The organism is Alteromonas sp. H02 (assembly GCF_059682525.1).
The window spans coordinates 2,247,669-2,301,630 of sequence record NZ_CM185021.1; the positions used below are offsets into that span (position 1 = coordinate 2,247,669).

At 49.3% G+C, this 53,962-nt stretch carries 69 protein-coding genes (2 of these 69 only partly in view); 48 read left to right on the forward strand and 21 right to left on the reverse strand.

Annotated elements, in window-relative coordinates; all coding sequences use genetic code 11:
* Positions 1-239 carry the 5' end (the start) of an IS110 family RNA-guided transposase gene (locus AC566Q_RS10300; protein WP_499616401.1) on the reverse strand. It extends 679 nt beyond the left edge of the window, so only the first 239 of its 918 coding nucleotides appear in the window; its start codon is at positions 237-239; the stop codon falls past the left edge of the window.
* A 162-nt stretch (positions 240-401) separates the two neighbouring features.
* Here AC566Q_RS10300 and AC566Q_RS10305 point away from each other — a divergent pair, with 162 nt between their 5' ends.
* Positions 402-692: a low molecular weight protein tyrosine phosphatase family protein gene (locus AC566Q_RS10305; protein ID WP_499616404.1), complete on the forward strand. Its 291-nt coding sequence runs from the start codon at positions 402-404 to the stop codon at positions 690-692.
* 435 nt (positions 693-1,127) lie between these two features.
* On the opposite strand, the gene AC566Q_RS10310 is transcribed toward AC566Q_RS10305, so the two are convergent.
* On the reverse strand, positions 1,128-2,282 hold the full coding sequence (locus tag AC566Q_RS10310) for an IS110 family RNA-guided transposase (RefSeq protein WP_499616407.1): 1,155 nt from the start codon (positions 2,280-2,282) through the stop codon (positions 1,128-1,130).
* A 152-nt stretch (positions 2,283-2,434) separates the two neighbouring features.
* Between AC566Q_RS10310 and AC566Q_RS10315 the strand changes: the two genes are divergently transcribed.
* From AC566Q_RS10315 to istB, 5 genes are all read left to right on the forward strand, one after another.
* Positions 2,435-2,713: a type II toxin-antitoxin system RelE/ParE family toxin gene (locus AC566Q_RS10315; RefSeq protein WP_499617452.1), complete on the forward strand. Its 279-nt coding sequence runs from the start codon at positions 2,435-2,437 to the stop codon at positions 2,711-2,713.
* A complete protein-coding gene (locus AC566Q_RS10320) occupies positions 2,713-3,006 on the forward strand; it encodes a HigA family addiction module antitoxin (protein WP_499616410.1) in 294 nt (97 codons plus the stop codon). The genes AC566Q_RS10315 and AC566Q_RS10320 overlap by 1 nt, the downstream gene beginning before the upstream one ends.
* A 97-nt stretch (positions 3,007-3,103) precedes the next feature.
* A complete protein-coding gene (locus AC566Q_RS10325; RefSeq protein WP_499616412.1) occupies positions 3,104-3,370 on the forward strand; it encodes a hypothetical protein in 267 nt (88 codons plus the stop codon).
* Between the two features lie 251 nt (positions 3,371-3,621).
* Entirely contained in the window at positions 3,622-5,145 is a 1,524-nt protein-coding gene (gene istA / locus AC566Q_RS10330) for an IS21 family transposase (RefSeq protein ID WP_071979583.1), read from the forward strand.
* A gap of 9 nt (positions 5,146-5,154) precedes the next feature.
* Positions 5,155-5,889: an IS21-like element helper ATPase IstB gene (gene istB / locus AC566Q_RS10335; RefSeq protein WP_071979584.1), complete on the forward strand. Its 735-nt coding sequence runs from the start codon at positions 5,155-5,157 to the stop codon at positions 5,887-5,889.
* Between the two features lie 646 nt (positions 5,890-6,535).
* Here istB and AC566Q_RS10340 read toward each other — a convergent pair.
* Positions 6,536-7,657: an ISAs1 family transposase gene (locus AC566Q_RS10340; RefSeq protein WP_499610468.1), complete on the reverse strand. Its 1,122-nt coding sequence runs from the start codon at positions 7,655-7,657 to the stop codon at positions 6,536-6,538.
* 87 nt (positions 7,658-7,744) lie between these two features.
* Between AC566Q_RS10340 and AC566Q_RS10345 the strand changes: the two genes are divergently transcribed.
* The gene (locus AC566Q_RS10345; RefSeq protein ID WP_499616415.1) at positions 7,745-8,122 is read left to right on the forward strand and encodes a pyridoxamine 5'-phosphate oxidase family protein; all 378 of its coding nucleotides are present in this window, start codon (positions 7,745-7,747) and stop codon (positions 8,120-8,122) included.
* Positions 8,123-8,153: 31 nt separating this feature from the next.
* On the forward strand, positions 8,154-8,342 hold the full coding sequence (locus AC566Q_RS10350) for a pyridoxine 5'-phosphate oxidase C-terminal domain-containing protein (protein WP_105935917.1): 189 nt from the start codon (positions 8,154-8,156) through the stop codon (positions 8,340-8,342).
* Between the two features lie 119 nt (positions 8,343-8,461).
* Here AC566Q_RS10350 and AC566Q_RS10355 read toward each other — a convergent pair whose 3' ends face one another.
* Together AC566Q_RS10355 and AC566Q_RS10360 are read right to left on the reverse strand one after the other, a co-directional pair.
* A complete protein-coding gene (locus tag AC566Q_RS10355) occupies positions 8,462-8,752 on the reverse strand; it encodes a type II toxin-antitoxin system RelE/ParE family toxin (RefSeq protein WP_105935916.1) in 291 nt (96 codons plus the stop codon).
* Complete coding sequence (locus AC566Q_RS10360; protein WP_012518669.1) at positions 8,745-8,966, reverse strand: TA system antitoxin ParD family protein; 222 nt, start codon at positions 8,964-8,966, stop codon at positions 8,745-8,747. Before AC566Q_RS10360 ends, AC566Q_RS10355 begins: the two co-directional genes overlap by 8 nt.
* 185 nt (positions 8,967-9,151) lie before the next feature.
* Here AC566Q_RS10360 and AC566Q_RS10365 point away from each other — a divergent pair, with 185 nt between their 5' ends.
* The 24 genes from AC566Q_RS10365 (at position 9,152) to AC566Q_RS10480 (ending at position 20,140) form a co-directional block, all read left to right on the forward strand.
* Positions 9,152-9,430 carry a hypothetical protein gene (locus AC566Q_RS10365; protein WP_105935915.1) on the forward strand — a complete coding sequence of 93 codons (279 nt, stop codon included), beginning with the start codon at positions 9,152-9,154 and terminating at the stop codon, positions 9,428-9,430.
* Positions 9,431-9,724: 294 nt separating this feature from the next.
* Positions 9,725-9,898, forward strand: a complete 174-nt coding sequence (locus tag AC566Q_RS10370) for a hypothetical protein (RefSeq protein ID WP_499616419.1) — start codon at positions 9,725-9,727, stop codon at positions 9,896-9,898.
* Positions 9,899-9,952: 54 nt separating this feature from the next.
* A complete protein-coding gene (locus AC566Q_RS10375) occupies positions 9,953-10,165 on the forward strand; it encodes a hypothetical protein (protein WP_499616422.1) in 213 nt (70 codons plus the stop codon).
* 36 nt (positions 10,166-10,201) lie between these two features.
* A complete protein-coding gene (locus tag AC566Q_RS10380) occupies positions 10,202-10,387 on the forward strand; it encodes a hypothetical protein (protein WP_105935913.1) in 186 nt (61 codons plus the stop codon).
* Positions 10,388-10,506: 119 nt separating this feature from the next.
* Positions 10,507-10,887, forward strand: coding sequence for an energy transducer TonB (locus AC566Q_RS10385; protein ID WP_499616425.1), 381 nt, complete (start codon positions 10,507-10,509; stop codon positions 10,885-10,887).
* Between the two features lie 206 nt (positions 10,888-11,093).
* Positions 11,094-11,534 carry a GNAT family N-acetyltransferase gene (locus AC566Q_RS10390; RefSeq protein ID WP_105935911.1) on the forward strand — a complete coding sequence of 147 codons (441 nt, stop codon included), beginning with the start codon at positions 11,094-11,096 and terminating at the stop codon, positions 11,532-11,534.
* Positions 11,535-11,640: 106 nt separating this feature from the next.
* Positions 11,641-12,291, forward strand: a complete 651-nt coding sequence (locus tag AC566Q_RS10395) for a hypothetical protein (RefSeq protein WP_105935910.1) — start codon at positions 11,641-11,643, stop codon at positions 12,289-12,291.
* 18 nt (positions 12,292-12,309) lie between these two features.
* Complete coding sequence (locus AC566Q_RS10400) at positions 12,310-12,576, forward strand: hypothetical protein (RefSeq protein ID WP_146129609.1); 267 nt, start codon at positions 12,310-12,312, stop codon at positions 12,574-12,576.
* A 38-nt stretch (positions 12,577-12,614) separates the two neighbouring features.
* On the forward strand, positions 12,615-12,809 hold the full coding sequence (locus tag AC566Q_RS10405) for a hypothetical protein (protein ID WP_105935908.1): 195 nt from the start codon (positions 12,615-12,617) through the stop codon (positions 12,807-12,809).
* A gap of 105 nt (positions 12,810-12,914) precedes the next feature.
* The gene (locus AC566Q_RS10410) at positions 12,915-13,199 is read left to right on the forward strand and encodes a hypothetical protein (protein ID WP_105935907.1); all 285 of its coding nucleotides are present in this window, start codon (positions 12,915-12,917) and stop codon (positions 13,197-13,199) included.
* Between the two features lie 56 nt (positions 13,200-13,255).
* A complete protein-coding gene (locus AC566Q_RS10415; RefSeq protein WP_105935906.1) occupies positions 13,256-13,519 on the forward strand; it encodes a PspC domain-containing protein in 264 nt (87 codons plus the stop codon).
* Positions 13,520-13,534: 15 nt separating this feature from the next.
* Entirely contained in the window at positions 13,535-13,732 is a 198-nt protein-coding gene (locus AC566Q_RS10420; RefSeq protein ID WP_105935905.1) for a hypothetical protein, read from the forward strand.
* A 10-nt stretch (positions 13,733-13,742) separates the two neighbouring features.
* Positions 13,743-13,913, forward strand: a complete 171-nt coding sequence (locus AC566Q_RS10425; RefSeq protein WP_170308534.1) for a hypothetical protein — start codon at positions 13,743-13,745, stop codon at positions 13,911-13,913.
* 50 nt (positions 13,914-13,963) lie between these two features.
* A complete protein-coding gene (locus tag AC566Q_RS10430) occupies positions 13,964-14,344 on the forward strand; it encodes a hypothetical protein (RefSeq protein WP_146129608.1) in 381 nt (126 codons plus the stop codon).
* A 45-nt stretch (positions 14,345-14,389) separates the two neighbouring features.
* On the forward strand, positions 14,390-14,848 hold the full coding sequence (locus tag AC566Q_RS10435) for a hypothetical protein (protein WP_105935903.1): 459 nt from the start codon (positions 14,390-14,392) through the stop codon (positions 14,846-14,848).
* Between the two features lie 17 nt (positions 14,849-14,865).
* Positions 14,866-15,228 carry a hypothetical protein gene (locus AC566Q_RS10440; RefSeq protein ID WP_105935902.1) on the forward strand — a complete coding sequence of 121 codons (363 nt, stop codon included), beginning with the start codon at positions 14,866-14,868 and terminating at the stop codon, positions 15,226-15,228.
* Positions 15,229-15,475: 247 nt separating this feature from the next.
* On the forward strand, positions 15,476-15,853 hold the full coding sequence (locus AC566Q_RS10445) for a hypothetical protein (protein ID WP_146129607.1): 378 nt from the start codon (positions 15,476-15,478) through the stop codon (positions 15,851-15,853).
* 98 nt (positions 15,854-15,951) lie between these two features.
* Complete coding sequence (locus AC566Q_RS10450) at positions 15,952-16,446, forward strand: GNAT family N-acetyltransferase (protein ID WP_105935900.1); 495 nt, start codon at positions 15,952-15,954, stop codon at positions 16,444-16,446.
* A gap of 93 nt (positions 16,447-16,539) precedes the next feature.
* Complete coding sequence (locus tag AC566Q_RS10455; protein WP_105935899.1) at positions 16,540-17,364, forward strand: peptidoglycan-binding protein; 825 nt, start codon at positions 16,540-16,542, stop codon at positions 17,362-17,364.
* A 103-nt stretch (positions 17,365-17,467) separates the two neighbouring features.
* Entirely contained in the window at positions 17,468-17,779 is a 312-nt protein-coding gene (locus tag AC566Q_RS10460) for a hypothetical protein (protein ID WP_105935898.1), read from the forward strand.
* A 128-nt stretch (positions 17,780-17,907) separates the two neighbouring features.
* On the forward strand, positions 17,908-18,435 hold the full coding sequence (locus tag AC566Q_RS10465) for a phosphoribosyltransferase (RefSeq protein WP_105935897.1): 528 nt from the start codon (positions 17,908-17,910) through the stop codon (positions 18,433-18,435).
* 129 nt (positions 18,436-18,564) lie between these two features.
* Positions 18,565-18,702: a hypothetical protein gene (locus AC566Q_RS10470; protein ID WP_170308533.1), complete on the forward strand. Its 138-nt coding sequence runs from the start codon at positions 18,565-18,567 to the stop codon at positions 18,700-18,702.
* 88 nt (positions 18,703-18,790) lie between these two features.
* Complete coding sequence (locus AC566Q_RS10475; RefSeq protein ID WP_499616434.1) at positions 18,791-19,183, forward strand: Dabb family protein; 393 nt, start codon at positions 18,791-18,793, stop codon at positions 19,181-19,183.
* Positions 19,184-19,267: 84 nt separating this feature from the next.
* Positions 19,268-20,140 carry a flagellar assembly protein T N-terminal domain-containing protein gene (locus AC566Q_RS10480; protein ID WP_499616436.1) on the forward strand — a complete coding sequence of 291 codons (873 nt, stop codon included), beginning with the start codon at positions 19,268-19,270 and terminating at the stop codon, positions 20,138-20,140.
* A 70-nt stretch (positions 20,141-20,210) separates the two neighbouring features.
* On the opposite strand, the gene AC566Q_RS10485 is transcribed toward AC566Q_RS10480, so the two are convergent.
* The 3 genes from AC566Q_RS10485 to AC566Q_RS10495 are packed head-to-tail and all read right to left on the reverse strand — an operon-like array spanning position 20,211 to position 21,802.
* Positions 20,211-20,555, reverse strand: coding sequence for an AzlD domain-containing protein (locus tag AC566Q_RS10485; RefSeq protein ID WP_499616439.1), 345 nt, complete (start codon positions 20,553-20,555; stop codon positions 20,211-20,213).
* A complete protein-coding gene (locus AC566Q_RS10490) occupies positions 20,545-21,279 on the reverse strand; it encodes an AzlC family ABC transporter permease (protein WP_499616441.1) in 735 nt (244 codons plus the stop codon). Before AC566Q_RS10490 ends, AC566Q_RS10485 begins: the two co-directional genes overlap by 11 nt.
* A complete protein-coding gene (locus AC566Q_RS10495; protein WP_499616444.1) occupies positions 21,272-21,802 on the reverse strand; it encodes a helix-turn-helix domain-containing protein in 531 nt (176 codons plus the stop codon). The genes AC566Q_RS10490 and AC566Q_RS10495 overlap by 8 nt, the downstream gene beginning before the upstream one ends.
* A 212-nt stretch (positions 21,803-22,014) precedes the next feature.
* Between AC566Q_RS10495 and AC566Q_RS10500 the strand changes: the two genes are divergently transcribed.
* The 3 genes from AC566Q_RS10500 to AC566Q_RS10510 are packed head-to-tail and all read left to right on the forward strand — an operon-like array spanning position 22,015 to position 23,265.
* Positions 22,015-22,473: a YaiI/YqxD family protein gene (locus tag AC566Q_RS10500; protein ID WP_499616447.1), complete on the forward strand. Its 459-nt coding sequence runs from the start codon at positions 22,015-22,017 to the stop codon at positions 22,471-22,473.
* 26 nt (positions 22,474-22,499) lie between these two features.
* Positions 22,500-22,748: a hypothetical protein gene (locus AC566Q_RS10505; protein ID WP_499616450.1), complete on the forward strand. Its 249-nt coding sequence runs from the start codon at positions 22,500-22,502 to the stop codon at positions 22,746-22,748.
* Positions 22,729-23,265 (forward strand): GNAT family N-acetyltransferase, encoded by a 537-nt coding sequence (locus AC566Q_RS10510; protein ID WP_499616453.1) that lies wholly within the window; start codon positions 22,729-22,731, stop codon positions 23,263-23,265. Before AC566Q_RS10505 ends, AC566Q_RS10510 begins: the two co-directional genes overlap by 20 nt.
* A 45-nt stretch (positions 23,266-23,310) precedes the next feature.
* Here the strand turns inward: AC566Q_RS10510 and AC566Q_RS10515 are convergent, their stop codons facing one another.
* Positions 23,311-23,703 (reverse strand): hypothetical protein, encoded by a 393-nt coding sequence (locus tag AC566Q_RS10515; RefSeq protein ID WP_499616455.1) that lies wholly within the window; start codon positions 23,701-23,703, stop codon positions 23,311-23,313.
* Positions 23,704-23,856: 153 nt separating this feature from the next.
* Between AC566Q_RS10515 and AC566Q_RS10520 the strand changes: the two genes are divergently transcribed.
* Together AC566Q_RS10520 and AC566Q_RS10525 are read left to right on the forward strand one after the other, a co-directional pair.
* Entirely contained in the window at positions 23,857-24,561 is a 705-nt protein-coding gene (locus tag AC566Q_RS10520; RefSeq protein WP_499616456.1) for a response regulator, read from the forward strand.
* Positions 24,558-25,985, forward strand: coding sequence for an ATP-binding protein (locus tag AC566Q_RS10525; protein WP_499616459.1), 1,428 nt, complete (start codon positions 24,558-24,560; stop codon positions 25,983-25,985). Before AC566Q_RS10520 ends, AC566Q_RS10525 begins: the two co-directional genes overlap by 4 nt.
* 6 nt (positions 25,986-25,991) lie before the next feature.
* Here AC566Q_RS10525 and AC566Q_RS10530 read toward each other — a convergent pair whose 3' ends face one another.
* Both AC566Q_RS10530 and xthA read right to left on the reverse strand, forming a co-directional pair.
* On the reverse strand, positions 25,992-26,642 hold the full coding sequence (locus AC566Q_RS10530; protein ID WP_499616462.1) for an energy-coupling factor ABC transporter permease: 651 nt from the start codon (positions 26,640-26,642) through the stop codon (positions 25,992-25,994).
* 3 nt (positions 26,643-26,645) lie between these two features.
* A complete protein-coding gene (gene xthA, locus AC566Q_RS10535; protein WP_499616465.1) occupies positions 26,646-27,455 on the reverse strand; it encodes an exodeoxyribonuclease III in 810 nt (269 codons plus the stop codon).
* A 138-nt stretch (positions 27,456-27,593) separates the two neighbouring features.
* Here xthA and AC566Q_RS10540 point away from each other — a divergent pair, with 138 nt between their 5' ends.
* Complete coding sequence (locus tag AC566Q_RS10540) at positions 27,594-27,965, forward strand: DUF2750 domain-containing protein (protein WP_123325466.1); 372 nt, start codon at positions 27,594-27,596, stop codon at positions 27,963-27,965.
* Positions 27,952-28,362 (forward strand): SufE family protein, encoded by a 411-nt coding sequence (locus AC566Q_RS10545; protein ID WP_499616468.1) that lies wholly within the window; start codon positions 27,952-27,954, stop codon positions 28,360-28,362. The genes AC566Q_RS10540 and AC566Q_RS10545 overlap by 14 nt, the downstream gene beginning before the upstream one ends.
* Here AC566Q_RS10545 and AC566Q_RS10550 read toward each other — a convergent pair whose 3' ends face one another.
* Together AC566Q_RS10550 and AC566Q_RS10555 are read right to left on the reverse strand one after the other, a co-directional pair.
* Positions 28,363-28,809, reverse strand: coding sequence for a hypothetical protein (locus tag AC566Q_RS10550; protein WP_499616471.1), 447 nt, complete (start codon positions 28,807-28,809; stop codon positions 28,363-28,365).
* A gap of 56 nt (positions 28,810-28,865) precedes the next feature.
* A complete protein-coding gene (locus AC566Q_RS10555; RefSeq protein WP_499616474.1) occupies positions 28,866-30,173 on the reverse strand; it encodes a glycosyltransferase in 1,308 nt (435 codons plus the stop codon).
* A 25-nt stretch (positions 30,174-30,198) separates the two neighbouring features.
* Here AC566Q_RS10555 and AC566Q_RS10560 point away from each other — a divergent pair, with 25 nt between their 5' ends.
* From AC566Q_RS10560 to AC566Q_RS10580, 5 genes are all read left to right on the forward strand, one after another.
* Positions 30,199-31,233 (forward strand): 2-dehydropantoate 2-reductase, encoded by a 1,035-nt coding sequence (locus AC566Q_RS10560; protein ID WP_499616476.1) that lies wholly within the window; start codon positions 30,199-30,201, stop codon positions 31,231-31,233.
* Between the two features lie 114 nt (positions 31,234-31,347).
* The gene (locus tag AC566Q_RS10565; RefSeq protein ID WP_499616479.1) at positions 31,348-32,196 is read left to right on the forward strand and encodes an HDOD domain-containing protein; all 849 of its coding nucleotides are present in this window, start codon (positions 31,348-31,350) and stop codon (positions 32,194-32,196) included.
* Positions 32,197-32,730: 534 nt separating this feature from the next.
* Complete coding sequence (locus AC566Q_RS10570; protein WP_499616483.1) at positions 32,731-35,379, forward strand: family 16 glycosylhydrolase; 2,649 nt, start codon at positions 32,731-32,733, stop codon at positions 35,377-35,379.
* Positions 35,380-35,455: 76 nt separating this feature from the next.
* Positions 35,456-38,407 (forward strand): TonB-dependent receptor, encoded by a 2,952-nt coding sequence (locus AC566Q_RS10575; protein ID WP_105935877.1) that lies wholly within the window; start codon positions 35,456-35,458, stop codon positions 38,405-38,407.
* A gap of 243 nt (positions 38,408-38,650) precedes the next feature.
* Positions 38,651-39,979 carry an IS4 family transposase gene (locus AC566Q_RS10580; protein WP_499612139.1) on the forward strand — a complete coding sequence of 443 codons (1,329 nt, stop codon included), beginning with the start codon at positions 38,651-38,653 and terminating at the stop codon, positions 39,977-39,979.
* 50 nt (positions 39,980-40,029) lie between these two features.
* On the opposite strand, the gene AC566Q_RS10585 is transcribed toward AC566Q_RS10580, so the two are convergent.
* Positions 40,030-40,848: an acyl-CoA thioesterase gene (locus tag AC566Q_RS10585; protein WP_499616486.1), complete on the reverse strand. Its 819-nt coding sequence runs from the start codon at positions 40,846-40,848 to the stop codon at positions 40,030-40,032.
* Between the two features lie 123 nt (positions 40,849-40,971).
* Here AC566Q_RS10585 and AC566Q_RS10590 point away from each other — a divergent pair, with 123 nt between their 5' ends.
* On the forward strand, positions 40,972-42,264 hold the full coding sequence (locus tag AC566Q_RS10590) for a spinster family MFS transporter (RefSeq protein ID WP_499616489.1): 1,293 nt from the start codon (positions 40,972-40,974) through the stop codon (positions 42,262-42,264).
* A gap of 5 nt (positions 42,265-42,269) precedes the next feature.
* Here AC566Q_RS10590 and glgC read toward each other — a convergent pair whose 3' ends face one another.
* Positions 42,270-43,544: a glucose-1-phosphate adenylyltransferase gene (gene glgC / locus AC566Q_RS10595; protein WP_499616492.1), complete on the reverse strand. Its 1,275-nt coding sequence runs from the start codon at positions 43,542-43,544 to the stop codon at positions 42,270-42,272.
* Positions 43,545-44,111: 567 nt separating this feature from the next.
* Here glgC and AC566Q_RS10600 point away from each other — a divergent pair.
* Complete coding sequence (locus AC566Q_RS10600; protein WP_499616495.1) at positions 44,112-44,645, forward strand: SRPBCC family protein; 534 nt, start codon at positions 44,112-44,114, stop codon at positions 44,643-44,645.
* A 130-nt stretch (positions 44,646-44,775) separates the two neighbouring features.
* Positions 44,776-45,951, forward strand: a complete 1,176-nt coding sequence (locus AC566Q_RS10605; RefSeq protein WP_499616497.1) for an MFS transporter — start codon at positions 44,776-44,778, stop codon at positions 45,949-45,951.
* A 24-nt stretch (positions 45,952-45,975) separates the two neighbouring features.
* Here AC566Q_RS10605 and AC566Q_RS10610 read toward each other — a convergent pair whose 3' ends face one another.
* From AC566Q_RS10610 to AC566Q_RS10635, 6 genes are read right to left on the reverse strand one after another with little or no spacing between them, the layout of a single operon-like run.
* Complete coding sequence (locus AC566Q_RS10610) at positions 45,976-46,893, reverse strand: hydroxymethylglutaryl-CoA lyase (RefSeq protein WP_499616500.1); 918 nt, start codon at positions 46,891-46,893, stop codon at positions 45,976-45,978.
* Positions 46,886-48,862, reverse strand: a complete 1,977-nt coding sequence (locus AC566Q_RS10615) for an acetyl/propionyl/methylcrotonyl-CoA carboxylase subunit alpha (RefSeq protein ID WP_499616502.1) — start codon at positions 48,860-48,862, stop codon at positions 46,886-46,888. Before AC566Q_RS10615 ends, AC566Q_RS10610 begins: the two co-directional genes overlap by 8 nt.
* A gap of 3 nt (positions 48,863-48,865) precedes the next feature.
* Positions 48,866-49,666, reverse strand: a complete 801-nt coding sequence (locus tag AC566Q_RS10620; protein WP_105935870.1) for an enoyl-CoA hydratase/isomerase family protein — start codon at positions 49,664-49,666, stop codon at positions 48,866-48,868.
* Between the two features lie 9 nt (positions 49,667-49,675).
* Positions 49,676-51,283: a carboxyl transferase domain-containing protein gene (locus AC566Q_RS10625; protein ID WP_499616505.1), complete on the reverse strand. Its 1,608-nt coding sequence runs from the start codon at positions 51,281-51,283 to the stop codon at positions 49,676-49,678.
* A 41-nt stretch (positions 51,284-51,324) separates the two neighbouring features.
* On the reverse strand, positions 51,325-52,494 hold the full coding sequence (locus AC566Q_RS10630; protein ID WP_499616508.1) for an isovaleryl-CoA dehydrogenase: 1,170 nt from the start codon (positions 52,492-52,494) through the stop codon (positions 51,325-51,327).
* A 3-nt stretch (positions 52,495-52,497) separates the two neighbouring features.
* The gene (locus tag AC566Q_RS10635; RefSeq protein ID WP_499616510.1) at positions 52,498-52,902 is read right to left on the reverse strand and encodes a MerR family transcriptional regulator; all 405 of its coding nucleotides are present in this window, start codon (positions 52,900-52,902) and stop codon (positions 52,498-52,500) included.
* A 254-nt stretch (positions 52,903-53,156) separates the two neighbouring features.
* Between AC566Q_RS10635 and AC566Q_RS10640 the strand changes: the two genes are divergently transcribed.
* Positions 53,157-53,962 carry the 5' portion of a thiolase family protein gene (locus AC566Q_RS10640; RefSeq protein WP_499616512.1) on the forward strand. Its footprint extends 370 nt past the window's final position, so only the first 806 of its 1,176 coding nucleotides appear in the window; its start codon is at positions 53,157-53,159; the stop codon falls past the right edge of the window.

The window sequence follows — 53,962 nt, forward strand, 5'->3', positions numbered from 1 at the left end:
TTTGCTGAAATTAATCGAGCATCATGCCCGTATTCCAATGCTTTTTGCTTCCAATAGTTTGAGGTACTACATGCTTCAAAAACAATTATCATTGGTTTTGACGACGCTAGCCAAGAACCAAATTCTGTCGGTGTCATTGCCAGATTAGACTGCACCTTGTTGCGTTTGCAAACGCAAACCTGAATTTCTTCTTTCGCTAAATCAACACCTGTGATTATATTGTGCATGTTGGACTCCATAATATTTTTTGTGTGAGAACTAAAATATTAACCCAGCTCAATGAGTTGGGGGAGTCCAATTATCTCAGATTTTAGTCCACGTGTTACTGCCCTTATGTGGGTTATGTACTTAAGGAAATATGAACCTTTTATTCGTTTGTTCAGAAAATAGATTGCTATAGATTGCGTAGTCCTACAGCCGAAGAAGTATTCTCTGAATATGACGGTGTTAACGCTATCGGCTGCGGCACCAACTTGGATGCTGAAACACCTTTGTCTGGCGATCTCATTGAGTGGTCTGATGTTATTTTTGTCATGGAAAAGTCCCACAAAAATAAAGTATCGAAAAAATACAAAGAACTATTGCACGGTAAAAAATTAGCCTGCTTGGATATACCAGACAATTATGATCGTATGCAGCCAGAGTTCGTTCGGCTGCTTAAAAATAAAGTGCCAAGGTATATTAGGTTGTAATCGGCACGTACATAACAAACGCATTAACACTCGCTGCGCTCGCTAGGGACAAAAACACGTAGGCTCCCTGCGCTTCGATTGGTATTCTAGCCTACGTATTTTTGCCCCTAAGTGGGGTGTTGGTATGACTCCCTTTGTCAACCCTGAACGAGCGCTTCCTTGACACTCTTTCAGCCCATAATTAGTTGTTTTTTCACTCAAATAAATGAGCTAACGCACCGGATGAGGCAGTAATGTCGTCGGTTGTTATGCTGGTATTCGTAGGTTACTTATTCAATGAATAAGCAGAGCTGACCTTACTCAATCCGCCGTGCCACCTTCTCATCAGTCTAGGCTCGTGGGTCAATCACGGTTAAGTGATTGCCATCATAACGCCCTCGTAGGTTGTGCCACATTCCGCGGCCCGATCCGAATGCGTTAGCTCAAACTCGTTTATCATGCGGGTACTCGGCTTAATCTCAGTTTTGGATTCACCGGCGTAAGTACCACTTCTTTTGCGATGGCCCAGATGTAGGCTGCCATCTCTCGAGCAATCGCGGTTATGATTAAATTGTAGTGTTTCCCTTTCTTACTCATCCGCTGGTAGCGTTTACACAGGCGAAGCTGTGCTTTCCAGGCAATATCAACGATGTCTTTGGGTAAACCTTCCTGGCGTAATTGCAGTTCAGTTGAGACCTTTGCCGGATAGCGGTAGCTATGTGCCCCTTCAATGAGTAAGCGCCTGGCCCGGCTGTTTCCGCACTTAGTGATAGCCCCCAAATGACGTTTTCCACCAGTAGAATGTTCGCTGGGTACTAAACCCAGGTACGCCATGAGTTTTCTGGGATGGTCGAAACGGTGTAAATCGCCTAACTCTGCAACAACACCCACAGCTACCAATAATCTGATACCTCGCATGGCCTGAACAGCTTTTATAACGGGATAATACCGCCATTGGTGAACATGATGAGTTAATTCGTTATCTAGTCTCTCCAGTCGCCGGATGCGTTCCTCAATGGTTTGCAATTGTTCCTGCAAAACAATTTGCTGGGCTGGATGAGGTAATATCAGTTCAGTGAGCCAGCGCAGATGTTTTTTAGACCAGTTGGCGGTGCCTTCGTAACGAATGTTGTTGCGTAGCAATAAAGCTTTAAGCTGGTACTTAGCTTCTTTTAAATCCTTCATGGCCGCTTCACGAGCGCGGGATAAATCCCGAACCGCTTCATCTTCCGGCTCAGGGACATAAATGGGCGTGAGGTCTTCTGACTTCAATGACCTCACCAATTTAAGCGCATCCCGGCGGTCGGTTTTAATTCGCTCCCCAGGCTTTTTAGGAATAAGAGAAGGGGCGACCACATAACAGCAATGACCCAAACTTGTTATCAGTCGATAAATCCAGTGGCCACACGGGCCCGCTTCATAAACAACGTGAAGTGTCGCGCCAGGATATTTAGATTCAAACTGGCGGAGCAGCTTTTTAACGCTGACTTTGGAAGAGGGGATACGCCCATAATGAACAGGTACAGCGCCACGCTGTTCTTCACAATACGCCACTTCATGGAATTCTTTGTGCGTATCCAATCCGATAAAAATCATGCTATGTTTGTTCATGCTAGCCTCCAAATTGATTTAGTATTGAACAAACTAATTATGGCAATGGCTTTCAGCTAACCCACGAAAATGCGGAGGCTAGCATTTCACAGGGAGTCATTGTGTCTAGGCGTCAAGTTGCACCGCGTTGCGCAATACGCTACACTCTTTCCATGATTAAGTCATTTAAACATAAGGATCTGAAGCTGTTTTTCGAAACAGGGAAAAATTCAGGCATACAGACTAAGCACGCGAAAAAACTTCGCATGCAGTTAGCTGCTATCCACACTGCACAAGATATCGATGACATTAATTTACCTGGCTTCTCTCTTCACCAACTCAAAGGAGAGAGGTCTAATATTTGGTCGATATCAGTCAACGGTAATTGGAGAGTAACTTTCGAGTTTACGGATGGTAATGCTTACATCTTAAATTATGAGGATTATCACTAATGAATATGCACAACCCACCACATCCTGGTGAATTTATTGAGTCCATTTACATGGAACCACACGGCATAAGTTGCAGGACTCTTGCTACCCATCTTTGTGTTGCCGCTTCAACATTAAATCGTGTAGTGAAGGGCAAAAGTGCAGTAACGCCAGAAATGGCATTGAGGCTATCTAAAGTATTAGGCCGAAGCCCTGAAAGCTGGCTTAGCATGCAAGACAATTACGAGCTTTGGCAGGCCAAGCAGAACATTAACTTGGATAACGTGCAGCCAATAGATCTGCATGCCGCCTAACAAACAAATGTTGGGGACACAAACACGCGGGCTCTGTTTCGCAGTATAGCCCACGAGTTTGTGCCGCCAAATTAGGGCGTTATGTGCTTGGAGTAACATGCAAAAGGAAAACGGAGATACTGAGATTGCTTTTTTGGCAGCTCTTTTTTATTGGTTGGTAACTATTGCAACTGGCTGGATATCAAAATCTATTTTCGATGCATGGCAAAACGAAACGGGTTTCGAGTTAGTGGGCAGAAAGGCAAGAATTCTTAACCACTTTCCAACGTGGTTTGTTTTCACTATCTCCTTAGTTACTCTTGGTCTGATGATTTACTATGCAGTAAAGCAAACAATAAAGTTTGTAACGTATCTGCGTAATTAATGTGCTGTTGTTTTCAAACGCACATAACAAACAAATGTTGAGGCCACAAACACGCAGGCTCTGCTTCGCAATATAGCCCACGCGTTTGTGCCACCAATTAGGGCGTTATTGCGTATTCTGATGTTCTCGATCGCTGATTCTGGCTAGCCCGATCAACTCTATTCCGGTCATTCGATCACAGACTTTTTCTTCACCACCCGATCAGTCTTTTATGCTTGTTAACTTCTTTTAATTTTAAAGAGGAAACAAGTATGTCAAAACCTACTGACATAGAACGCGTTAAAGCGGTTCTCTATCTTAAGCTTGATGAAAACCTCAGTAACCGGGACATCGCCAGGAGACTGAATGTGGGGGCTGCCACTATATCTGATATTCTCGGTAAATTCAGAACCCTGGATTGTGGCTGGCCGTTACCTGAGCATGCCTCCGATCAATGGCTACATCAGTCACTTTATCCTGACAGGAAAGCGGGCCGTATTAAACCTGATTATGGCCTGATGGATATTGAACTGCGGCGTAAAGGTGTAACTAAACTGCTGCTCTGGGAGGAATATCAGGCTAATTACCCTGATGCTTGCTATAGCTACAGCCAGTTTTGCGACAATTATCGTGAATGGAAATCCCAGCAAAAGCGCTCGATGCGATTTACGCATAAAGCAGGCGAGAAGCTATTTATCGACTTCTGTGGGCCGACATTACCGATTGTAAATCCCGGCACCGGAGAAGTGCGTAATGCCCAGGTCTTTGTTGCGGTACTGGGCGCGTCAAACTACACCTTTGCGATTGCCACAGAAAACCAGAAGCTCGAAAGCTGGCTGGAGGCGCATGTGGCTATGTTTGCCTTCTTCGGCGGCGTGCCGCAATTGCTGGTACCGGACAATCTCAAGTCAGCGGTCACCAGAGCCTGTCGATTTGAACCTCAGTTGAATACAGCTTACCAGTCATTAGCGAATCATTATGGCTGCGCCGTGATGCCTGCAAGACCTCTGAAGCCAAAAGATAAAGCGAAAGCAGAAAATGCCGTACTCATTGTGGAACGATGGATAATGGCAAAATTGCGGCATCAGGTCTTCCATACCTTATCAGGCCTTAATGTTGCTATTCGGGCGTTACTGCATGAACTGAATCAGAAACCATTCCAGCGATTACCGGGAAACCGACAAACCTTGTTTGAATCGCTGGATAAACCAGAGCTGGCCCCGTTACCCACAACACCATGGGAATACACTGAAATCCATATTGCCAGAGTCGGTATTGATTACCATGTCTTGTACAAAGACCATTTCTACTCAGTTCCTCACCTCTTTGTCGGCAAGTCAGTTGAAATACAGGCTTCTAAGCGGCTTATTCGGATTTACTACCAACGCGAGTGCATTGCACAACACATGCGTAGTGACCGAAAAGGTGGCTTTACCTGTGTTGATGAGCATATGCCTGCCAATCATCAGCATCAGAAATGGTCACCCGGAAGACTCAAGAACTGGGCAAAGCAGATCGGCCCTTCCACACTTGAAGTCACCGACGCCATTCTGCAAAGCAAACCACATCCAGAGCAAGGTTATCGGGCCTGCCTTGGGCTACTTAACCTTGCAAAGAAATACGGCGAAAGTCGCCTGGAACAAGCCTGTCGCCGGGCTATTGATATAGGTAATCCCTGTCGAGCCAGCGTGAAATCGCTGTTGCACACCCACCTTGATAATGCCCCGAAAGTGGATGACGTTGAAACGCCCAATCTCACTCATCACAACATCCGCGGCCCTAAATATTACAAATAAGGAACTCAAATGAACGATCTACTCATCCAACAATTACAGCAACTGCGCATGACAGGGATTGCGGATATGTTAAAACAGCAACGCGCTCAACCCAACACCTACTGTGAATTAGCCTTCGAGGAACGGTTGTCCCTGCTGGTTGACCATGAAATGAACCAAAGACGGACAAACCGCATCAACCGACTTCGTAAACAGGCACGACTCAGGTTAAATGCAACACCGGAAGAACTGTCATACGACAATGGCCGCGGATTACAAAAGCCAAGAATGGCCGATTTATTAAATGGCGGATATCTTAGTCATCATCAGAATATCATTGTTACCGGAGCCACAGGTGGCGGTAAAACCTATGTAGCTTGTGCGCTTGGTGAACAAGCGTGTCGCCAGGGAATACGTGTTGGTTACTGGCGATTACCACGATTAAACGAGCACTTACACATCGGCCACGCTGATGGCAGTTACACCAAGCAGCTAGCAACGATAGCGAAACAACAGCTACTGATCCTGGATGACTGGGGACTGGAAAAACTCACCGTCAAACAGGCAACAGACTTACTGGAGGTGGTAGAAGACAGGCACGGCGTAAGTAGCACCATCATCTGTAGTCAGCTACCTGTAGAGCAATGGCATTCAATGATAAGTAACGGCACGGTTGCCGATGCGCTACTAGATCGCCTCATCCACAATGCTCACCGGATAACCCTCACTGGGGAGTCAATGAGAAAGCAACAAACCATGAGGTAAATACCTGTGGCAGACTGCGGTCTGCCACAACTACTGATCGGGCAAGCCATAATACCAGTGATCGGGTGTATCAGAATTGGGGTGATCGAGAGGCCGGAATTAGTGATCGGGAAATGCCTAATACGCAGTTATACGCAAATATGAATCAACATTATCGAATTAGACTGAAAAATAAGACAAAAATCAGAATTTTCTTTCTTTTCGCAACATTTATTTCTTTCATGGCATTTGCGTTATGGGCTTTAGTGACATCAAGCGGCTTTAAGCAAAAAGATAGTATTATTCATACTAACTTTATGTTGGTTTACCCAGAAGAATGTAAATTAACTGGATCACCTCGATCGAGTTATACGAAGATATGCAAATTCAAACTAGCTGAAGGTGTATATTTTGAAGCGCCTGAAGTTCACCGGTTCAATAAGGAAGGTTATTGCATAGCTCAACTTTTCAAAAATGGAGTGTTTATTCACTTTGTTTTACAGCCACATAAACTATGCGTATAAAAAAAATTATGTCGCCCGCAGGCGCACTGGAACAAAACGTGGGGCCGCTTCGCTATAATGGCCCCACGTTTGTGCCGCCAAATTAGGGCGTCATGCCTTCGGAAAATTCAAATGGATGAACAGCAGGGCGAGAGCATGAGTGCTCAAATTTCGTTCAACGCTACCAAACCCGCCGCTAACACCTTTTCCAAGTAATCAGTGCTGCCATGCGCACGCTTCTGTTTCCGTGGCACACTCGTTTTTCTGGTTGTCTCCGCACGAAGCATGTTCAAGGCAAGCTTCCTCGCTCCTGACAGTATTTCGGCGGCATTGCCACGATATATCTGGCATTCATCTTCTTTCATTGAGACATCAAGGACCCAATGAAGACTGTTTTCTACTGCCCAATGACTACGCACTGCGTTGGCAAAGCGTGCTTTAGTTAAAGCTGCTGAACTGATGTAGTACCGGTATTCCAAAGATGCTTTACCTTTTTTTGGCTGCCGATAGCTTAACGTAACGCCTATCGTTTTCAGCCCTTTCCATTCAGGAAACCTATTCACTAACGATGCCGCATCCATAACATGGTACGCTCTTGCTTCGCCTCGTCCATGATGTTTCTCCAGACAAATGACTTCTTGGTTTACAGCACCCGCAAGCTCATTGCGCACGGCATCATGAAGTTCCTTTTGATTACCTTTTAGAGCAAGAAGATAATCACCACCACTCTCTACAATCTTCTCCGCAATAGCAGTTTGGCAGCCCATCGCATCTATTGATATCAAGCAACCTTTGATATCCAGCAGGTTCAGTAAGGCTGGAATGGCTGTGATTTCATTCGACTTACTCTGGGTCTTAATTTGCCCCAATACCACATTATTTTCGGCTGCAAACGCATTCACCATATGGATGGCTGATTGCCTGTCTTCACGATTGTAAGAACCGCAAAGCCGCTTACCATCAATCGCAATTAACTGCCCGTCGGATAACTCGGCGACTGACTGCATCCAACCGATAAAGCAACGCTGGAATTGTTCGCTATCGACTCTTGATATCACACGAGCAATCGTGTCATGAACGGGCAGTCCATTTTTGAAAAGCCCTTTCTCGCGAAACCAGTCAAAGTGTAAATCACCAAAATCTTCAATGTCTTCCCAGCCTTTGGCACCAGCGATGGAAGCACACACGACAAGGAATAAAATATCAGTGAATAAATGTGCCACCTTAGCTGATTGACGAGGATCTTCTAACTCACTAAAAAGCTGTTCAAATGCACCTGTACCCATGACTCTCTCCGCAAAAGAGAGTATAAGATCACAGTCACTAAATTTCGTCCAGTTGTAATATCTCTTGTTAACTCAGTTGGTCAATAAATGTTCGTGATCTTGCCCTGGGATGAACAGCTAGTAAGTAAACTCAATCAAATATGGGATGAGGCAAAAGTCAATTCGCCCCTAAATCAAAAAAGTGCGGTCTGCGTTTCAACTATAGATTCTGCTGGCTTTCCTCAATCGCGCTTCGTGGACCTCAAGGAAATCGGTCCGTCTGGTTTTACTTTTTGCACGTCGTACAACTCAGAAAAAGGAAACCATCTCTCAAATAATCCAAAAATTTCCTTGCTCGCTGGGTGGGATCACATTGGTTATCAGATTCGTGTTATTGGAAGTGCCGTTCGTATCTCCAGCGAACTAGCAGACAATTTTTTGGCTTACTCGCTCCAAAGAAGCGCAAGTTGCAACCACTTGTTTTAAACAAAGCGAAATCTGGGATTCAGAAATCTCAATGGAAAATCACTTCTCGTCTGCGCTAACTGCTACAGAAGAATCCATTTCGCGCCCTAGCTATTGGGGCGGGTATTCGGTTGCGCCTCATGCAATAGAAGTACTTAAATTTAAAACCAACCGTGTGCATACCAGAGAGCAATATTTGTGGGAGGAGAAATCGTGGAAAATGCGGTTGTTACAGCCTTAGTCAAATGGCATAACAAGGCGCTTAACACGTTCCCTTCGGTCTCTGGGACAGTAACGCAGCGGCGCCTCGCGATTATCGCCCACGTATTTGTGCCCCAAAGCTAAGCGATACGCAATTGGTCAGAATAAATTTTTAACATCGCGATAAAAGTTTTCATGAGAGCCAAGTGCTATCAATTCAAGTATTACAGTGCCATCCTCGTAGCTGTAACCAAGTAAAGTTAACTGCTTGACCATCTTGAATTTGTACACGCGAAGAAAGGCTAGGTCGCCTTTTTTCTGGACACCTAGAAGAGGATCGGCCATTAGTTCCTTAACGGCTTTGTCCAAGTCTTTTTTCTGATTCTGATGTAACTTCTTTACTGCTCTCTTAAAATTAGCTGTCTGTAAAACACTGGTAATTTTAGCCAAAATCGTAAGGCTCCAATTTCCCAGCCTCTTTTTCAGCTTTGGAAATAATTGCCTGCTTGACGAATTCGTAAGGCAAATCAGGGTTATCTTCCATCATTTCACCTATCTTTGCCCAATGCTCAATCTGTTTTGGCATAGTTCGGTTTAGTGCTTTGCCCATAATTGTAGCTTTCTCAACTAGATCTTGGTCTAGTCTTACGCTCGCGGTTGCCATAATATGTCTCCTAATGGTTCGTCATGACATTGTAGCAATGCGCTACAGGTGTAGCAAATTGCGTATAATAAACGCATTAACACTCGCTGTGCTCGCTAGGGGCACAAACACGCAGGCGGCTTCGCCATTGTAGCCTGCCTGCAGGTGCCCAATGCCAAAAAGTGAAGAGCTAAGGAAGCTTACAAATGGATGTTATTTACGGCAAAATTACCCATGTCGGTAATTTCATTGAAGATGGTGAAGTTGTTGATATCGTATCCATTTTACCGTTGGACGAAGATTTTAACGGCGACGGTGCTTATTCGGTTGGCCAACCCGAGTTTAGCGTACTGCGTGAAGATTTCTGGTTAAATGATGTCGTTAAACCTGAGGCTCTGGTTCAGATAAAATCAGTCACAGTGCGTCCAACAGGAGAGCTGGATGAACATTCTGTGTATATAGAAACTCAGGTAGGCGTAAGCTAATGTGCCAAACATTGAACTGTTTGGGCCTCAGGGTTTCAACCTGCAGAACCACTTTGCCGTTATCGGGTACGCCGTTATGGTAAAGTTTTTATTAAGGTGAACTAGCGTAATGAAAGGGAAGTTCTTAGCCGTCGTTTTTCTATTGTTTGGTTGCCAGTGGTCCGCGCTTGCATCCGCGAAAACCACGCAGCTATCCTTATCTTAACTGGAACAAACCGTTAACCGGCTCTATTATGGAGTACGAGGCTTGGAAAATAGTGGTTACTTCGGTGCTACTGACTAAAGGATTTATGCATGATGCGATATTTACTGGTAATTGTGCCCATTATCATGGGGTGTGTGGAACTCTCATCTCGCGAATCGACGGGCATGGGGTGGCTCCTGATAGGTATTGGGGTATTCTTTTTGCTGGCCCGGTTCACAGGCCTGTTTACCCAGGCCCAGGCGGATAACGCCAACTTTGATTGATTTAGCGGTTTCGTTTTTTTGTTTTTCGCTGTTATGGCTTTTAAAGAATACTCTATGGGCTATCAGCAAAACGATTTGCTGCGCGGCATTGGGTTCACGTTGTTTGGTTTAAGCACCGTGGATGTGATGGTGGCGAGAGTACTGGCAAAAGCAAACTTAACCTCACTCCAGGCCGTAAAGAGAGTCATTAGTAGCAGATTTCAAACTGCGTTGAGATTTACCGGTCTGGGCTTTTGTGGGGCGTCCTTAGTCGTTGCCTTAAGCTGATGTTAGGAAATCAGTACGAATACCAGGAGAAGTTATATGACTAAGCAGCATAAAGCCATGAACACCCAATCCGAGGACCTCCATGAACTCGTTAAAATGCAAACTGAGTTCGCTTTAATTGAGTCAATGCTGCGGTCCAAAACGCTGAGTGCCATGGTGCTGGTGGGCGTCGTGTTATTTGAGGCGTTCGGCTATTTTCTTTACCGCATGGCAGGCGCTTAGGCTCATTTAGTGGTTGAGTCACTTTACCTTTCAACAATCTTGATAGACACTTCCACGCAATGTTATCTTTATAATAGTGAATGGCTTCACAAGAAATGGCTTAATTAATAAGGATATTTATGAAAACACTTTCACTTCTTTTATTCTCTCTTGTCTTGTTAGGATGTTCATCCACATCAGATATGTACCTGAACCAAACGCCGGTAGAAGTCACCAACGAAACCATCAGTGATTATTGGGTGCAAACGAATAATAAATTCAGGTTTAAATTACCGATCCAACGCGCCATAGGCAAAAACGAAGATGGCCATGTAACATTGCGGTTTTTAATTGACTCAAATGGTAATACGTTTAATCCGGAAATCATTGAATCTGCCCCCGAAGGCATGTGGGATTATGCCGGGGTTAAAGCGTTGTCAAAGCAAAACTTTGTGCCAGCTGAAACTAATAGCTCAAATGCGCCGGTTTATTTTACGCAGACTATCTACTTTAAGGGTTAAACCCGCGAGGCGTTTCTCGGCTGACTGCAATCGTGCTGGCGAGTTGCTCTTCTTGCCAGTACCAGCCGCTTTCGATTATTAATTTGATGGAGTTGCGCGAAGCGGCCACCTAGCAATCAGGTTGTCGTGAATGTTCAGCGCATTGAAGCGATGGATTGCGTGCCTTTCTTACTGGAGCGATTAGCTTTGTTACCTGAGGAAATCATATGAACGTTGTGAAAGTCAGTCAGCAGGATTATCCGGCCTTAATTACTTTATGGGAAGCGTCCGTACGGGCGACTCACCATTTTTTACCCGAACCGCATATTGCACAACTCAAACCATTGATCCTCGAACATTATTTTGATGCTGTGGTGCTCGGTGCGGTAAAACAAGGCAATGAGGTGGCCGGCTTTATTGGCGTGGCAGAAGGAAATATCGAAATGCTCTTTGTCCATCCCGACTTTTTCGGCAAGGGAATAGGACGTGCATTAACACTGTATGCCATACAACACCTGGGTGCCATCAAAGTGGATGTAAACGAACAAAATCCGCAGGCCATTGGCTTTTACGAAAAGATGGGATTTAAGCCAACAGGTCGCTCGGCTTTGGATGGGCAGGGTAACCCGTTTCCGCTTATTCATATGGCTATTGAGGCGGCTCAATAGTTAAGCGTTTTAATTATGGCTCGTGTATTCTGGATCATTCCTATCATTTTGATTGTCAGATCAAATCGCCATTATTTAATTTGCCGTTTTGGCTCAGGAAAATGTCGTGGTTGTGCCGATACACAATAAGCTTATTAATACCGCTGCCCGGGAAGTATTAAAACCCATAAATATGGTGCGCAAAGGGCAGTCAAGACTATGGCTGGATGACAACGGCTGGTGGGTGGCTATTGCTGAATTTCAGCCTTCACAGTGGTCTAAAGGCACCTACCTGAACGTGACCGTGAGCTGGCAGTGGTACCCCAGGGCGGATTATGCTTATGATCTTGCAAACCGGGAAAGTGCCTTTGTAGAGTTTGAGAGTGAAGAGACTTTTTTGCTGCAGGCCAGATCGCTGGCGGAGCAGGCAAAGCAACGCGTGCTTTACTATCGCGACGTGCTTTCAAGCCCTCAACGGGCCCAACAGTTTGTGTTAGCCAATACCGCGGGCGGTAGCCAACACATCTGGGCAGCACTGAACAAAGGCATGATTTGCCTGTACGCAAGAGACTTCATTCAGGCCCGGCATTTTTTTGCTGAAGCGCTGGCTTGTGATGACGAGAGAGCGTGGGCAGTACAAGCCAAAACGTTTATACAGCAACTGGTGAGTCTGCCACCGGCAGAGCAACTGTTGTTTGTGAAACGGGCGGTTGCCCAGTCGCGGCAACTGAAAAAGCGGCCAGCCATAGATATAGCCTTTGGTGAAGCGCCGAAGTAGAGGCTAAAAATGAATAAGATGACAAGTAGATCAGGCCTGGCCATATTAATAACGGTATTGTGCAGTGTGTCAGGGCAGTTAAATGCCTGTTCGCTAGTGCCGCTGCTAGAAGCCTTTGAAGCGAGCCATACTGAGGCTTTAGCCCCGGTAACGCCCAATTTTAAGGTGGCTGGGATTGAGCGAGGCAGTGACGATGGTAATTATGGCTCCTGTTCTGATTTTGGGTTTATTACTTTTAAACTGTCGGGCAGTTATCCGCGCAAGGGTATATTTTTGAGCGGGTAAGGGGAGAGTTTGAAGACCGACTGTTTGAGCCGGTAGCGGTGATACCGTCGAAGTTTATTGATGATAAAGCCTTATTTACCTTCGTGTGGCTGGATGGCAGTAGCAGTGAGCAAGAGCCCATTAGTTTCACGGTCAGCATTGTTGCGGTAAATGGGGCTGGTGAACGCAGCGAACCTCAGTACCTTGATGTCAGGCATCCCGGTATTGCAGCGCCCTGGTGGAAGTTTTGGTAGCAAGCCAGCATAAATATATTATATGTTTAATGAAATCAGGTACAAAAAGGGAGTTTTGATGCGATTTAACATAGCAAAAGCAGTGGCGCTATTTGCAACGCGGCGATGAGTGGCTGTGTAGTGCTGCCTGAAGATTCAGCTGATACAAGCCAGTGTTATCTCTCCAGTAACCAAAAATACCTTAAGGTAGTCGATTTAACTGATGGCGACACCAGTTTTTACGACTGGCAGGGAAAGATAATTGGCGTCATCACCATGCCAACAAGTGCGGTTATCTCGGCCAGCTATGTGGCGGTTAACAATGTGTTTAACTTCGGCGAAAAGCTGATTAAATGCAATGGCGACGGTGAAAGTTCAAAAATAAATAACCAGCAAAGTGCCGGGCTTTAGCGGCACAGGTTTGGGCTGTTTTAAGCAACAGCCTGGCGTGTCAAGGAAGAACACATATGGAACATCGCGTATTAACCCGCTCAAAACATGGCCTTGTCTCGGGTACTCTGAGAGGAATGGCCAATTACTACCACTTAAACCTCAATGGCTTGCAACTGGTGTTTTTGATTGCGGCAATTTTTGGTTTCGGATTCGTTATTTACCTGGTGCTGTGGATGAGTATTCCTGCTTACTCAAAACGGGAAAAGCTTTTGCGTGAAGCTCAAGCCAGGTACCAGAAAGCAGAAAACGGCTATTCACCACATTTACCAGACGATTAAGACGGGAACCTAGATATGGCGGTTTTGATTTTTCTGTCGGCCGGGTTTGTCATTGTTGTGTTGTCTCTTTTAGTTAAATATACACGTGAAATGCGCGATCTGTTGCGCGAGTACAGACTTGAAATTAAAGAGCTTAATGCCAATGTTAAGACTTTAAAGCGTCGACTTAATGAGATAACAGCAGCGCGGTCTGAAACCGGTTGCAACGAATAAAGAGCAGATTATGAAAAGTGTATATCGGTATTTACTGATTGTTGCGTTACTGATTGGTGCGCTGTCGGCGTATAGCTACGGAAGTCAAACCGGTGTGTTTTTATTTGTCGTATTGGGATTTGTACTGGAAGCTGGTTTTTGGTTTGGATTATTTCCCATCAAACGGCGAAACCAGCGCTGATTGCCTGGCTAATGTAACAAACAGCACCACGTGAAGGATTAACCACTATCATGCGCTTAACACAATGGATGTATATCCTGGTGTTGTTGCTGCCAGCCATTTTAAGGTTAGCGGAAAAACTGCTCAGTCAAACCGGTGGAATTGCCAGTCGATACGGTCCGCTTATGGCAATGGGGCTGCTGGCAATCGGCTACATTGTGGCCGCCCGTCGCTCGCCGGTGGTCAATCGGGTTTTCTGGCGGTGCAGCTTTTGGTTATTGAGTGCCTTGCTTAGCCTGACTGGTGTATATGGATTCATCCTGTTGGCTTTTGCCAGCAATATTACCGCTGGCGCCGTTTTATTGTTAACTGCGGTTATAGCGATACCAGCGCTTTCTTCGCTTTACCGTTACTCAAGTGTATCAAACACTATCTGGGACAATAACCTATAGGGCCTGTAAGGCGATTTGATACCTCTAACAACAAGGATTGTTGTAATGAAAAATACTGGTTACACCTATCAGATAAAGCGTAGTGGAAGCAACTTTTGTCAGCTGGAAAATAAGGGGCTGGTGTCTTATCAGGTTTTTTTAAGTGAGCTGGACGCCCATCTCTGGCCGCCACAAACCGGTGATAAGCTGGCCGGTAATGAGTTTACCCTTGCCGTAAAACACCTTAGCACTCACGCCGAACTCTTTGTGTCTGTGGTGGGCAGTCGGGAGGATTTTGCCTATATGGTGGGCATGGTCAACGCGCCGGCGAGCTTAAACCAGCGAGCGTTAAACGGCGGCTCCTTAAGGCGGGTACAGGTTTACCTTGCCGAACAGCACAATGAAGTACGCCGTCTATTTTCGCTATTTTTCGATGGTGAGTGGTCGTTACTGGATGAAGCACTCGGTGAACTCGCGCTGTTTCTTGAGCCACAGGAAGAAAGGGCAGAGGGTTCCCTTGATTAAGCCGTTAAGGAAATTATATGAAGTTATGGAATGATTTATCGCTCTTGCAACGAGTGGTGGTTGGCGTTGCTATTTTGCTGACAGCGATCGTACTGCCGGAAATTGCCTTTTTGGTACAGTTTGGCGGGATGGATATTGCGTTTGGCTTAATTTTAGTGGGCTTAACACCTGCAATTAACGGGCTGAAACTTCTGTACAAAAAAGTTAGAAATGCGCTCTGGTTCGCAGTGCTCTTGTTACAGCAAAGTGCCTCAGCCAAACCGCCGGTTTTTGCCGTGCAGGCCGCTTTTTGTGTTGTTGCACTCGGTTTTACCGGCTCGCTGATGTTCGGCCTGAGCTTTTTTATGCCCGCGATGCTCTTTAACGCCGCGCTCATGTAATCGGCCTCTTGCATGCAGTGACAACTTGAATGAAATTAAGCGCAATCACGTGCACTGTTGTTTGTCAGGCAGGGAACTTAATGGCAAAGGTAAAGTCTGATTTTCGTGAGCGTCATCGTAAAAAGGACTTTGCCCGTGTCACTCCTTATTTTTCTGCCTACCCAGTGCATTTCTTCTGTAAAGGCCATTAGCCCGACGGCTGTTTTTTCCGGGCTTTTTCAATCTGCACTTAACCGGGCGCAGCGTGTTGACTGAACTGGTTTTGCTTCACGAGTGGCTGGGCAGTACCACGCCGGAGTTGATGCTGGCCTTGTTTGTTGAGCCACTGATGCAATTTATTGGTGGTGTAGCGCTCATCGCGATAGCTTTGTATCACTATCAGCAAACTCGAAACCGCGGGGCATTACTGATCGTGATTGCCTTGTTCAGTTCGGTTGTCAGCTCAGTGACCATTGAGATTGGGGCGGCATTCATAGAGGGTGCCGGCTATGAACAGGTTGCTCTGTTATTACTGGTAGTGGATGGCCTTTTGTTGGTCACTTTTATTCTAGGGTTCTACCTTATTTGTCGAAACCAGCGCACAACTGCAGAGTCCGTTAGTCAGGCCTCCCGCAAATCGACGTAAATTTATTGATGTCTGCTTACAATATCCTGATTGCACCTCTTGCCGTAAGTGATAGGCTGCCTGAATAGTAAATTACTGAAAAGACAACGGTTACCAATATGATCACACTGCGCGCGTTTGCGCCGGCAGATGTTCCTGAACTGGTGAAGCTGCTTAACGATGAAGCTGTTACACGCTTCTTATCAACCAAAATCCCTCAGCCTTACACACAGGACGATGCAACCTGGTGGGTTGAGGAAGGCAGTCTGCTGGCGATGAACCGGGCCATTGAATTCAACGGAAAGCTGGCGGGATGCATCGGCGTGAATCGTGGTGAATTTGAATATGTCCGCAGTGGTGAACTGGGGTACTGGTTAGGGGGCGGGTTCTGGCAACGGGGTATAGCCTCTGCTGCTGTACGGCAGATGATTACGCAGGTGTTTGAGGATACCGATATCGAGCGTTTGTTTGCTACGGTTTTTTCTGGAAACCAGGCCTCTATGGCGCTGTTACGCAAGGTGGGCTTTGCTGAAGAAGCAGTATTACAACGCGCCATCTTTAAAAACGGCCAATTTCATAACAGTCATATTTTCAGTCTGCTTAAACAGGCTTAAGTGAGTACGTTCGGTTGGTTAATAACTGTACAGAATGGCTGGGATTGCTTACTCTTAAGGTTTGAGTATGTCAGGTGAACCACAGGAAGGTGTATGAAACAGTCTGAACTTAAGCTGGTGCAGTCGGCGTTAAAATCGAAAGGCTATTACAGTGGCGGAGTAGATGGTTTATCCGGCCCGAAAACCCGTGCCGCAGTGCATCAGTTTCTTAGCGATAATAGCGGGCAACTAAGCGCAGAGCACTGGACCGACTGGAACAACGCGCGCAAACGGGTGGCAGCTTTGCAGTTACTGGCGCTGCACAATCAGCTTGACGTGGGGCCGGTAGATGGATTGCACGGCCCGCAAACTGAATCGGCAGCCACGTTACTGCAGCAGTTATTAACGCAGGGGGCTATTGCTCGTCAATTCAGCGACATTACGCCAGTCAGGGAAAACCCTCATCAGTTTCCACTGGAAAATGAGGCAGAGCTGAATGCCTTTTATGGCCAGCCCGGCAGTATTGAACTGGTGCGCGTAGAATGCCCCTGGCTGTTGAGGCTGGACTGGGATCTCTCTACCACCACCCGGATGATTGCTATCCATGAAAAACTCAGTGATAGCCTCGTAAAAGTACTTGATGAGGTGTACCAACATTACGGCGATGCCGGCATCCAGCAACATGGGCTCAACCGCTATGGCGGCAGTTACAACCATCGTAAGAAGCGCGGCAGTGCTACCGCATGGTCTACTCACGCCTGGGGGATAGCTATCGACTGGTTTCCTTCACAGAATAAACTGAGCTGGCGCAGCGATCGCGCCAGCCTTGCCGATCCGGCACTGGATTTCTGGTGGCAAAGCTGGGAGCGTGAGGGATGGTTAAGTCTGGGGCGCAGCGAAGACAGAGACTGGATGCACGTGCAGGCGGCTAAGCGATAGCTGGCCTGTAGCGGTTTGGCTAAATTCTCCGGCGGATGAGTTGCTAAGCAGTGCCCCGGATATGATTAACTTTAACCTAATGCTAACTCACAGATAAAAACTTATGAACACATCACAACGGCAAGCCATAATAGATACCAGCTGGGACATACATAGCCAGGTTGAAAGCGCTTATTTTGAGCACCCGGCAGGGAAAGGGGATGACGCCTGGCATGACAAGCAACGTTTACTGCTGGCTGATATGGCGCTACATCTGCTGCAAACGGCAATAAAGCCCGGCGACTTGCCTCTGGATAAACTGCAAAACAACTTACATGCTATTTTAACCATCAGCGATCAGTTTTTACCGCAGGCAGGTTTAAAACACGCGACGGACACGCTTTATACCTCTGGCGACGGTGATCACAAAAGTTGATCTGGTCGCCTTGGCACGCTTTGTCGCCAGATAGCTGGCACACCAGAGTAATAACTTTTGCCGAGCGTTTATGGCAGGTAAATTGTTGGTGATCATGTTTAAACCTACCTTTTAAATCAGAGCTGCTTATGACAAACAATGCAATGGGTGCGTGTGTGCTCTCATCCGAACAAATCAGCGAAGCCGTAAAGCGCGTAGCTGATCAACTCAATGGCCTGTTTGAGCGGGCAGTGGTGATTGTAGTGGTTCCGGGCGGGATATTTTTTAGTGCCGATCTGCTGCGGCAACTCAATTTTGATGTGTTGATGGAAACTATTTCTTGTCCGCATACCCCCGGAGAGCGAAATAACGCATCGCCTATTATGTTTCATCCCAATGTGCCGCTTGCCGGCGAGGATGTTATTCTGGTGGATGACGCCATTGAATCCGGTGGAACCATGAAACGCCTGGTGGCGCATATCCGTTCTCACCATGCGGTGAAATCCATCAGTGTGGCGACCTTATTTGTAAAGCCGGGCCGGGTGGCTGTTGATGCTCAGGAATATTACGGCCTGGCTTTGCAAAGTGATGAACTGTTGGTAGGCTACGGTTTACCCTGGAAGAACAAAAGTCGCAACCTTCCTTATATCGCCAGGCTGGAAAATATAGCAGAGTAAATTTGTAACGTATTGAAAAGTAAGTACTGTCATAGTGGTGTCACCCTGTGTGGCAGACTATTGTCGTGGTAGTTATATGGCGTATCAGTCAGTATGCAGTTCGGATTTTGCAATGATTAGGAAAAAAAGATGACATTCCACACATGGCTAAAATCGCTGCCCCAACAGGAGCGTGCCGGGGTAACTACTTTACTGGCTTTTTGCGCTATTGTTGTGCTAATTGCTTTAGGCCTTACGGTTTTCGATATATTGCGTCAGGCGCTGTAAATTTAATCCGGCAACGGTAATTACCCGTTGCTCTGCGTGGCCGGTATCGCTATGGTAAAGCACATTTTTTTAACAACTGAGACAAAGTATGCAGAAATGGTGGAAGGTAGCGATAGTCGGTTTGATGTTGGTATCACCCTGGTGTGCAGCAGCCGAAGACGATGAATATGAGCCGGTTCGGCACATTGTTGTATTTAAGTACAAAGAAGGCAGCACGCCCGCCCAGATCCAGCAGGTAACGGATGCATTCAGAGCGCTGAAGGATAAGATCCCCGGCATTCTGAATTTTGAATACGGCATTAATAACAGCCCGGAAAACCTTGATCAGGGTTTTACACACATTTACCAGATGACCTTTAAAAATGCCGAAGCGCGGGATAAATACTTACCACACCCACAGCACAGTAAATTTGGTGAGTTATTGGGCGAGCTAGAAATCCTCGACGGTGTGTTTGTGGTGGATTACGCCATTAAGCCCTGAGCGGGCGCGGACTAAGTTGATTGTATTACCCTGACTTCTTCACTAAAGTAAGGTCATATAGCCTGCAGGTTTAGGGTAGTCAGGGTGATTAAAAAAGCGATATTTTGTGGTGCGTTATGGTTAATGTGTTCTGCGCAGAGCGCATTAGCCGCTTATTCTTCTATTGTTGAGGCAACCGGCGAAAGCTGCGAGGCCGAAGGGGGAGATGCCCAGCGCCTGCAACTGGCACTTACCGATGCCCGGCGCAATGCCGCTGAAGCGTTGCAAACCTCGGTAGACAGCTACAGCAAGATGAACAATTATGTGGTGGTAGAGGACCTGATTGAGTCTTATTCCAATGCCTCGGTAGAAACCCTTGATGTCTTGTCAAGGCGGCTGCAAGACGGCTGTTTAACGGTAACCATTCGCGCTGAGGTCACGCCGCAGAAAAATATCGATCAGCAATTTGTCAGTGAAGAGCTGCTTGCCGACCCGACCATTCCTCTTACCGTCAAGTTATGGCTGAGCAAAACGCAATATGCAGTAGGTGAGCAGGTGAGTATCTACCTCAAAGCCAATAAACCGTTCTTTGGACGCCTGGTGTATACCATGAACGATGGCACCCAGGTACAATTACTGCCCAACCCATACCGCAGTGAAAACCATTTTCAGGGCCAGGTGCTGTACACCGTGCCCGACGCCAAAGACAGCTTTCTGCTAGAAGTCACGCCGCCTGTTGGCGTAGAACAGCTCACTTTGTATGCCAGTACGCACCCTTTAGGCGAATTACAAAAATCGCCGGTATCAGGTATGTATCTTATTAATAACTCGCAAACGTCCTCTGATGTGCGCAATCGTACCCGGGGCATCAAAATTAAAGCGGTTAATCCGCCAACTGTTAAAACCGCAGCACCACAAAGCCCGCCAGAAGTTGCTGAGTTTGCCGAAGTGTCTGCCGATGTGGTGATCACCCGGTAAGAGGTAAATTTTCCGAATGGGCTGAGTATAAGTTAAATCATCACTCCCGTGGTACAGAGCCGTATCCCGGTTAGCTCAGTTGGGTTAACCCATAGGTCACGAACCCAAACACGACTACACCGATAAACACCGGCTTACCAAGCGTGCGGCTGCGATACCAACTGAGCAGTGTGGTGGCACAACCGGCCAGCGTGGCGATAACGCCCACCCAATCCTGCCGAACCGGTACCAGGGAAACGCCAAACATGGCGGCAATCATTAGCGGCCCGAGCAGTCCCAGCCAGGTTGGCAGGGTATTGGCCGTGTCATTTTGCTGGCGAGCCAGATGCCTGCGGGTCCACACCAGCGGCAAGGCTCGAATCAAAAAGGTGCCCGCAGCACACAAAAATATAACCAGCCAACGATTAGTGTCCATGCTCAGCTCCGGTTTTTTGGTTAAGTGCCATTAGCGCATAATAAGCCAGCGCACCGGCGGCGGCTGCCACCGGAATGGCGGCATTGGTAAATTGCAGCACTGCCAGCAATAAGGCCGTGCCAATGGTGATCCCAAGCACAATAAACCACAGGGGCGAAGTAAAACGCGGCGCAATAAGTACCAGAAAGAGTGCCGGCAGGGCAAAGGGCATAACCTCGCCAAGCAGTGGCCACTGTTGAGTCAGGCTGGCACCGGCTACCGCACCTAACGTAGTGCCCAGCACCCAGCTTGCCCAGGCCAGCAGGGCTGCGCCGCAATACCAGCCCAGGCGGGTAGCCATGGGCAACTGGGGTAAACGGTTATGCGCCAGGGCAAACACCTGATCGGTAAGCCCGTGCATCAACGCTAACCAGCGTCGCCCGGGTGGTAGCAGTGGTGTTAAATTAGGAGCATATACCACGTGACGGGCATTAATCAGCAGCGTCATTACCACTACCAGCCACGTTGATGCGCCACTGGCCAGCATCGCGACCATCAGAAACTGCGAAGCGCCGGCGTAAATCAACGCCGAAATCGCAGTGGCTTCCCACACGCTGAAATCAGCCTGAATAGCAATGAGACCAAAAGAGATTGCCACGGGAATATAGCCGCCCAGTAAGGGCATGGCATCGCGCATGCCTTGTAGCCAGGGCGACAATAAAGAAGCGCTGGAGCGATTATTCATGTTGGTTGGCCTGATGATAAATGATGGTAATTAAAAACGTGGCGCCGTGCTCACCGGTGGCATACAGGTGGGGTTGGTCGGCAACAAAAGTAAAGCTTTCCCCGGCGCTTAGTTGCCTGAGGTTTTCTGTGTTACCCACTTCCAGTTTGCCGCTTATCAATGTAATGGACTCGGTGGTGCCTGCAGTGTGGGGCTCTGCGTGGCGTGTGGTATGCGGGGCTACCGACATCCAGTAGGCATCTACCTTTGGATTATCCTGACCCTGATCAATGAGCCTGACTTCCATGCCGGTTTCACCAAAGGTGCTGTTAACCGGTGCCACCAGTGCGCTAAAGGGCATATTTAACTGCACTGCCAATCGCCAGATGGTGTCGAGAGTCGGATTACCGTTACCTTGTTCCAGCCGCGACAGGTTAGACTTGGCAATACCTGCATCGGCAGCCAACTGAGATAACGACAGCCCTCGTTCAAGACGAAGTTGCTGAAGATGCTGGCCAAGGGTGATCAGTGATGCTTTATCCATACTTTGCATGAGCAGTAAAGTTGTTCGATATATCGAACATTCTATAAAAGGAACGCTCGTTTGTCAAGTTATACCTGGCTCAACGTTTCATGTTGCACGGCAGAATGAAAGTATTGAGACGAAACTGAATAAACCGCCCGGGCATTAAGGTTGCTATTCGCTGCGCCGCGTAGGATGATTGCCGGCATGCTAATTTATCTGTTAAATCATTTATGCTAAAAATTTGGGTTGATGCCGATGCCTGCCCGGTGGTCATTAAAGACATTATTTTTCGGGCGGCTAATCGCACCAAAACCGAAGTCACGCTGATTGCCAATCAGTATATTCGTACGCCGCCATCAAAGTTTATCAACAGTATTCAGGTACCCAAGGGCTTTGATGTGGCCGATAATGAAATTGTCCAGCGCTGTAATGAAAACGATCTGGTGATCACCAGTGATATTCCGCTGGCCGATGAAGTTATCGCCAAAGGCGCTCAGGCGCTCAGCCCCCGAGGCGAACTGTTTACCCGCGAAAATATAAAATCACGGCTTAATATCCGCGACTTTATGGATACCCTGCGCAGCAGCGGTGTGCAAACCGGTGGGCCGCCGGCGTTGGGAGCCAGTGAAAAACAGGCGTTTGGCAATGAACTGGATAAGTGGCTGGTATTCAGGCAGCGCCAGAGTTAATCCGCTAAACCAAGAAGGAATTCCCCGTGTCTATGCCGGTTAAAAAATGGTTACGCCAGTATGCAGTGGCGTTGCCTGTGCTCACAGGCATTTTTACCCTGTCGCAATACGTTAAGGGTTATACCCTGAAAGACTCACTGAGCTTTGCGCTGTTCTGGGCCTTGATTAGCCTGGGTATCTTTGCGGTTACGCGAGCGTGGAATTTTCATCGTAATCAGTACTGCGCACTGTGTAATGATTTACCGGAAAAGAACAATGATACTCAATCCCGATAAACTGTCTCTGGTAACCCCGGGTATGGCCTGGCAAGCCTCTTATCATCGTTATATAGATGAGTTGGGGGAGGAAGAGCGCTATCCTTTCCCGATGGATTTTGACCATCGTGACTTTGCGGCGATGCTGCAAAAAATTGCTGATTTCGCTGCCGGTGTGAACCTGCCGGATGGCTATGTGGCAAGCACCACGCGGTGGTTGGTTAGCGGGGATGAACTGCTGGCAGTGGCCAATATTCGACATACCCTTAACGATAATTTACGTTATGCCGGCGGGCATATTGGCCTTGGCGTTCGCCCGTCTGCCCGAGGCCAGTCGCTGGGTAATTATCTGATGCAGCAATCGATCAACTTTGCCCGCCAGTTGGGGATTGGTGATGTGCATATTCATTGTTATAAAAATAACCTTGCCTCGCGAGGGATGATAGAGCACTGCGGCGGCGAACTGGAAAGTGAAGTCGCAATAGAGGATGGCACAGTGGTATGGCGCTACGTGGTTAAAAAAAAGCCGGCGGCATAAAAAAGGCCGCTGAGTGAAGCGGCCAAAGTTGGGAAGAGGAAAATTTTAACGGGATGGGTTGGTGTCATCCGGGCGTTCGCCCCGGTCGCCACGCTCGCCCTTGTGGTGCCCTTTACGGAAATGTTTATCACCACTGCGGTCTTTGCGGTGCTTCATCATGGCCTGCAGCATGGTGGTTTTCTGTTCATCGGTAAAGACCTCCCAGAATTCGGCGCGCAGAGCCTGCTGACGCTCTTTGAGGCTTTTTAGCTCTGCTTGCTGGGCCTCGGTAAGGTCAAGCTTATCGGCCAGCCTCTCCATCATTGGTGGCAAAAGTGGCATTTCGCGTTCTGCCTGCGGCTGGTTACTGTTAGCGGCAATAGCCATGCCGCTGATGCCGGTGCCAACAATCATCGCGGCACAGGTAATAATGCTGAGTTTTTTCATTAAACGTTTCATCAGGTTCTCCTGGTTATTTGGCTTCCCCGTATGAGGACGGTTTTAATAGTATCTGGTTAAAAGTCAGGTAACGTTAAGATATGCAAATGTGCTGTGAACATGTGAAAAGTCAGGCATTATTGGCCTTAAGCAATAGAGGTAGACAGTAGAAAGATGACCCTATTATTAATTGAGGATGACGCCGGCCTCGCGGAGCTGCTGATCGAGTTTCTCGGTATGTCCGGCTACGAAGTGCTGCATTTCTCAGACGGTGAGTCGGGCCTTAACGCCGCTTTGCATTACGATAATATCGAATTAATTTTGCTGGACGTTATGCTGCCCAAACTGAATGGTCTGGATGTGCTTAAAGTGCTGCGCCAGAATAGTGAGGTACCGGTACTGATGCTGACCGCCCGTGGCGACGATCTGGACAAAGTGCTGGGCCTTGAGCTTGGCGCCGACGATTACCTTGCCAAGCCATTTAACGATCGTGAGTTGCTGGCTCGGATCCGGGCCATTATGCGCCGCACCAGAGACCGCAGTGACTCGCCTGAAAATAATGGAGTTGGCTCGCGGGCTAAACGCATTGAGCTGGGCGATTTGCAGCTTGATTTACAGCGGATGGAAGCGCGCTGTAAAAAACAGTTGTTGGAACTTACCGGCAGCGAGTTTGCGTTGCTTAAGCAGCTTTCCAATGCGCCCGGCGAACTGATCAGTAAAGATGATTTGTCGGAGCAGTGCTTAGGTCGGCGACTGCAGGCGTTTGACCGTAGTATCGATACGCATATCAGTAATTTACGCAAAAAGCTCAGCGCGGCTGACTCTGCTTGTGAAATAAAAAGTCAGCGCGGCAGGGGCTACGGGATCTTCAGCGGATGATAAGCCCCATTCGTAGTTTTAATGTCAAAGTGCTCGGCTGGTTCTGGCTGACATTGTTAGTGTCGGTACTGTCGATTGCCATACCGGCCGTGCTGATCCAACAGTTTTCCGACGAAAATCACCTGCAGGGCAAAGACCGTGATCTTCTCAATGCAATGGTTAACCGTGTGGATACCCTGATCGCTGATAATGACGGGGATTTTCGACGACTCGGTCGCAAGCTGAATAAATCTGATCGGCGTATGCCCTTTGAATGGTTTGTGATCAATAACGATCTCGATATTGTCCTGAGCAGTGCGCCGCTGCGAAAGTCATTACGAGAGCGTTTTGAAAACCCGCGATTCTGGTACTTTCTGCAAAGTGAACACCTGCGCGATATTAACCTGGAATGGACCCGCTTACTTGGCCCGGGCGTACTGCCATCGCAACCTGAGCTTAAGCTCATTCTATGGCGGCCGGAGCGTCCCCGGCCAATGGAGATTTTTCGTGCTATGCCATGGTGGAGCATTATTGGCATTTTTCTGATCGTTACCAGTGTGATGAGCTATTTGCTGGTACGCTCGATTGCGCAGCCACTTAACCGCCTTGGCAGCGCGTTTAACGCCGTAGGGCGGGGGCAGCTTTCGCACAAAGTCGAGGTGGATAACCCGGCCAGTGAAGATAAACGGTTTGCGTCCAATGCGCAGTTTGCCCGGTTGTTTGAACAGTTTAATGATATGACAGCGCGGATAGCCGCGCTTATTCAGAATCAGAAACGCCAGAGCGCCGATATTTCCCATGAGTTGCGCACGCCATTAACCCGGCTGCAAATGACGCTGGCACTGGTTCGTAAAAAATCTGATGACGCCACCATTTTGCCATTGCTGGAGCGGGCTGAGAGGGAAAGCGAGCTACTGAATTTGCATATCCAGCGCCTGAGCGACCTCACCACCATGGAAGCCCATGCTATTCAGCAGGGCCGCCAGTTACTCACTACAGAAGCACTACTGGATGACTTATGCGAAGACGCTGCCTTTGAAGCCAAAGGGATGGACATTGCCTGGCAACATTCGTTGTGCAGCGCCACCTTAAACATTTATGAGGAGCCTTTTGTTACGGCTATCGAAAATGTGGTGCGCAATGCCTTTAAATATGCCAGTTCATCGGTATCGTTGCGCTGTGAGTGCGATGCTGAGTGGTTTAAGGTGGTTATCTGTGACGACGGGCCTGGTGTGACTCCCGAGGAGCTTGAGCGACTAACGAAAGCTTTTTATCGTACTGATAGCGCACGCAATTCAGATACCGGCGGCTTAGGGCTGGGGCTTGCCATTACGGCCGAGGCCATGCGTCTTAACGAAGGGGAGATAAGTTTTGCGTTAGAACCGGCTGGTGGTTTATGTGTAACGCTTAAGTTTCGCGTTGCCAACCAGGCAACACGAAACTAACTAAGGCTATTTGCCGTCGATATAGAATTTATCGTGGAAAGTGTAAGCGAGACCCGGAAAGTAAATGATCAGAATAGTCATGGTCATGCCGTTTAACATGCCTTCCGGAAACAGCAATAACGGAATAAGGATAAGATAGGAATCTTTCACCGTAGACCAGCTATAAACCCCGTCCAGTACATAGTAGCCGCTCATCAGGGCAATTTTGAGTGCGATGGCCAGCGCGCCGGGAATAAAAGCGCACAGAAACACATAAATAAACAGGTTTCTGGGTAGCTTGTGAAACGCCAGCATAAACAACATATAGCTAAAGGCGACGGGGGCAGCAATGCCAAGCATGCCGTTAATCCCGAACATTGCCCAGCTTTCCTTACCAATGGCGGTAGCGCCAAGCAGGGCGATGGTGGCAGCTATCATGGCGTATCGGAAACCGAGTATTAGCGCGAGTGCTACCAACCACATAAAATGCACACTGGGGCTGGGATCACCGGGTACACTGGCGCGAAAAATCCATAAAAAGAACACGGCGGCTGCGCAGCCAAACAGCATATGCTGCTTTTGTTTCGAGGCAACAAACTCGGGCCAGTGAATGTTGCGGACAATAAAGCCCAGCAACACCACAAATAAACACAGCCCGACCAGTTGTAATGTGGTCATGGTTTATCCTTTGTAGGTGGCCCAGATGGGGGCATGGTCAGAAGGCTTTTCGATACCGCGAAGTTCGTAGTCGATACCGGTTTCCTGCAACGTATTATGCATACTCTGCGTGGCCAGGATCAGATCGATTCTGAGGCCGCGATTATCGTTAAAGCCCTTGGAGCGGTAATCAAACCAGCTGAACTGATCGGTGCAGTCCGGGTGCTGACTGCGGAAACTGTCGTACAGGCCCCAATCGAGTAATGTATTGAGCCATTCCCGTTCTTCCGGTAAAAAGCTGCACTTACCGGTGCGTAACCAACGTTTGCGGTTATCTTCGCCAATGCCAATATCACTGTCGGTGTGAGAAATATTCATATCGCCCATGATCACCAGATTATCTTCAGGGGTATGTTCGGAGGTGACATAGTGCATCAGATCGGCGTAGAACTTCTCTTTGGCCGGGAATTTGGTTTCATGACTGCGGTTTTCACCCTGCGGAAAATAGCCGTTAAGCAGGGTAACCGGTTGGCCCTGATCGTTTTCAACCGTGACCATGATCATGCGACGCTGGGCATCTTCATCGTCGGTAGGAAAGCCATATTGCACCTTGCTGGGTGTTTGCTTAGTCATGAACGCCACGCCGTAATGGCCTTTCTGACCATGAAAATACACGTTGTAACCCAGTGCTTCCACATCGGCCACTGGAAACTGGGGATTATCAACTTTGATTTCCTGTAATCCCACCACATCTGGCTGGTGCTTTTCGATAAGGGCGGTTAACTGATGAATGCGGGCACGGATGCCGTTAATATTAAAAGAGATGACTTTCATTGAATCCACGGGTAGATAAATCTTCGATGCCGGGCATAGTACCAGAAAGCCAGGCTGAGCTTAACCGCCGGTTACGCCCGGGCTTACAAAATGTCAGAAACAGGTATAATCGGCGAAAATAATTAACTGAGTCACATTATGACGGCACAAACAGAACAGGAAAGTCAGCTTCCGGCCCGTGAGCGGGGAGAGTTATTGGTTGAACGGGTACTGGAAACCCAAACGATTTGGGGGCTGATGGGCGCCGATGGCTGGGTAATGGTCGACAGTGATACCCAGACCTGTCTGCCGGTATGGCCTGATGAGGCCAGCGTCGCGTTCTGGCAACGTAAGGATCTACCCGACAGTAAGCCTCAGGCCATAGCGCTGGATGAGTTTACCGGGACCTGGTTGCCGGGCCTGAAAAAAAATCAGATTGGTCTGGTGTTATTTCCCTCAGGCAATCTGCGCGAGGGCATTGTTACGTCGGCCGACGAATTACTGTTACAACTGACTGATGACGACGAATAGCATCAACCTTGCCGCGCAGCTGGCACAGGCGAAGGGATGGGATAATCTGTTACGGCAACTCATGCTGGCTGGCAAGGCGCTGTATCCGCTGAACGCTGAGGCTCGCAATGAGCACAGCGAAGTGCAGGGGTGTCAGAGCCGGGTGTGGTTGCAGCTCACTGTGGATGATAACCACCACGTAGCAATGCTGGCTTGGTCAGACAGTAAAATAATCCGTGGCGTACTGGCGGTGATCCAGGAAAAAGTCAATCAGCTTTCGCCTGAGCAAATTGCTGCCTTCGATTTTGATGACTGGTTTGCCTCGATACAGCTCGAACGTTATCTGAGCCAGTCCCGGGCGAGTGGTATTGCTGAAGTGATCAGGCAGATACGGCACCAATCTGCAGTAAGTAACTGATCAAATTTGCGCTGCCTCGCCGGGCAGGGTTAAAAACGTTTCATCAATACAGTCCATGGCGGGGTTGTCCATGTCGCAGCGAAAAGGCAGCAGAGACGACATCAGACTCACCTGAGCGGGGTTGTCCTGATAACTGTGCCAGCAGGCGTGAGTATACAACATGCCCTGCCAAAGGTATGGCAGGTCTTGCGTTTGGTTAAGAAACTGGCCAATGTGACTGACAAAATCGTTACCGCTGTGCTGAGAGATACGTTTAAGCACTTGCACACCCTCGTTTTTGTTGTCGGGGACACCCTGTTCGCGGCCTTGGGCCACTGTAGCCGTGGCCTGACCGAGCCCCTGGCATAGCGCCATCATATTTTGTGGTGCCAAACGCGATTGTGCACTGGCAGTATGGTTGAAAGTGAGCAAAAACATGCTCAGGCCAAGTGTAAAGTAATGCCTCATTCGACTGTCCTGTTGGTAACCCGTATGAGTGTATACGTGGTTATCCGCAAAACTGATTAGCGGTTTTTCGCTTCTATCCACTGACTCATAAACTGTGAAGCACGCAGGCTGTGGTGCCACATCAGGCTATGCAGAAATAAACCCTGGCGAAATGCCGGCAAATCGTTAAGGGCAACGGTAATTTTCTCAAATAAGGCAGCTTGCGCCTGGCGCTGGGCGTGCTGATAGGCAGCGCTAACGGTGTTAGCCTGTTGACTGGCCTGTTGCCATAGCGCCTCTTCGCGGTACAGCTCGCAGGCAGCATCGATAAACGCCGCTGGCGGCGTTAAACTTAGCACCTTGCCTGGCCATTCTTCAGCACTGGCAATGCCCTCAGCACCAACCTCTGTGGTAACACTGGGGGTGGCGTATTGCATGGCCGTTAACAGTTTACCTTTGATCCCGGCGCCAAAGCGAAGTGGTGCCAGGCAAACCCGGGCGCTGGCCATTGCTTTGCCGATGTCGTTTACCCAACCCTTTACAACAAAGCCTTGTTTCGCATTATGGAGCTGGGTGGCTTTTTTCGGTGGATAAGCCCCGTAAATGTGTAGTTCAGCATCGGGTAACCGGGCCCGGATGGCCGGCCATAATTGCTTTAACTGCAAGACCGCATCCCAGTTTGGCGCGTGTCGAAAATTACCCACGGTGATAAAGTGCTGGCGCGTCGGGTAATCGGGTAGCTCAGGCGGGGAAGTCAGTGGTTGCTGGAGCGGAAATAGCTGTAACTGTTTATCTGGTACCCGATAATAATCGGTGAGCAGGCGGTATTCTGCCGATGAAATAATGAGGCTGATATCGCTGCGCAAAATGGCGGCTATCTCGCGCTGTGAAAAGGCATTGTTTAATTTTGCGTCGTTGGGTGATCCTCCTTGCTTAACCGCTTCATGGCGGGCATGACGCAGACTGTGTAAATCCTCGGTATTGAGCATATGCAGCGCATCGGGGCAATGCTGTTTAACCCGCGCTGAAAACTGCTCTTCGGTCATAAAACGGTCGAAGATGACGATGGCGGGGTTAAGCTTTGCAATGAAAGTATCGAAGGAGGCGTCATTAAGACTTATTGTGTGCAGCGTACACGCGAGAAGCAGGTCGTTGTCCCTATGCAGGCTCTCGGCCGCCGCGCTGGCAAAATGGATGCCGAAGTCCCGAGCGGCAAACAGTTTAATTAACGCAGCCATATTCTGCCCGGCCGCGGAAGATTTTGACTCCGGCCATACCGCGCCAATTATCAACACCTTTTCTGTCATATCAGGCTCAACGCTTAAAACCGCAAATATACCATGGCTTGTGCTTTGCACACGAGTAAAGTCGGTTAACATAGGCATGTCTTTCATCGCCTGGATAATTTTTATGGCGCAATATCAGCATGTCATTGCCGGTAGTGGTTTAATTGGTGGTTTTCTGGGCGGCATTATCGGCCAGTCTGCCCGGGTGAGCTTTATTGGTCGCCCGAACTGGCTGGAGCGGCTGGCTGAGGGCGTAACCCTTACTGACTATGCAGGTAACGAAACAGAATATAAAGCGAGCGCAGATGAATGCCTGGCTGAGCTACCGGCTAAATTTGAACGCAGTGTTATCTGGCTGACAGTTAAAAATACGGCATTAGCAGAAATGCTGACGCGTTTACAGCCGGTGATCGCGCCGGATTGTATTGTCGTTTGTTGTCAGAACGGGCTTGGCGCAGCAACGCTAGCGCGAAAGTACTTACCAGGCATTCGCGTTTTACAGGGCATTGTGGGCTGCAACGTGGTTTGGAATGAATCACTAAAGCAGTTGCAAAAGACCACGGAAGGGGAGTTTTACCTGGAGCAGCAAGGAGAGCTGGCCCCTGAACTAACAAAAGCGCTGAGCGCGGTGCAACATAAGCTTCTGACGCTCTCCTGGCACAAGGATATTGAAGCCGTCGCCTGGGCTAAGTTGCAGCTCAATCTGGCCAACAGTATCAATGCTATTGTTAATCAGCCGGTAAGAACCATGTTGCTGGACAGAGGTTGCCGGCAGGTGATCGCGGCGCTGATGGACGAACTGTTGGCGGTGACTGCCGCCCGCCATATCAGGCTCCCCAAACTCACCCGGGTCCCGGCTCGCTATTTACCCGCCGTTTTACGTTTACCTGACTGGCTGTTTAAGCGTCTGGCCAGCGCTATGTTGCATATAGAACCTACGGCGCGTTCTTCTATGTGGTGGGATTTGCAGGCCGGCCGGGTAACCGAAATAGATTATCTCAACGGCGCTGTGGCAGAGCAGGGCGCCTTGAGTGGTATTGCCTGCCCGATAAACAAAAGCGTGACTGTGCTGGTGAAATCCCTGGAAACCTCGACGCTAGTCGCAACGCGACGCCCTTTGGACGGGAATACTTTGAAATTTCAGCTACACTTGAAATAATGGCGCCAATTTAGTGGCAGTGCCAGCAGAGATGCGCTATATCAGTAGTGCAGAGAATGGATATTGTTGTGAATAAGTATTTAAAAGGATTGCTTTCGCAGCAGAGGCTTTAATATGAAAAATGTGTCTGAAATTGCTTCACAAGCTACCGAAATATTCGTTTTACCTGAAGCTGTGACCCGTCTGAAAGCGTGCATGGATGATAGCGCTGCCAGCATGGATGATATTGGCGAAATTATCGCCTTCGACCCGGCACTGACCGGCCAGTTGTTAAAAGTGGCTAACAGTGCGTTGTATAAATTCCCTAATCGCATTGAGACTATCACCAAGGCATTGCAGGTGATAGGTACCCGTGCCGCTTATGATTTGGCATTGGCCTACGGTATTTCCCACGCGTTTCGTAATGTTGAAGCCAAAATTATCGATCTGGACCGTTTCTGGGAGCAGAGCGTTAGCTGTGGTTTGCTGGCTAAATACATTGCTGAGCAAAAGAAACACAAAGAGTCAGAGCGGCTGTTTGTATCTGGCTTGCTGCATAACATTGGTGAGCTGGCGATGGTGTCTATGTATCCCAAAGAAGCGCAGCGCTGCACGGCATTTAATGCCAGGGTGAAACCGGCGGAGTTACAACAGGCGATCTGTGGTTTTACCTACGCTTCTTTATCTGCCGGTATTATTAAAAACTGGGGTATACCAGAGGCTATCAGCCATCCTTTGGAGCATATTCATAATACCGACACACCGGCGACCGAACTGGATATTCAGATCCTGCAGTTGTCTTATGTACTGGCACTGGATAACGTAAATACCGAAGTTTATCCAAGCTATAACAATCTGCTGCCCCATTTACATGAAACCCTGGGACTGGCTCACGAAGATCTGGAAGACGCGCTGGACATTACTAATCTCCAGTGCCTCAGTGTGATGAGTTTATTTAATCCCAGCGCCTTTATGCTTTACTGACACACGCATTGTCTCAGAAGTTGGTATTTAGTAAATTGTCTCACGATAATGATTGCGCTTACATAAAATCAGCCAATATTCCCACTTTTGCGCTTGATCCTGCAATATTCAACCATTGGTCAATTGTTAATCAAATGATTTGCTATGTGTCTGTCTTTCAGTACAACAGAGCATAAAAATGAAGGCGGTGAGCGCGTTTAGCGCTTAAACAACCACGCTGCTAAACGTTTTCATTTCCGTGGGTAGTTGAGTGGAATTAATACAAATCAATGTAATTAAAGCGAATTTCATGAGTAATGCTTAACCTTAATCCGTTGAGCCAGCCTTGCTGATAGCACAAACCAAAAATCACAATCGTGATGCACTTTATAGTAAAAAAATTGTTAATTTGAATTTACTTCTCTAACTTGATGTAATAGTCTCTGTAAGCGCTTACATAAATTTTTGATTGATTATGTAAGCGCTTACACCTTTGCGGCGGATGAGATCCGACAGGTGACGCAACATAAATTCCGTTTAGATCGGGGCTGAAGAATGAAAAACACAACAATGCAACTATCTCGTTTGCTTGCTGCTATGACCGCGGCAACGCTGATGGGTTGTGGCGGCGAAAGCGCCAAAACAGAATCAGATTTTACCACCGTTGATCCGGCTCAGCCGGTATCCGACTGGCAGTTAGTCTGGAGTGATGATTTTGATGGTAGCGCAATCGATAGCGCTAAATGGACACACGAAGTAAATTGCGCCGGCGGCGGTAACAATGAGCAACAGTGCTACACCGACGATCCGGCAAATTCTTATGTCGCCGACGGTATGCTGCATATCGTTGCACTGCCAGCAGAGGAAGGGGCTGAAAAGCCTTACACGTCTGCCCGGTTAAACACCCGTTATAAAGGTGACTTTAAATACGGCCGTTTCGAAATGCGCGCCAAACTGCCGTCAGGGCAGGGCAGCTGGCCGGCATTCTGGATGCTGCCTACCGACTATGTGTATGGCGGTTGGCCGAAATCCGGTGAAATCGACATTATGGAAGCGGTTAACCTGAAAGTGGCCGACGCGGAAGATAATGTTGAGTCTAACATTCACGGTACCCTGCATTATGGTCGCGACTGGCCAAACAATGTGAACTCCGGTAAAGCTTATGAGTTCCCGGCAGACATGAATCCGGCTGATGATTTCCACACCTATGCTATTGAATGGCAGGAAGGGGAAATTCGCTGGTATGTAGACGGTTATCTGTATGCCACCCAGCGTAAGTCTACAGTACGCTATAACGCCAGCGGTGAGGCTATGGGTCTGAGCCACCGTGGTTGGTTTGCTGAGTACTACGATCAAATCACCGGTGAGTTAACGACTTTCTGGAATAACGCGCCGTTCGATCAGGAATTCCACCTGTTACTGAACCTGGCGGTTGGCGGTGACTGGCCTGAAAACGTCAATAATATGGGCATCGACGCGGAAGCGTTTGCCGCTGGCCAGGAATACGTTATCGACTATGTACATGTGTATGAGTGTGCATCTGACCCGGACACCGGTAAAGGTTGTGAAACCATCCGGCCTGGCTACGAAAGCCTGGATGATGCGCTGGTTGAAGGTGAGGCGCCTATCCCAACACCACCATCAAGTGGTGTGGTACAAAACCTGACCATCTTTAACGATGCGGCGAATCCTAACTGGCCTGCCTGGGACTGTTGTGGTGGTTCAACGCCAATGATTGTTGAAGATCCGGATCAGGGTGCCGTGTATGAATTCATGGTGGGTGCTTCGCCCACGGTTAACGGGTTTATCAGCCGTGATGAGTTTATTACCGACGAAAACGGTCAGGCTTCTCCTTTTGATGGCTCTGGCATGCTGGAAACCGGCGTGATCTCATTTGATATGAAAGTCGTGTCTGCACCGGCCAGCCCGGATGCTGCCTGGTTATTCAAGGTGGAGAGCAACAATGCGGCAAGTGCTGCCGAATTGCCTCTGGCTGATAACCGCGACGGTGTCACTCCTGTGGTTGGCGAATGGCAGACCTATGTATTTCCGCTGCAGATGCTGGCAGATATTGGGCTGGATGTGAGCGCAATTGACGTGCTGATGGTGTTCCCGTCGTGGGGACTGGGCGAAGGTGCCGTTTACCAGTTGGATAACGTTGAAATTAAAGCACCATCACCGGAAGTGGTGTTCTTTGACGACGGTGAAAACCCGGATTGGGTAATGTGGGACTGTTGTGGCGGCTCTATGCCTACTGAAGAACTCGACGATGATGATCATGGTCTGGTTGCACAGTTCTCAATTGGCGAAGCGCCAACCGTAATGGGCTTTATTACCCGCGGTGCCAATGGTGGTGGTGATACACCGTTTGACGCCAGTGCCATTTTAGAAACCGGTGTACTGGAATTTGAAATGAAAGTGGTTGATGCGCCATCGAGCCCGGATGCCTCATGGTTAATCAAGCTGGAATCCAGTGACGGAGCTACCGCGGTAGAACTGCCTGTTACTGACAGTCAGGAAGGCGTTGCTCCGGTAACCGGCGAATGGCAGACCTATACCTTTAAACTGTCTGATTTATCAGCTGGTGGTCTGGATGTTAGTGCCATTGACGTGGTGATGATTTTCCCAGCCTGGGGAACCGGTAATGGCGCGGTTTACCGTGTGGATAACGCCCGCATCTACGACCCGTCTGCGGAATCGGCTAACGGCATTAAACTGTTCGAAGATGTCGCCGCCGATGGCTGGTCTATTTGGGATTGCTGTGGTGGTTCTACACCAACAGTAGAGATGGACGAAGACGACAGCAAAGGTGCCGTAGCACAGTTCATTATTGGCTCGCAGCCAACGGTAATGGGCTTTCTGGCCGATGACGGCGTGTCTTACGACGCTTCCGCTCTGCTGAGCACAGGGGTGGTTCGCTTTGACATGAAAGTGGTATCTAACCCGTCTGACCCGGACTCAAGCTGGTTATTCAAAATTGAATCTACCGGTGCGGCAACCGCTGTTGAACTGCCACTGACTGACAGTGTGGAAGGCGAAGCGCCAGTCCTGGGTCAATGGCAAACCTACACCTTTACCTTGCAACAGTTATTCGATGCTGGCCTGGATATCAGTGACATCAATGTACTGATGGTCTTCCCGGCTTGGGGGACTGGCGACGGCGCCGTCTACCGTATCGATAACGCAGAAATCGCTGCCGAGTAATGCAGCCGGTCGCAGGTGCCGCAGCCTACAGGCCGGTACTTGCACAAGGTAAAGAATAAAACGTGAGTATCGAACTATGAACTACACAACTTTTAATAAAAATCGTCTGGCCATAGCCGTAGGGTTATTGCTGGGCACCGCAGGTCAGGCAGCCTTCGCGCAGGAAGGTAACGAGTCTGATCAGGATCCGTCGGTAGAAGTTATCGAAGTGCAGGGGATCCGGGGCAGTTTAATTCGTGCCATGGATATCAAGCGCAGCACGCCGGGTGTGATGGATGCGATTTCAGCGGAAGAAATGGGTAAATTCCCGGACTCTAACCTGGCTGAATCACTGCAACGTATTACGGGTGTCTCGGTAAGCCGTGCCAACGGTGAGGGGAGTGAAATCACCGTGCGTGGTTTTGGCCCGGGCTTTAACCTGATCACTTTAAACGGTCGTCAGATGCCGGGTACGGGTTTTACCCGTTCTTACAGCCTGCAACACCTTTCTTCTGAGGGCGTCAGTGCCCTGGAAGTGTACAAAACGGCCAAGGCCGAACTGCCAAGCGGTGGTTTGGGGGCGACCGTAAACATTGTTACCTCAAAGCCATTACAACAACCAGGTCAACGTTACTCGTTTATGGCCAAAGCGCTGCATGATACGTCTGTAGTGGAAGGGGATGATGTAACGCCGGAAATCGCCGGTATTTACAGTAATACTTTCAACGATGATAAACTGGGATTTGCGGTAAGCTTCTCTCATTATCAGCGTGACTTCCAGCGTCAGCAGGCCAATATTCAGGGCTGGCAGGCGAATGTGGATTTGCCGGAATATAACGAATCCACCATGATCGATCCGCGCGCCGTGGATGATGAAGGCAACCGCATTGGTAACTACTTTTTCCCGAAAGATATGAACTATGGTATCGACAATGTGGAAAACGACCGTACCAATGCTCAGTTGACGTTTCAATATGCGCCTAACGACGACATTACCATGACACTCGACTACACCATGACCAATGCGATTGTGGGGCTGGAGAGTGTTGGCTGGGGTATCTGGAATGAATTTGGCGGTAACATTAACGGTTACGAGCTGGATGAAAACGGTACGGCAATTTACGCAGATATTGGTGGGAACGATGGCTCATTTACCGCTTTCCGTGAAACCACAGAGGTAGATGCCCGCTCAATCGGTCTGAATATCGACTGGCAGGTGACTGACGATCTGAAGTTCAACATTGATTATCACGACTCCAGCAATGAAATCGATAACGGTGCAGACGACGGCATGGGCAGTAATGGCCAGATTATTCTGGGTTCGGATAAACTGATAACCAAAATATACGACTACCGTGACGGTGAAGTACCGTCTGCTTTTATCAGATGGCAAAACGGCACCAACGAGTTAATGCCAAGTGAAATCGACTCTAACTTCAGTCAGTTTATTCACTCGCCGGGTGAATCAAATGTAGAACAGCTGCAGTTTGACGGTGAGTGGTACAACTCTAAATTTGATATCCCTATGCCGCTGGTTAAATTTGGTTTTGCCCGCACTGAGCAAACCATGTACGGCACCAATGCGTGGAGCGGTCTGCGCGGCGGTCCGGGCTTTAACCCGTCTTTCCCGGAAATCTTCCCGGACAGCATGTTTACCCGATATGACACTGGTAGTTTCCTGGATGAGTTCGCTGGTGGTGGCGCTGACCTGATGCCTAACTATTACTACACCTACGACTTCGATGAAGCCGTAGCGCGTCAAATGGCCTACCTGACTGAAGACATCATGGGCGGCGACGCTTATGTACCTGATGCTTACTTCAATGGCATCACGGGCGAAAGTGAAGTAGAGGAAGTGACCAACAGTATTTACGTTCAGACCGAATGGGAATTTGATATTGGTGACTATCCAGCACAGTTGATTGCCGGTGCCCGTTATGAAGAAACGGATGTAACCAGTACTGTACGTCAGCGTGTTGAGCAGCAGGTAAACTGGGTGGCAGCCTCTGAGTGGATCATGCAGTACGAGGAAGGCGGTACCGCCAACTACCTGACCCAGGAAGGCTCACACGATGTGTTCCTGCCGTCGATCGACTTCCGTCTGGACGTTACCGACGAGTTACAGGCCAGGGTATCATGGGGTAAAACTATGTCACGTGCACCATTGGGCTTCTTAGCCGGTGGTCGTGCCCTGAGCGGTAGCCCGAAACCAGGTTCACGAACTGGCTCACAGGGTAATCCGAACCTGTTACCGTTCGAGTCGACTAACCTCGATGTAGCGCTTGAGTACTATTACGGTGAAGCCAGTTACGCGTCAATCGTATGGTTTAAGAAAGACGTTGATAACTTCATTCAGACCACGATTACCGAAACCACCATCGATGGTTTGTACGACATCTACAATGGTCCGCGCTATCAGCAGGCGATTGCCGATATTGAAGCCCGCGGTGAGCAGGCAACCAGCACCGCGATCTTCGATCAGATGCTGGCCAATGGTCATGGTAATGCCGACGGTCAGATTGAGCCAAACAGCAATGATCCATTGATTGTGTGGAATGTCAGCCAGCCAAATAACACTGATGCAAAATCGGTAGATGGTGTGGAAGTGGCGCTGCAGCACATGATTGGTGAAACCGGTTTTGGGTTTAACGTGAACGCCACCTTCGTTAACGGTGATGTAGAGTTTGATGTAGACAGTCTTACTCAACAGGCGCCATTAACCGGTTTGGGCGACTCAGCTAACCTGCAGGCGTTTTATGAAAAAGACGGTCTGTCAGTGAAGGTGACTTACGCCTGGCGTGATGATTACCTGTTAGGCGTTGGTCAGGCTCAGGGTTCTGCTGATGCACCACCACAGTTCTTTAAAGACTATGGTCAGGTGGATATGAGCATTAACTACGACATCAATGAAAACCTCACCGTGTTCTTAGATGCGTTAAACCTGAACAACGAGACGGAACAGGGTTACGGCCGTTATGAGGAGCAGTTCCTGTTTGCCCGCCAGTATGGCACACGCTATGCGCTGGGTGTTCGTTACGGATTTAACTAATCAACCTCCCAACCAACCTGTGGAGAGTTAGCAGTAGCTCTCCACTGATTAGTTAAAGGTTGTCGGGGCAGTGAGTTCTGACTCCGGCAATTTACCTTGCTAGCTTTATAATAATAATAAGTGCGTTAAAAATTTACCCGGCGTGTGCCTAATGCCGATCAGTTAAGAAATTTATACTGATCGGTTGACCGATCTTTCTACGGGTTCACAATCCGATATCAGTCTCTGGTATCGGATTTTTTTATGTCTTTACTTACACACCTCGATGATACATTTGGTCATGCAGAAGATTTGAATGCTATCGATAAACTGATGTCTTTCGTTGACCCCGAACTTCTCCAGCAAGCTTATGAATTATCGGGTGTAGCGACCGTCAGGCGTCGACGATTACCTCTGGATTCGGTTGTTTTTACTATTGTTGGTATGAGTCTTTTCCGTAACGACCCTGTCTGGGACATTGCGAATAAACTCGATGTTTCACTACCGGGTAAAAATCGTTTTGTTGCGCCTAGTGCGGTGGTACAAGCGCGCCAACGACTGGGGGAAGATGCCGTCGGGCACACTTTTAAACTGATGGCACAGCGGGCATTTGGTGAGTACGCTTTTGAGCAGTGGTGTGGTTTAAATGTACTGGCGGTTGATGGCGTGATGTTTCGTACTCAGGATACTACGGAGAACCTTAATGCATTTGGTTGTGACCGGAATGCCAAGGGTGATAATCCGTACCCGCAGGTACGCATGTGCAGCCTGATGGAAACGTCCAGCCACCTTCTTTTGGCCAGTGAATTTGATAGTCGTAATGTAGGAGAGATGTCCCTCGCTGAACGGCTTATCCCTTCGGTGCCTGATAACTCTCTGACCCTGTTCGACAGAGGCTATTACTCGCTGGGATTACTCTACTTGTGGATGACTAAAGGGGTCAACACGCACTGGATGCTCCCTGCACGTAAAGATTTACAATACACAGTAAAACATCAACTAAGTGAAGATGATGCTATTGTCACACTGAAAACTTCTCCTCAGGCTAGGAAGAAGTTCGATGGTTTACCGGAAACCATCGAAGCGAGACTGACCAGCTACGAAATCGACGGAAAGACCTATCGGGTGCTTAGTTCAATGGTTGATGCGATGCAGTTTCCCTATGAAGACGTTGTTGATGTGTATGTTCAGCGCTGGGAAATAGAGTTGGGCTTCAGGGAAATGAAACAGACTCTGCATCAGGCAAAACTAACGCTTCGTAGTAAGAAACCTGAGATGGTGCGTCAGGAACTGTGGGGACTATTGCTCGCCTACAACCTGATTAGGATGATGATGCTAGATGCAGTAAAAGACATACCGGATTTATCTCCCTCTCGACTTAGCTTCGGACTCTGCATGAGACATATCATTGTGTTCTTCCTGACCACTATCCCAGACACAGTGACCAAACTGCCAGTTCACTATGAATACCTGATGGAATCGTTGAGGATGATGAGGTTACCGGACAAACGACCTGACAGGTATTATCCACGAGTGGTAAGGAATAGACCGGCTAAATACCCCTCAAAGAAAAATGCCAGTCAGCTTAACTGACTGGCATTACGGCGTGTGCCGGGTTTTTTATGTCTGAAGGGTGCTACAACTTAATCGAAGACAGCGATGGTCTGGCGGCTGAGAGCGATTACGCGCTCTTTATCGTCCCAGATGGTTGCTTCGGTGTGGGCATAGCCACCACTGGCGAGTTTGGTATCTACCTGGTAGCCAAACCAGGGATTTTCGGTAGTTAGCGCAAGTGGTTGCACCAATTCAATATCCCAGCTTACGGTGCTTACCGGTGCCGGTAATTTGAGTTGCTGAATGATAGCCGGCGGCCAGGCATCAATCAGTGAGATCAGGTGAGTGTAATTAAAGTCACTGACGGCCTCTTTAAAGCGCATCCAGCCATGGTAATGACTGTGCTTACTCCAGCTGAACGGGATCTGGCCTTGTTCGATAGCCAGTTGGTAGTGACGGAAAAAGCGCGGTGTCACCTTAGGAATTTGCGGAATAAACTTGGCTTTTTGCGGCAGCTTCATCGAATGGGAAGGCAGTTTATCCACCTGTATTTTTGAACTGCGCTCTACACCGAAACAGGCCTGCACACAAACACAGACTTTGCCATCCTGCTGCAGTCTGGCCAGGTATTGCGACATGTTGCGCCCCGAGCGTAATTTCTCAACAACCAGTTCCAGTGGTTTATCGAAACTCACCGGCCCGACAAAATTGGTGTGATAAGCGCGTAAGCTACGGTCCTTATCCACCACCTGAGCCAGAGCATGGTGCAGGAAACCGGCAGTGATACCACCAAATGCAGTGCGCCCCTGACCCCAGGTATCGGGCAGGCCTGGGTGGGTCATCAGCCACTCATTATCGTTTATAGTAGTTACGTCGGAAGTCAGGGCTAATAGTTTGTCTATGTGCATACAGAGTTCAACATCAGATAAATAGAATGGTATTATCCCGGCTCGCTGGCCGCGTTGCGACTTATTCTTAATGATATTCCGCCATAAGTCTGCTTGTTAATGTATTTGTATCACAGGTGATGTGTGAACCCTAATTCTGTTACCCCCACTGAAAAGCCTGATCGTTATCGGTATTACGTATTGCTGATGCTGACGCTGGTGTACGCGTTTAATTTTATCGACCGTCAGATCATTGGTATTTTATCTCCGTTTATCAAACAGGATTTAGGGCTCGATGATGCGCAGCTGGGTTACCTCAAAGGGATCTATTTTGCGGTGTTATATACGGTAATGGGCATTCCGGTGGCCTGGCTGGCAGATCGCTACAGCCGGGTTAATATCGTTGCCGTATCGTTAAGTTTATGGAGTGGCTTTACCGCTCTGTCGGGCCTGGCGGGCAACTACCTGCAACTGGCTTTGTGCAGGATTGGTGTGGGGATTGGCGAAGCCGGCGGTACGCCACCTGCGCACAGTATGATTGCTGATCTCTTTGCCCCGAAAGAGCGGGCCACGGCCATGGCGCTTTATGCGCTTGGCATTCCCTTTGGCATTATGCTGGCGTATCTGGCCTCAGCTTATGTGCTCAGCGGAGGCCAGGCTAACTGGCGTTCGGTAATGATAGCAGTGGGGTTACCCGGCATTGTACTGGCTATTGTGCTTAAACTTACTGTAAAAGAGCCTGTTCGCCAGCAAACCGAACAAGAGCGGCAGCGACCCCTGCTCGATAGTCTTGTTGAGCTGCTTAAAACGCCGAGTTGGTGGGGTATGGTACTGGGCATTACGTTGTCGTCGTTTGCTAACTATGCCGTGATTGGCTGGCAGATGGATTACTTCGTCCGGCGTTTCAGCGAAGTGGACATTGTCTGGTTACTGGTAGTGTTTGGCGTTATCAACGGTACCTTGTATGCCATTGGCGTGTGGGCTGGTGGCGTTATTGCCGATAACTGGGGTCGTAGCAATCCTGGCGCTTATGCGCGCCTGCCAGCCCTGGCGCTATGCGTTGGTGTGCCGGCTTTTATGCTGGCTATTCACAGTGAAACACTGTGGGTGGCGATCGCTGGTTTTACCTTATTGCAGGTCACCAGCGGCACTTATTTCGGGCCGTGTTTTGCCATGGCACAAACGCTGTCACCGGCCAATTGCCGGGCCATGTCTACCGCGTTATTTTTCTTTGTTCTGAATCTGATTGCGCTTGGCGGTGGGCCAACTTTTGTCGGCGTGCTGAGCGAGCATTACGCGGCGAGTCTGGGTGAACTGAGAGGGTTGGTAGCTGCACTTGACTGGCTGGCTATTCCGTTTGCGTTATCAATACTCGTGTTTGGCTGGACGTCGTTACGGTTGCCGCAGGACCTGGCTAAGCGCCAGGTCCACGGGTAGAAGTATCAACCTAAGGCGGTGCCGCCCACTGGCTGACCAAGCATTTCGCGGGTTACCAGCACCACGCCTTTTTCGGAGACGCGGAAGCCGCGGCGACGGTCTTCTTCATGATCGTAACCAATGACGGTACCTTCAGGAATAACGCAGCCGCGGTCAATAATGACCTTGCGCAATTTACAGTGACGCTTGATTTCCACGTCTGGCAGGATCACGGCTTCCTCAATCAGGCCATAAGAGTGGACCCGCACATTTGAGAAGCACAGTGAGCGACGCAGGGTCGAGCCGGAAACAATGCAGCCACCAGAGACCACCGAGTTGATGGCTTCACCGCGGCGGTCGTGGTCTTCCCAAACGAATTTCGCTGGCGGTAATTGCTCCTGATAAGTCCAGATTGGCCATTTACGATCGTACAAATTAAGCGCTGGAACCGGCGCTACCATTTCCATATTGGCTTCCCAGAAAGAATCCAGCGTGCCCACATCACGCCAGTAAACATGTTCGTTTTCACTGCTTTGGAAAGGATAAGCAAATACGTCGTGGTCTTTGATAATGCTGGGTATAATGTCTTTACCGAAGTCGCGCTCAGAGCCTGAGGTTTCGGCGTCACGCGCCAATTGCTCAAACAAAAATTCTGTATCAAAGACGTAGTTACCCATAGAAGCCAGACATAAATCCGGTTCGTTAGGCACCGGGTCCGGGTTAGCTGGCTTTTCGGTAAAACCTTTAATGCGATAGTCTTCATCGACCGACATGACACCAAATGCGCCGGCTGCTTCTTCCAGTGGCACCTTCATACAGCACACCGTCATTTTGGCACCGGTTTCGACATGGCGGGCCAGCAGGTTGGCGTAGTCCATACGATAAATATGATCGCCGGATAAAATCATCACGAATTTAGGCAATTCATCACGGATAATATCGATGTTCTGAAATACCGCATCGGCGGTGCCTTCGTACCAGTTTTCCGAAAAGCGCTGTGACGCAGGCAGAATTTCCACTGACTCGCCCAGTTCCTTTTTAAAGTGCCCCCAGCCACGTACCAAATGCCGAATCAGCGAGTGAGACTTATATTGGGTGACAACACCAATTCTGCGAATGCCCGAATTAATGCAGTTAGACAGCGGAAAGTCGATGATGCGGAATTTACCGCCAAAATAAAGTGCAGGTTTGGCCCGCCAGGTAGTGAGTTCGTGTAATCGTGACCCCCGGCCACCGGCGAGGATTAATGCATAGGTATCGCGGGTAAGATTACTGATATAACGAGGGCTCTTGTCGGACATTCTGTTTCTCCATCGACGCGCTGTGTGGTAACGGCTAATGCCGGCCGGTCTGAACGACCGTATCCAATTTTTTAAGGATAGGGTATTTGTAATTAAATTACATTATTTTTCACCATCTTACGCCTTGAATAATAAATGCTCAAGCGGTGTTGGTGTAAATAAAGATTAATTTAATTGTAGCAAAACCGTTAATCGTAAATGAGAGCCTGTGCAGACAAAATCACTGACCGGCATTATTGCAAAACGGTTGTTTAACGTGGTTACATCGAAAAGGTGAATTCCAGTGCGTTCAGATTATACTTTAAGGGCTACCGTTACCCGCTTATGGGTCATTTTTCGCGTTCAATAAGCCATCGCACTATGTGACATGAAACCAAACGCTGCACGTTGCAAGATTAATAGTTTATTGGTGTTACGACGGTTTTATCGACGAGTGGTGCTGTTAAGGTGGTCGCTTATTGAGTGATAACCCTTTATTTGATTTAGTTCAAACAAAAAAGGTTGTTAAACTCTCATTTTGTTAAATTAATGTTATAATTGGCCAAGGTGATTTCAACGGGAGACAATATGTTGGGCAGTAAATGGTTTATAAATCTGTTTATTGTGGCTTTTTTAGTCATTCTGACCGGGCTTTTCCTGCCAGATGAATTTCACATTGAGCAATCCATCGAAATAAATGCCCCCGCTGATAAAGTCTATGCTGCCATTGTAGATTTACGAAAGTGGGAGCAGTGGGGAACCTGGTTCCAGAAGGATAGCAATGCTGTTATTACCTACGACGGTCCGGATCGCGCCATCGGTATGCGATCCCGCTGGAGCAGCGAAATTATAGGCCGCGGCAGTATCGAAATTACCGCTTTGCAGTTTAACCGGCAACTGATTTACAGCGTGAACAATGAGACGCAGGGCATAAAGGCACATGGCGAAATGCGACTTAAACCCCAGGATAACAGCACGATGTTGATCTGGAGCAGTCGGGGTAATGTTGGAATCAATATAATTGACCGCTATAAGCTGCTGTTTTTTGATGACAAACTCGGCAAAGATATTCAGGTGGGCCTGGAAAACATCAAAACCCTGGTTGAGAATAGGATTGAATAGCTGCGTGCTGTTAGCCTTTAGTACTGTTGTGCCTGTTTGGGGGATCTCAAATCTGGCTTTCGGCGTATACTACAGCCAAATCAATTACTAAGGCGGTCGAAAGGGGGGCTTTCAGACCGGGGACTGCGCTGTGAACTCTGCTAAACTCCGCTTAATTGCCAGCCTGGCCAGCACTAAACTCGCCGATCTGCTTATTTCAGCTAAAACAACCTTACCGGCCCTGATGTTGGCCCTGGGTGCGCCTGCCTGGATGATTAGCTGGCTGGTGCCGATACGTGAGTCCGGAGCCTTGCTTCCTCAGGCCGCCATTGGTGTGGTGCTGCGCAACTATCCGGCGCGTCATCATGTCTGGCGGTTGGGCATGATCGTGCAGTCGTTTTCCCTGTTGGCTATTATTCTTGGCGCTCTCTGGTACGAGGGCATGACCGCCGGCTGGTTTGTATTGGGCGGTTTGTGTTTGCTGAGTTTAGGCCGCTCGGCTTGCTCGCTGACCATGAAAGATATTCAGGCGGATGTGGCGGATAAAGGCGATCGGGGAAAACTACTTGGCATAGCGTCTACCACCTCAGGCGTACTAACGTTAATTATCGCCGTACCGCTGGTGTATTTTGCTGACCAGCTGGGTGAAACTCTGATCTTTGGTTTGCTCATCGGCGCGGTCACCGCAATGTTACTCGGCCTGTTTATTTTATTGCCGGTAAAATCCTGCGTCGAGGCAGACGAAGATGAACGGCAGGGCGGTCACAGTTGGTGGGATTTCGATGCCGTGGTGTACAAGTTTATTGTGGTTCGGGGGCTGTTTGTTCACAGCGCTCTGGTAGCGCCTTACTTTATGCTCGAAACCGAGCAGGAAGCGTCCAGCCTGTTACCGTTTTATCTTGGCGCGCAGGCCGCAGCAACCATGCTTTCTTCGTTTATCTGGGGTAGCGTGGCGGATTATAGCGCCAGGCTCACCCTGCAACTGGCCGGTGTGCTGGCGCTTATTGCCTGTGGCGGTTTGTTATTATTGCCGGGTCATTCGCTGTGGATTTCCGGCGGCTTGTTCTTTGTGCTGGCCGTGGCCCATACTGGTGTACGCACAGGCCGTAAAACCTATAGCCTGGATGTGAAAGACGGCCAGCAGCGCACCGAACTGGTGGCCTTCAGTAATACGGCAATCGGTATTATTTTGCTGGGGTTTGGCGCACTCTATGCGGCGCTCAAGTCAGCCTTTGACATCAATATCGTCGCTACCATGGCGGTAATGCTGCTGGTCGGCATTGGCTTAAGTTTTATTTTACCAAAGGAAAAACAGCAACCGGCCTGATAGACAATCAGGCCGTCATTCTGCTCACATAACGTTATGATTTTTAGCCAGCAATGCCCGCATTGTCCGGGAGGCTGGCTCATGGTTAAGATGGTCGAATATTTGTGTCGACGCCGCTACTAACGCATTAATATCAACGCCGCACTCAATCCCCATGCCGTTTAGCATATATACTACGTCTTCGGTGGCGACATTGCCGCTGGCACCGGCAGCATATGGGCAGCCGCCCAAGCCTCCGGCGGCCGAATCAATCACGCTGATACCATGCTGTAAGGCAACCAGAATATTGGCCAGCGCCTGACCGTAGGTATCGTGAAAATGCACCGCCAGTTTCGATGCGGGGATGGTCTTCAATAAGGTGCTCAACAAACGCGACGTCTGTCCCGGCGTGCCGGTACCTATGGTATCGCCCAGAGAGATTTCGTAGCAGCCCTTGTCGAGCAGTGTCTGGCTAACCGCCAGCACGGCATCCGGCCTGATAGCGCCCTCATAGGGGCAGCCCATCACGCAGGACACATAGCCGCGAACCCGCAGGTTATGCTGGCGGGCTAAACGGAAGACCGGTTCAAAACGTTGCAGGCTTTGCTCTATGGAGCAATTAATGTTGCGCTGGGAAAAGCTTTCAGAGGCGGCGGCGAATACCGCAACTTCATCAACGCCTGCCTCGATAGCCGCCAGCATGCCTTTTTCATTAGGCGTAAGGGCACTGAAGGTGGCGCCTGAGTTCTGCGGTAGGCTGTTAAACACTGCTGCGCTGTCGGCCATTTGAGGCACCCATTTAGGTGACACAAAACTACCGGCTTCTATGCGTTTTAGACCAGCGCGCAAAAGGCCGTCTATAAACGCCAGCTTCACCGGCAGTTCGATCACCGAGGCTTCATTTTGTAAGCCGTCACGAGCGCCAACTTCTACAATGCTGACCTGGCTGGGATAATTACTCATCAGCGACAAACTCCAGCAGGGCTGCGCCGCCGTCAACCATATCGCCAGCCTGATAATAAAACTGTGCAACTTCGCCGTCGGCCGGGGCCTTGACGTTGTGCTCCATTTTCATTGCTTCCAGGATTAGCAGCGAAGTGCCTTTAGTTACCTTACTGCCAGGCTCGACCAGTAGCTTAACCACGGTACCGTTCATGGGAGCAACACATTCATTTTCGTGGGCATCTTCATGCTGGCCGAAATCTGGGCGCTGCAACGTAAAGGGCAGGGCGCTGGCACCGTCAAACAACACCCAGCCGTCAGCGCTGTCCGGGCAAACCGTATAGCGGCGCTGGTAATTATCGACAGTCAGGTTGAGGGTTTCATTATGCCAGTCGCCACTTACCTGCCAGTGATCATCCTCGCAGGTGACGCTGAGCTGACCATCATTCGCAGTGACCAAGAGCAGATAGGCTTTACCCTGACACTGCACTGAAAGATAGTACTGGCGCTGATGATTTAAGCGGAAACCTTTGAGCCCTTCATCAGTCAGTGGCGCGCTATCAGACTGCATGGTTTTAAACAGGCAAAACGCCATAGCGGGCAGATAATCGGTGTTAAACGCCCTGGGCACCAGGGCCTCACTGTGCTCGGCGATAAAGTGAACGGTTAATCTGGCTGCAGCGAAATCGGCGTTTTCCAGCACCCGGTGTACATAGGGTAAATTGGTGGTCACGCCGGCAACCCGGGTTTGTTCCAGGCAGTTGAGCATTTTTGCCAAGGCTTTTTCACGGTTATCGCTGTAAGTGATGAGCTTTGCCAGCATGGGGTCGTAATGTACGCTCACCGTATCACCTTCGGTAAAGCCGGTATCGACCCGCACGCCATCGCCCTCAGCCGGAAAACGTAAGCGTTTAAGCAAACCGGTGGAGGGTAAAAATTCATTATCCGGATCTTCGGCGTACAGCCTTACCTCAAAGGCATGGCCGCTACAGCGCAATTGCTGCTGCGTTTTTGGCAGGGGCTGACCCGCGGCCACCGCAAGCTGCCATGAAACCAGGTCTTCACCACTAACCATTTCCGTTACCGGATGCTCAACCTGCAGGCGGGTATTCATTTCCATAAAATAGAAATCATCGCCATCGAGCAGAAATTCAACGGTGCCGGCGCCCACATAATTAATAGCTTTGGCCGCGGCGAGGGCACTTTCGCCCATCTGCTGACGCACGGTATCGCTAATGCCCGGTGCCGGTGCTTCCTCAATAATTTTCTGATGGCGGCGCTGCACTGAGCAGTCACGGTCGAACAGGTAAACACCGTTACCGTGCTGATCGCAAAAGACCTGAATTTCCACATGGCGGGGCTCGGTTAAAAACTTTTCGACCAGCATCAGGTCGTCGTCAAAACTGGCTTTGGCTTCCCGTTTAGCAGCGTCCAGAGCCTCCTGAAAACCGGCTTCGGTTAACACCTGACGCATGCCTTTACCACCGCCGCCGGCTGCAGCTTTAAGCATCACCGGAAAACCAATCCGGCGGGCCTCACTAAGTAAATACTCAGCACTTTGCTCATCGCCATGATAGCCGGGCACCAGCGGAACGCCGGCGTCTTCCATAATTTGTTTAGCCCGGGATTTAGAGCCCATGGCTTCAATGGCACTGGCCGGCGGACCAATAAAAATAATCCCTTCCTGTTCACAGCGTTTGGCAAAGGTGGCATTTTCCGACAGAAAGCCGTAGCCCGGATGAATGGCATCGGCGCCGCACTGTTTGGCCGCCGCTATGATTTTGTCCTGCACCAGATAGCTCTGACTGGCCGGGGCAGGGCCAATCGCAACGGCTTCATCGGCCTGTTTAACATGCATGGCATGCTGGTCGGCTTCAGAATACACCGCTACAGAACGGATATGTTGCTGACGTGCCGTGGCGATAATCCGACAGGCAATCTCGCCACGGTTGGCAATCAGTACTTTTTTGATGTTGTTGGTGACTGACATGACTTACTCCTTTGACCCTGCTGGTAACCAGTTTGGCGGACGTTTTTGCAAAAAGGCGTTAAGGCCTTCCTGACCCTGCTCGGATACGCGGATCCGGGCAATCCAGTCGCTGGTGAGCGCGCGCATGGACTCATCAACAGGCTGGCCGGCCACGGTATTCACCAGTAGCTTTGACTGGCTGACGGCTTCAGGGCTATTGCGGCGCAGTGTATCGGTAAGTTGTTCGATGGTGGCATCGAGCTGGTCTTCACTCACTGCTTCGCTGATCAGACCCAGACGACGGGCACGGCGGGCAGTAAACACTTCGGCGGTCATAAAGTAACGTTTAGCAATGCGCTTGCCCATGGCTTCGATAACGTAGGGGCTGATGGTGGCCGGGACCAGGCCGATTTTAGCTTCGCTTAAGCAAAACTTGCTGAGCTTGCAGGCGATGGCGATATCGCAACAGGCAATCAGGCCCACCGCACCGGCGTAGGCCGCACCCTGAACCCGGGCAATGGTCGGTTTAGGCAGGGTATACAGGGTATGTAACATGGTAGCCAGATTCATGGCGTCGGCGCGGTTTTGCGCTTCGGTGTAGCCGGCCATTTTCTGCATCCAGTTTAAATCAGCACCGGCACTGAAGTTTTTACCGTTACTGGCCAGTACTACTACCTTCACGGCAGGATCGTTACCGGCGCGCTCAAAGCTGGCGGTTAGCCCGGCAATCATGTCTTCATTAAAGGCATTGTGTTTATCGGCACGGTTTAGCGTAATGCGCCCCACGCCTTGTTCGTTAACCTCATATAATACGTGTTCGGTCATCATTTCCCCCTACATTCTGAATACGCCAAACTGCGTATCCTCGATGGGTTTATTGAGACTGGCGCTTAATGCTAAACCCAGCACCTTGCGGGTATCCGCCGGATCGATAACGCCGTCGTCCCACAAACGGGCTGAGGCATAGTACGGGTGGCCTTGTTGCTCATAGCTGTCGATAACCGGCTGTTTGACTGCCTGCTCATCGGCATCAGTCCAACTGGTGCCGGCACGTTCGGCCTGGTCTTTTTTCACCTGGGCCAGTACGCCTGCGGCCTGTTCGCCACCCATAACGGAGATCCGCGCGTTGGGCCACATAAACATAAATCGGGGATCGTAGGCACGCCCGCACATGCCATAGTTACCGGCACCAAAACTACCGCCGATCAGCACGGTGAGTTTAGGGACGTTGGCGCAGGCTACGGCAGTGACCATTTTGGCGCCGTGTTTTGCAATACCGGAGGCTTCGTATTGTTTACCCACCATAAAACCGGTGATGTTCTGCAGAAATATCAGCGGGATCTTGCGTTGGCTGCATAGCTCCACAAAATGAGCGCCTTTCTGGGCTGACTCGCCAAACAGAATGCCGTTGTTAGCCACAATGCCTACCGGCATGCCATACAGATGCGCAAAACCACACACTAAAGTGGTGCCGTAGCGGGCTTTAAACTCATCAAAGTCGGAGTCATCGACAATTCGCGCAATCACTTCTCTGACATCAAAGGGCTGGCGCAGATCCTGCGGCACGATGCCGTACAGCTCGGCGATAGGATAACGCGGTGGTTTTACCGCCTGATTCGCGGTGGTCTCCGGCTTCTTACGATTTAAACGGGCTACCGCGTTGCGGGCAATGTCCAGGGCGTGCAGATCGTTATTAGCCAGATGGTCGGCAACACCGGATACCCGGGTATGCACATCGCCGCCGCCAAGCTCTTCGGCACTGACTTCTTCGCCGGTAGCCGCTTTAACCAGTGGCGGGCCCGCCAGAAAAATAGTGCCTTGCTCTTTCACGATAATGCTTTCATCGGCCATAGCCGGCACGTAGGCCCCACCAGCGGTGCAAGAGCCCATAACGACCGCGATTTGCGGTATGTTCATCGACGACATTCGCGCCTGATTAAAGAAAATACGGCCGAAGTGATCGCGATCCGGAAATACCTCATCCTGACGGGGGAGGTTAGCGCCGCCGCTGTCTACCAGATAAACGCAGGGCAGGTGATTCTGCTCGGCAATGGTCTGGGCGCGCAGGTGTTTTTTAACGGTTAAGGGGTAGTAGCTGCCGCCTTTCACGGTGGCATCGTTGGCCACCACCATACATTCACTGCCGTGAATAAGACCAATACCGGCTACTACGCCAGCACAGGGTACCTCTTCGCCATACACGTTATGGGCGGCCAGCTGACCAATTTCAAGGAATGGTGAGTCCGCATCGAGTAGCGCATCGATACGCTCACGGGCCAGCAACTTGCCCTTGGCTTTATGCCGGGCCACGTATTTTTCGCCACCACCTTTTACTATGGTCGCGATAGTAGTTTGCAGATCATCCACCACTTTCTGCATGCCTTGTTGGTTTTGTTTATAGGCATCGCTTTGTGGATTAACCTGACTGGTGAGTACAGGCATAGTGCCTCCTCTGTGTCCTGTCGTTAGTAAGGATTGTTGGTTCAGGCTGATTCTTTAAACAGCTCCCGACCAATCAGCATGCGGCGTATTTCTGAGGTACCCGCGCCAATTTCGTACAATTTGGCGTCGCGTAGCAGGCGGCCGGTAGGAAACTCATTGATATATCCATTGCCGCCCAGTAGCTGAATGGCATCGAGGGCCATTCTGGTAGCCAGCTCAGCTGAGTAGAGAATTGCGCCAGCAGCATCTTTACGTGCTGTTTCGCCGCGATCACAGGCTTTTGCTACCGCATACACATAGGCGCGCGCGGCGTTCATCTGGGTATACATATCGGCCACTTTGCCCTGCACCAGCTGAAACTCACCGATGGACTGGCCAAACTGTTTGCGGTCGTGAATATAGGGTACGACCACGTCCATACAGGCCTGCATAATGCCCAGCGGGCCGCCGGATAACACCAGCCGTTCGTAATCGAGGCCGCTCATGAGTACACGGACGCCGCCGCCTTCTTCGCCGAGAATATTTTCGGCCGGTACTTCGCAGTCTTCGAATACCAGCTCACAGGTGTTGGATGAACGCATGCCGAGCTTGTCGAGCTTTTGCGCACGGCTAAAGCCGGTGAAGTCACGTTCGACAATAAATGCAGTAATCCCTTTGGGCCCGGCGCTGACATCGGTTTTGGCGTAAATCACAAAGGTATGGGCGTCGGGACCATTGGTGATCCACATTTTGTTGCCGTTGAGGATGTATTTATCACCGCGTTTGCGGGCGTTGAGCTTCATGCTGACGACATCGGAACCTGCGTTGGGTTCACTCATGGCCAGCGCACCAATGTGCTCGCCGCTAACCAGCTTCGGCAGGTATTTTTCGCGCTGGGCGTCATTGCCGTTTTTGAAAATCTGATTCACACACAGGTTAGAGTGAGCACCGTAGCTCAGGGCAATACCGGCAGAGGCGCGGCTGATTTCTTCCATTGCGACAGTGTGAGCCAGATAGCCCATTTCTGAACCGCCGTATTGTTCGCTGACGGTGACGCCAAGCAAACCCATGTCGCCGAGTTTTGGCCACAACTGGTTGGGAAAGGCATTATCTTCGTCGGCCTGGCTGGCTAATGGGGCGATTTCATTCAAGGCGAACTGACGAACATGCTCGCGCAGCATGTCGATGTCTTCACCGAGATCAAAATTTAATGTGGGGTAATGTGTCGTCATGGCTTAACTACCTCTTTTTTGTAAGTCGGCCAGTTCGTCGCGGCAACGCTTTTCAACTTCATCCAGTTCATTCATGAGCATCTGAATATCGTCGAGCTGTTGGCGCAGGATGGCGCGTTTTTGTTCTGTCATCTGTAACATGGCTTCTAGTTGCAGCATGGAGTTGGCGTTGCTATCGTAGAGTTCAAACAGGTTCTTGATTTCAGCTAACGAGAAGCCCAACCTCTTACCACGCAGTATTAGCTTTAACCTGACCCGGTCTTTGTTACAGTAGATACGTGTTTGCCCGGTTCGCTCGGGACTTAATAAGTGCTGTTCTTCATAAAAGCGAATAGAACGGGGTGTAATATCAAATTCTTTAGCGAGCTCACCAATAGAGTAGGTTACGTCATTATTTTGATTGGTCATTGCCGGTATCCTTTATGTCACCTACTTTCAGGTGTGATAACTGTACTGGTAAAATTGATTTACGTTAACGTTAGGGTTAGGTTAAAGTGAATTTAATGTAACATTTATTTAACGTCAAATTTATAAACGTCATGGCTGACATAAAACCAAAGTCGTGTGTTTATTTTTTTATACAGGTGTAGGCTATGTGCAGTAGTAGGCTCGAGCAGGTGGTTATCTGTATTTGTTTAAATCTCAATTGAGGCAAGGAAACTATGAGTAAAGAATCTGTCGTTATTGTAGCTGCGAAACGTACTCCCATGGGCGGTTTTATGGGATCGCTGTCAACGCTGCCAGCCACTGATTTAGGCGCAGAAGCGATCAAAGCAGCATGCGGTGATATTGACGTTGCTGCGGTAGACGAAGTCATTATGGGCTGTGTACTGCCAGCAGGTTTGGGACAATCACCGGCCAGACAGGCTTCACTGAAAGCAGAATTACCGTTATCGGCAGGCGTGGTAACCATTAACAAAGTGTGTGGTTCAGGGTTAAAAGCAGTCATGCTGGCATCCGACATGATTCAGTCGGGCAGTGCCGAAGTGATTGTTGCTGGTGGTATGGAAAGCATGAGTGGTGCACCGTACCTTTTGCCTAAAGCGCGTGGCGGCTATCGTATGGGTCATGGCAAAGTGCTTGATCACATGATGATGGACGGTCTGGAAAATGCCTACGATGGTCAGGCTATGGGTTGTTTTGCCCAGGCAACTGCCGATGCAGAAGGTTTGACCCGTGAAATGATGGATGAATTTGCCATTGGTTCATTGTCGAAAGCCAACGAAGCGATCAATAGTGGCACCTTTGGCGATGAAATTGTGCCGGTGACCATTTCTACCCGTAAGGGCGATATAGTGGTAGACACCGACGAAGGCCCGGGGTCTGCTCGTCCGGATAAAATCCCGTCGCTGCGCCCGGCGTTCAAACGCGATGGTACGGTTACTGCCGCTAACTCAAGCTCTATCTCTGATGGCGCTGCTGCGCTGTTGGTAATGAGTGAGTCAAAAGCCGCTGAACTGGGCTTAAC

What these genes read in the sequence shown, in the direction of transcription:
- AC566Q_RS10550 (WP_499616471.1), bottom strand. Translation starts at nt 28,809, where the DNA reads ATGAGGCATTACTTTACACTTGGCCTGAGCATGTTTTTGCTCACTTTC.
- AC566Q_RS10310 (WP_499616407.1), bottom strand. Translation starts at nt 2,282, where the DNA reads ATGAACAAACATAGCATGATTTTTATCGGATTGGATACGCACAAAGAA.
- AC566Q_RS10450 (WP_105935900.1), top strand. Translation starts at nt 15,952, where the DNA reads ATGATCACACTGCGCGCGTTTGCGCCGGCAGATGTTCCTGAACTGGTG.
- istB (WP_071979584.1), top strand. Translation starts at nt 5,155, where the DNA reads ATGAACGATCTACTCATCCAACAATTACAGCAACTGCGCATGACAGGG.
- AC566Q_RS10510 (WP_499616453.1), top strand. Translation starts at nt 22,729, where the DNA reads ATGATACTCAATCCCGATAAACTGTCTCTGGTAACCCCGGGTATGGCC.
- AC566Q_RS10365 (WP_105935915.1), top strand. Translation starts at nt 9,152, where the DNA reads ATGGATGTTATTTACGGCAAAATTACCCATGTCGGTAATTTCATTGAA.
- istA (WP_071979583.1), top strand. Translation starts at nt 3,622, where the DNA reads ATGTCAAAACCTACTGACATAGAACGCGTTAAAGCGGTTCTCTATCTT.
- AC566Q_RS10455 (WP_105935899.1), top strand. Translation starts at nt 16,540, where the DNA reads ATGAAACAGTCTGAACTTAAGCTGGTGCAGTCGGCGTTAAAATCGAAA.
- AC566Q_RS10485 (WP_499616439.1), bottom strand. Translation starts at nt 20,555, where the DNA reads ATGGACACTAATCGTTGGCTGGTTATATTTTTGTGTGCTGCGGGCACC.
- AC566Q_RS10350 (WP_105935917.1), top strand. Translation starts at nt 8,154, where the DNA reads ATGGAAAATCACTTCTCGTCTGCGCTAACTGCTACAGAAGAATCCATT.
- AC566Q_RS10545 (WP_499616468.1), top strand. Translation starts at nt 27,952, where the DNA reads ATGACGACGAATAGCATCAACCTTGCCGCGCAGCTGGCACAGGCGAAG.
- AC566Q_RS10315 (WP_499617452.1), top strand. Translation starts at nt 2,435, where the DNA reads ATGATTAAGTCATTTAAACATAAGGATCTGAAGCTGTTTTTCGAAACA.
- AC566Q_RS10520 (WP_499616456.1), top strand. Translation starts at nt 23,857, where the DNA reads ATGACCCTATTATTAATTGAGGATGACGCCGGCCTCGCGGAGCTGCTG.
- AC566Q_RS10565 (WP_499616479.1), top strand. Translation starts at nt 31,348, where the DNA reads ATGAAAAATGTGTCTGAAATTGCTTCACAAGCTACCGAAATATTCGTT.
- AC566Q_RS10570 (WP_499616483.1), top strand. Translation starts at nt 32,731, where the DNA reads ATGAAAAACACAACAATGCAACTATCTCGTTTGCTTGCTGCTATGACC.
- AC566Q_RS10585 (WP_499616486.1), bottom strand. Translation starts at nt 40,848, where the DNA reads ATGCACATAGACAAACTATTAGCCCTGACTTCCGACGTAACTACTATA.
- AC566Q_RS10320 (WP_499616410.1), top strand. Translation starts at nt 2,713, where the DNA reads ATGAATATGCACAACCCACCACATCCTGGTGAATTTATTGAGTCCATT.
- AC566Q_RS10435 (WP_105935903.1), top strand. Translation starts at nt 14,390, where the DNA reads ATGAAAAATACTGGTTACACCTATCAGATAAAGCGTAGTGGAAGCAAC.
- AC566Q_RS10420 (WP_105935905.1), top strand. Translation starts at nt 13,535, where the DNA reads ATGGCGGTTTTGATTTTTCTGTCGGCCGGGTTTGTCATTGTTGTGTTG.
- AC566Q_RS10575 (WP_105935877.1), top strand. Translation starts at nt 35,456, where the DNA reads ATGAACTACACAACTTTTAATAAAAATCGTCTGGCCATAGCCGTAGGG.
- glgC (WP_499616492.1), bottom strand. Translation starts at nt 43,544, where the DNA reads ATGTCCGACAAGAGCCCTCGTTATATCAGTAATCTTACCCGCGATACC.
- AC566Q_RS10580 (WP_499612139.1), top strand. Translation starts at nt 38,651, where the DNA reads ATGTCTTTACTTACACACCTCGATGATACATTTGGTCATGCAGAAGAT.
- AC566Q_RS10530 (WP_499616462.1), bottom strand. Translation starts at nt 26,642, where the DNA reads ATGACCACATTACAACTGGTCGGGCTGTGTTTATTTGTGGTGTTGCTG.
- AC566Q_RS10375 (WP_499616422.1), top strand. Translation starts at nt 9,953, where the DNA reads ATGGGCTATCAGCAAAACGATTTGCTGCGCGGCATTGGGTTCACGTTG.
- AC566Q_RS10475 (WP_499616434.1), top strand. Translation starts at nt 18,791, where the DNA reads ATGCAGAAATGGTGGAAGGTAGCGATAGTCGGTTTGATGTTGGTATCA.
- AC566Q_RS10615 (WP_499616502.1), bottom strand. Translation starts at nt 48,862, where the DNA reads ATGTCAGTCACCAACAACATCAAAAAAGTACTGATTGCCAACCGTGGC.
- AC566Q_RS10360 (WP_012518669.1), bottom strand. Translation starts at nt 8,966, where the DNA reads ATGGCAACCGCGAGCGTAAGACTAGACCAAGATCTAGTTGAGAAAGCT.
- AC566Q_RS10490 (WP_499616441.1), bottom strand. Translation starts at nt 21,279, where the DNA reads ATGAATAATCGCTCCAGCGCTTCTTTATTGTCGCCCTGGCTACAAGGC.
- AC566Q_RS10440 (WP_105935902.1), top strand. Translation starts at nt 14,866, where the DNA reads ATGAAGTTATGGAATGATTTATCGCTCTTGCAACGAGTGGTGGTTGGC.
- AC566Q_RS10625 (WP_499616505.1), bottom strand. Translation starts at nt 51,283, where the DNA reads ATGCCTGTACTCACCAGTCAGGTTAATCCACAAAGCGATGCCTATAAA.
- xthA (WP_499616465.1), bottom strand. Translation starts at nt 27,455, where the DNA reads ATGAAAGTCATCTCTTTTAATATTAACGGCATCCGTGCCCGCATTCAT.
- AC566Q_RS10515 (WP_499616455.1), bottom strand. Translation starts at nt 23,703, where the DNA reads ATGAAACGTTTAATGAAAAAACTCAGCATTATTACCTGTGCCGCGATG.
- AC566Q_RS10525 (WP_499616459.1), top strand. Translation starts at nt 24,558, where the DNA reads ATGATAAGCCCCATTCGTAGTTTTAATGTCAAAGTGCTCGGCTGGTTC.
- AC566Q_RS10465 (WP_105935897.1), top strand. Translation starts at nt 17,908, where the DNA reads ATGACAAACAATGCAATGGGTGCGTGTGTGCTCTCATCCGAACAAATC.
- AC566Q_RS10500 (WP_499616447.1), top strand. Translation starts at nt 22,015, where the DNA reads ATGCTAAAAATTTGGGTTGATGCCGATGCCTGCCCGGTGGTCATTAAA.
- AC566Q_RS10370 (WP_499616419.1), top strand. Translation starts at nt 9,725, where the DNA reads ATGATGCGATATTTACTGGTAATTGTGCCCATTATCATGGGGTGTGTG.
- AC566Q_RS10635 (WP_499616510.1), bottom strand. Translation starts at nt 52,902, where the DNA reads ATGACCAATCAAAATAATGACGTAACCTACTCTATTGGTGAGCTCGCT.
- AC566Q_RS10425 (WP_170308534.1), top strand. Translation starts at nt 13,743, where the DNA reads ATGAAAAGTGTATATCGGTATTTACTGATTGTTGCGTTACTGATTGGT.
- AC566Q_RS10495 (WP_499616444.1), bottom strand. Translation starts at nt 21,802, where the DNA reads ATGGATAAAGCATCACTGATCACCCTTGGCCAGCATCTTCAGCAACTT.
- AC566Q_RS10460 (WP_105935898.1), top strand. Translation starts at nt 17,468, where the DNA reads ATGAACACATCACAACGGCAAGCCATAATAGATACCAGCTGGGACATA.
- AC566Q_RS10560 (WP_499616476.1), top strand. Translation starts at nt 30,199, where the DNA reads ATGGCGCAATATCAGCATGTCATTGCCGGTAGTGGTTTAATTGGTGGT.
- AC566Q_RS10410 (WP_105935907.1), top strand. Translation starts at nt 12,915, where the DNA reads ATGAGTGGCTGTGTAGTGCTGCCTGAAGATTCAGCTGATACAAGCCAG.
- AC566Q_RS10385 (WP_499616425.1), top strand. Translation starts at nt 10,507, where the DNA reads ATGAAAACACTTTCACTTCTTTTATTCTCTCTTGTCTTGTTAGGATGT.
- AC566Q_RS10415 (WP_105935906.1), top strand. Translation starts at nt 13,256, where the DNA reads ATGGAACATCGCGTATTAACCCGCTCAAAACATGGCCTTGTCTCGGGT.
- AC566Q_RS10390 (WP_105935911.1), top strand. Translation starts at nt 11,094, where the DNA reads ATGAACGTTGTGAAAGTCAGTCAGCAGGATTATCCGGCCTTAATTACT.
- AC566Q_RS10610 (WP_499616500.1), bottom strand. Translation starts at nt 46,893, where the DNA reads ATGAGTAATTATCCCAGCCAGGTCAGCATTGTAGAAGTTGGCGCTCGT.
- AC566Q_RS10345 (WP_499616415.1), top strand. Translation starts at nt 7,745, where the DNA reads ATGTTCGTGATCTTGCCCTGGGATGAACAGCTAGTAAGTAAACTCAAT.
- AC566Q_RS10620 (WP_105935870.1), bottom strand. Translation starts at nt 49,666, where the DNA reads ATGACCGAACACGTATTATATGAGGTTAACGAACAAGGCGTGGGGCGC.
- AC566Q_RS10470 (WP_170308533.1), top strand. Translation starts at nt 18,565, where the DNA reads ATGACATTCCACACATGGCTAAAATCGCTGCCCCAACAGGAGCGTGCC.
- AC566Q_RS10380 (WP_105935913.1), top strand. Translation starts at nt 10,202, where the DNA reads ATGACTAAGCAGCATAAAGCCATGAACACCCAATCCGAGGACCTCCAT.
- AC566Q_RS10325 (WP_499616412.1), top strand. Translation starts at nt 3,104, where the DNA reads ATGCAAAAGGAAAACGGAGATACTGAGATTGCTTTTTTGGCAGCTCTT.
- AC566Q_RS10540 (WP_123325466.1), top strand. Translation starts at nt 27,594, where the DNA reads ATGACGGCACAAACAGAACAGGAAAGTCAGCTTCCGGCCCGTGAGCGG.
- AC566Q_RS10630 (WP_499616508.1), bottom strand. Translation starts at nt 52,494, where the DNA reads ATGACGACACATTACCCCACATTAAATTTTGATCTCGGTGAAGACATC.
- AC566Q_RS10400 (WP_146129609.1), top strand. Translation starts at nt 12,310, where the DNA reads ATGACAAGTAGATCAGGCCTGGCCATATTAATAACGGTATTGTGCAGT.
- AC566Q_RS10340 (WP_499610468.1), bottom strand. Translation starts at nt 7,657, where the DNA reads ATGGGTACAGGTGCATTTGAACAGCTTTTTAGTGAGTTAGAAGATCCT.
- AC566Q_RS10555 (WP_499616474.1), bottom strand. Translation starts at nt 30,173, where the DNA reads ATGCCTATGTTAACCGACTTTACTCGTGTGCAAAGCACAAGCCATGGT.
- AC566Q_RS10600 (WP_499616495.1), top strand. Translation starts at nt 44,112, where the DNA reads ATGTTGGGCAGTAAATGGTTTATAAATCTGTTTATTGTGGCTTTTTTA.
- AC566Q_RS10430 (WP_146129608.1), top strand. Translation starts at nt 13,964, where the DNA reads ATGCGCTTAACACAATGGATGTATATCCTGGTGTTGTTGCTGCCAGCC.